Source organism: Acinetobacter sp. TUM15071 (genome assembly GCF_008980925.1).
Taxonomy (GTDB): Bacteria; Pseudomonadota; Gammaproteobacteria; order Pseudomonadales; family Moraxellaceae; genus Acinetobacter; species Acinetobacter dispersus.
Map to the genome: position 1 here is coordinate 1 of NZ_BKGB01000010.1, position 57,671 is coordinate 57,671.

Annotated in this window: 51 protein-coding genes (1 of these 51 running past the window's edge); 10 read left to right on the forward strand and 41 right to left on the reverse strand. The window is 42.9% G+C overall.

The window, feature by feature from the left end; translation table 11 throughout:
- The first annotated feature begins 22 nt into the window (after window positions 1–22).
- Entirely contained in the window at window positions 23–1,180 is a 1,158-nt protein-coding gene (hpxO, locus tag GBI66_RS10850; RefSeq protein WP_151716086.1) for an FAD-dependent urate hydroxylase HpxO, read from the forward strand.
- A gap of 110 nt (window positions 1,181–1,290) precedes the next feature.
- Here hpxO and GBI66_RS10855 read toward each other — a convergent pair whose 3' ends face one another.
- The 17 genes from GBI66_RS10855 to GBI66_RS10935 all read right to left on the reverse strand — a co-directional run bounded on the left by GBI66_RS10855 (window position 1,291) and on the right by GBI66_RS10935 (window position 19,569).
- A complete protein-coding gene (locus tag GBI66_RS10855) occupies window positions 1,291–2,586 on the reverse strand; it encodes an OprD family outer membrane porin (protein WP_151716087.1) in 1,296 nt (431 codons plus the stop codon).
- A 175-nt stretch (window positions 2,587–2,761) separates the two neighbouring features.
- Window positions 2,762–4,135, reverse strand: a complete 1,374-nt coding sequence (locus GBI66_RS10860; protein WP_151716088.1) for a nucleobase:cation symporter-2 family protein — start codon at window positions 4,133–4,135, stop codon at window positions 2,762–2,764.
- A 50-nt stretch (window positions 4,136–4,185) separates the two neighbouring features.
- Window positions 4,186–4,521 (reverse strand): hydroxyisourate hydrolase, encoded by a 336-nt coding sequence (gene uraH, locus GBI66_RS10865; RefSeq protein ID WP_151716089.1) that lies wholly within the window; start codon window positions 4,519–4,521, stop codon window positions 4,186–4,188.
- Window positions 4,521–5,021: a 2-oxo-4-hydroxy-4-carboxy-5-ureidoimidazoline decarboxylase gene (uraD, locus tag GBI66_RS10870; RefSeq protein WP_151716090.1), complete on the reverse strand. Its 501-nt coding sequence runs from the start codon at window positions 5,019–5,021 to the stop codon at window positions 4,521–4,523. Before uraD ends, uraH begins: the two co-directional genes overlap by 1 nt.
- Window positions 5,022–5,199: 178 nt before the next feature.
- On the reverse strand, window positions 5,200–7,623 hold the full coding sequence (locus tag GBI66_RS10875; RefSeq protein WP_151716091.1) for a glucose/quinate/shikimate family membrane-bound PQQ-dependent dehydrogenase: 2,424 nt from the start codon (window positions 7,621–7,623) through the stop codon (window positions 5,200–5,202).
- A 16-nt stretch (window positions 7,624–7,639) separates the two neighbouring features.
- Complete coding sequence (locus tag GBI66_RS10880; protein ID WP_151716092.1) at window positions 7,640–8,968, reverse strand: carbohydrate porin; 1,329 nt, start codon at window positions 8,966–8,968, stop codon at window positions 7,640–7,642.
- Between the two features lie 18 nt (window positions 8,969–8,986).
- The gene (locus GBI66_RS10885) at window positions 8,987–10,447 is read right to left on the reverse strand and encodes a nitrous oxide reductase family maturation protein NosD (RefSeq protein WP_151716093.1); all 1,461 of its coding nucleotides are present in this window, start codon (window positions 10,445–10,447) and stop codon (window positions 8,987–8,989) included.
- A gap of 19 nt (window positions 10,448–10,466) precedes the next feature.
- Window positions 10,467–11,306, reverse strand: coding sequence for a type I 3-dehydroquinate dehydratase (gene aroD / locus GBI66_RS10890; RefSeq protein WP_151716094.1), 840 nt, complete (start codon window positions 11,304–11,306; stop codon window positions 10,467–10,469).
- Between the two features lie 256 nt (window positions 11,307–11,562).
- Complete coding sequence (gene pcaG, locus GBI66_RS10895) at window positions 11,563–12,192, reverse strand: protocatechuate 3,4-dioxygenase subunit alpha (protein WP_151716095.1); 630 nt, start codon at window positions 12,190–12,192, stop codon at window positions 11,563–11,565.
- Between the two features lie 12 nt (window positions 12,193–12,204).
- Entirely contained in the window at window positions 12,205–12,930 is a 726-nt protein-coding gene (gene pcaH, locus GBI66_RS10900; RefSeq protein WP_004806145.1) for a protocatechuate 3,4-dioxygenase subunit beta, read from the reverse strand.
- Between the two features lie 10 nt (window positions 12,931–12,940).
- Entirely contained in the window at window positions 12,941–13,354 is a 414-nt protein-coding gene (pcaC, locus tag GBI66_RS10905) for a 4-carboxymuconolactone decarboxylase (protein WP_005187383.1), read from the reverse strand.
- A 32-nt stretch (window positions 13,355–13,386) separates the two neighbouring features.
- The gene (locus GBI66_RS10910) at window positions 13,387–14,739 is read right to left on the reverse strand and encodes an MFS transporter (protein ID WP_065342297.1); all 1,353 of its coding nucleotides are present in this window, start codon (window positions 14,737–14,739) and stop codon (window positions 13,387–13,389) included.
- Between the two features lie 41 nt (window positions 14,740–14,780).
- A complete protein-coding gene (gene pcaD, locus GBI66_RS10915; protein WP_151716096.1) occupies window positions 14,781–15,566 on the reverse strand; it encodes a 3-oxoadipate enol-lactonase in 786 nt (261 codons plus the stop codon).
- Between the two features lie 4 nt (window positions 15,567–15,570).
- Window positions 15,571–16,920, reverse strand: coding sequence for a 3-carboxy-cis,cis-muconate cycloisomerase (locus GBI66_RS10920; RefSeq protein ID WP_151716097.1), 1,350 nt, complete (start codon window positions 16,918–16,920; stop codon window positions 15,571–15,573).
- 8 nt (window positions 16,921–16,928) lie between these two features.
- The gene (gene pcaF, locus GBI66_RS10925; RefSeq protein ID WP_151716098.1) at window positions 16,929–18,137 is read right to left on the reverse strand and encodes a 3-oxoadipyl-CoA thiolase; all 1,209 of its coding nucleotides are present in this window, start codon (window positions 18,135–18,137) and stop codon (window positions 16,929–16,931) included.
- 92 nt (window positions 18,138–18,229) lie between these two features.
- Entirely contained in the window at window positions 18,230–18,883 is a 654-nt protein-coding gene (locus tag GBI66_RS10930; RefSeq protein ID WP_151716099.1) for a 3-oxoacid CoA-transferase subunit B, read from the reverse strand.
- A gap of 2 nt (window positions 18,884–18,885) precedes the next feature.
- The gene (locus GBI66_RS10935; RefSeq protein ID WP_151716100.1) at window positions 18,886–19,569 is read right to left on the reverse strand and encodes a 3-oxoacid CoA-transferase subunit A; all 684 of its coding nucleotides are present in this window, start codon (window positions 19,567–19,569) and stop codon (window positions 18,886–18,888) included.
- Between the two features lie 249 nt (window positions 19,570–19,818).
- Between GBI66_RS10935 and pcaU the strand changes: the two genes are divergently transcribed.
- The 3 genes from pcaU (at window position 19,819) to GBI66_RS10950 (ending at window position 24,549) form a co-directional block, all read left to right on the forward strand.
- Entirely contained in the window at window positions 19,819–20,643 is an 825-nt protein-coding gene (gene pcaU / locus GBI66_RS10940) for an IclR family transcriptional regulator PcaU (protein WP_005187369.1), read from the forward strand.
- Between the two features lie 562 nt (window positions 20,644–21,205).
- Window positions 21,206–22,891 (forward strand): aspartate-alanine antiporter, encoded by a 1,686-nt coding sequence (aspT, locus tag GBI66_RS10945; protein WP_004806114.1) that lies wholly within the window; start codon window positions 21,206–21,208, stop codon window positions 22,889–22,891.
- 56 nt (window positions 22,892–22,947) lie between these two features.
- The gene (locus GBI66_RS10950; RefSeq protein WP_151716101.1) at window positions 22,948–24,549 is read left to right on the forward strand and encodes a bifunctional aspartate transaminase/aspartate 4-decarboxylase; all 1,602 of its coding nucleotides are present in this window, start codon (window positions 22,948–22,950) and stop codon (window positions 24,547–24,549) included.
- 76 nt (window positions 24,550–24,625) lie between these two features.
- On the opposite strand, the gene cntB is transcribed toward GBI66_RS10950, so the two are convergent.
- From cntB to GBI66_RS10980, 6 genes are all read right to left on the reverse strand, one after another.
- Window positions 24,626–25,582 carry a carnitine monooxygenase, reductase subunit CntB gene (cntB, locus tag GBI66_RS10955; RefSeq protein ID WP_151716102.1) on the reverse strand — a complete coding sequence of 319 codons (957 nt, stop codon included), beginning with the start codon at window positions 25,580–25,582 and terminating at the stop codon, window positions 24,626–24,628.
- Window positions 25,583–25,686: 104 nt separating this feature from the next.
- Window positions 25,687–27,138 carry an NAD-dependent succinate-semialdehyde dehydrogenase gene (locus GBI66_RS10960; protein ID WP_151716103.1) on the reverse strand — a complete coding sequence of 484 codons (1,452 nt, stop codon included), beginning with the start codon at window positions 27,136–27,138 and terminating at the stop codon, window positions 25,687–25,689.
- Between the two features lie 77 nt (window positions 27,139–27,215).
- On the reverse strand, window positions 27,216–28,331 hold the full coding sequence (cntA, locus tag GBI66_RS10965; RefSeq protein ID WP_151716104.1) for a carnitine monooxygenase subunit alpha: 1,116 nt from the start codon (window positions 28,329–28,331) through the stop codon (window positions 27,216–27,218).
- A gap of 64 nt (window positions 28,332–28,395) precedes the next feature.
- Window positions 28,396–29,349, reverse strand: a complete 954-nt coding sequence (locus GBI66_RS10970) for an alpha/beta hydrolase (RefSeq protein ID WP_151716105.1) — start codon at window positions 29,347–29,349, stop codon at window positions 28,396–28,398.
- On the reverse strand, window positions 29,346–31,001 hold the full coding sequence (locus tag GBI66_RS10975) for a BCCT family transporter (protein ID WP_171494303.1): 1,656 nt from the start codon (window positions 30,999–31,001) through the stop codon (window positions 29,346–29,348). Before GBI66_RS10975 ends, GBI66_RS10970 begins: the two co-directional genes overlap by 4 nt.
- Window positions 31,002–31,040: 39 nt before the next feature.
- Window positions 31,041–32,153: a tartrate dehydrogenase gene (locus tag GBI66_RS10980; protein WP_151716107.1), complete on the reverse strand. Its 1,113-nt coding sequence runs from the start codon at window positions 32,151–32,153 to the stop codon at window positions 31,041–31,043.
- Window positions 32,154–32,253: 100 nt separating this feature from the next.
- Here GBI66_RS10980 and GBI66_RS10985 point away from each other — a divergent pair, with 100 nt between their 5' ends.
- Complete coding sequence (locus tag GBI66_RS10985) at window positions 32,254–33,234, forward strand: LysR family transcriptional regulator (RefSeq protein ID WP_151716108.1); 981 nt, start codon at window positions 32,254–32,256, stop codon at window positions 33,232–33,234.
- A 75-nt stretch (window positions 33,235–33,309) separates the two neighbouring features.
- Window positions 33,310–34,143, forward strand: coding sequence for a DMT family transporter (locus tag GBI66_RS10990; protein WP_151716109.1), 834 nt, complete (start codon window positions 33,310–33,312; stop codon window positions 34,141–34,143).
- A 52-nt stretch (window positions 34,144–34,195) separates the two neighbouring features.
- Here GBI66_RS10990 and GBI66_RS10995 read toward each other — a convergent pair whose 3' ends face one another.
- The 9 genes from GBI66_RS10995 to GBI66_RS11030 all read right to left on the reverse strand — a co-directional run bounded on the left by GBI66_RS10995 (window position 34,196) and on the right by GBI66_RS11030 (window position 43,921).
- Window positions 34,196–35,380 (reverse strand): porin, encoded by a 1,185-nt coding sequence (locus tag GBI66_RS10995; protein WP_151716110.1) that lies wholly within the window; start codon window positions 35,378–35,380, stop codon window positions 34,196–34,198.
- A 194-nt stretch (window positions 35,381–35,574) separates the two neighbouring features.
- Window positions 35,575–36,270, reverse strand: a complete 696-nt coding sequence (locus tag GBI66_RS11000; RefSeq protein ID WP_308464062.1) for a tetratricopeptide repeat protein — start codon at window positions 36,268–36,270, stop codon at window positions 35,575–35,577.
- 29 nt (window positions 36,271–36,299) lie between these two features.
- A complete protein-coding gene (locus GBI66_RS19840) occupies window positions 36,300–36,560 on the reverse strand; it encodes a hypothetical protein (protein WP_308464063.1) in 261 nt (86 codons plus the stop codon).
- A 37-nt stretch (window positions 36,561–36,597) separates the two neighbouring features.
- On the reverse strand, window positions 36,598–37,065 hold the full coding sequence (locus GBI66_RS11005; RefSeq protein ID WP_151716111.1) for a hypothetical protein: 468 nt from the start codon (window positions 37,063–37,065) through the stop codon (window positions 36,598–36,600).
- Between the two features lie 11 nt (window positions 37,066–37,076).
- On the reverse strand, window positions 37,077–38,618 hold the full coding sequence (locus tag GBI66_RS11010; RefSeq protein WP_151716112.1) for a hypothetical protein: 1,542 nt from the start codon (window positions 38,616–38,618) through the stop codon (window positions 37,077–37,079).
- A 1-nt stretch (window position 38,619) separates the two neighbouring features.
- Window positions 38,620–41,388, reverse strand: a complete 2,769-nt coding sequence (locus tag GBI66_RS11015) for a type VI secretion system Vgr family protein (protein ID WP_151716113.1) — start codon at window positions 41,386–41,388, stop codon at window positions 38,620–38,622.
- 183 nt (window positions 41,389–41,571) lie between these two features.
- On the reverse strand, window positions 41,572–42,747 hold the full coding sequence (locus GBI66_RS11020; protein ID WP_151716114.1) for a cyanate transporter: 1,176 nt from the start codon (window positions 42,745–42,747) through the stop codon (window positions 41,572–41,574).
- A gap of 24 nt (window positions 42,748–42,771) precedes the next feature.
- The gene (locus tag GBI66_RS11025) at window positions 42,772–43,233 is read right to left on the reverse strand and encodes a nucleoside deaminase (RefSeq protein ID WP_151716115.1); all 462 of its coding nucleotides are present in this window, start codon (window positions 43,231–43,233) and stop codon (window positions 42,772–42,774) included.
- 1 nt (window position 43,234) lies between these two features.
- Entirely contained in the window at window positions 43,235–43,921 is a 687-nt protein-coding gene (locus GBI66_RS11030; RefSeq protein WP_151716116.1) for an ankyrin repeat domain-containing protein, read from the reverse strand.
- A 166-nt stretch (window positions 43,922–44,087) separates the two neighbouring features.
- Here GBI66_RS11030 and GBI66_RS11035 point away from each other — a divergent pair, with 166 nt between their 5' ends.
- The 3 genes from GBI66_RS11035 (at window position 44,088) to GBI66_RS11045 (ending at window position 46,924) form a co-directional block, all read left to right on the forward strand.
- Entirely contained in the window at window positions 44,088–44,945 is an 858-nt protein-coding gene (locus tag GBI66_RS11035; RefSeq protein WP_151716117.1) for a LysR family transcriptional regulator, read from the forward strand.
- A 195-nt stretch (window positions 44,946–45,140) separates the two neighbouring features.
- On the forward strand, window positions 45,141–45,983 hold the full coding sequence (locus GBI66_RS11040) for an alpha/beta fold hydrolase (RefSeq protein ID WP_005213105.1): 843 nt from the start codon (window positions 45,141–45,143) through the stop codon (window positions 45,981–45,983).
- A gap of 11 nt (window positions 45,984–45,994) precedes the next feature.
- The gene (locus GBI66_RS11045; RefSeq protein WP_151716118.1) at window positions 45,995–46,924 is read left to right on the forward strand and encodes a metal-dependent hydrolase; all 930 of its coding nucleotides are present in this window, start codon (window positions 45,995–45,997) and stop codon (window positions 46,922–46,924) included.
- Window positions 46,925–47,027: 103 nt separating this feature from the next.
- Here the strand turns inward: GBI66_RS11045 and GBI66_RS11050 are convergent, their stop codons facing one another.
- Complete coding sequence (locus GBI66_RS11050) at window positions 47,028–48,512, reverse strand: NAD(P)/FAD-dependent oxidoreductase (protein ID WP_151716119.1); 1,485 nt, start codon at window positions 48,510–48,512, stop codon at window positions 47,028–47,030.
- A 350-nt stretch (window positions 48,513–48,862) separates the two neighbouring features.
- On the opposite strand from GBI66_RS11050, the gene GBI66_RS11055 reads away from it, so the two are divergent.
- On the forward strand, window positions 48,863–49,858 hold the full coding sequence (locus GBI66_RS11055; RefSeq protein WP_151716120.1) for an AraC family transcriptional regulator: 996 nt from the start codon (window positions 48,863–48,865) through the stop codon (window positions 49,856–49,858).
- Window positions 49,859–49,930: 72 nt separating this feature from the next.
- Here GBI66_RS11055 and GBI66_RS11060 read toward each other — a convergent pair whose 3' ends face one another.
- From GBI66_RS11060 to GBI66_RS11095, 8 genes are all read right to left on the reverse strand, one after another.
- Window positions 49,931–51,124, reverse strand: coding sequence for a hypothetical protein (locus GBI66_RS11060; RefSeq protein ID WP_151716121.1), 1,194 nt, complete (start codon window positions 51,122–51,124; stop codon window positions 49,931–49,933).
- Between the two features lie 149 nt (window positions 51,125–51,273).
- The gene (locus GBI66_RS11065; RefSeq protein ID WP_151716122.1) at window positions 51,274–52,914 is read right to left on the reverse strand and encodes a thiamine pyrophosphate-binding protein; all 1,641 of its coding nucleotides are present in this window, start codon (window positions 52,912–52,914) and stop codon (window positions 51,274–51,276) included.
- 38 nt (window positions 52,915–52,952) lie between these two features.
- Window positions 52,953–54,419: an aldehyde dehydrogenase gene (locus GBI66_RS11070; protein WP_151716123.1), complete on the reverse strand. Its 1,467-nt coding sequence runs from the start codon at window positions 54,417–54,419 to the stop codon at window positions 52,953–52,955.
- A gap of 12 nt (window positions 54,420–54,431) precedes the next feature.
- Window positions 54,432–55,223 (reverse strand): aspartate dehydrogenase, encoded by a 792-nt coding sequence (locus tag GBI66_RS11075; RefSeq protein ID WP_151716124.1) that lies wholly within the window; start codon window positions 55,221–55,223, stop codon window positions 54,432–54,434.
- Between the two features lie 9 nt (window positions 55,224–55,232).
- The gene (locus GBI66_RS11080) at window positions 55,233–56,027 is read right to left on the reverse strand and encodes an SDR family oxidoreductase (RefSeq protein ID WP_151716125.1); all 795 of its coding nucleotides are present in this window, start codon (window positions 56,025–56,027) and stop codon (window positions 55,233–55,235) included.
- A 22-nt stretch (window positions 56,028–56,049) separates the two neighbouring features.
- A complete protein-coding gene (locus GBI66_RS11085) occupies window positions 56,050–56,865 on the reverse strand; it encodes an alpha/beta fold hydrolase (RefSeq protein ID WP_151716126.1) in 816 nt (271 codons plus the stop codon).
- A gap of 33 nt (window positions 56,866–56,898) precedes the next feature.
- Complete coding sequence (locus GBI66_RS11090; RefSeq protein WP_004652930.1) at window positions 56,899–57,420, reverse strand: cupin domain-containing protein; 522 nt, start codon at window positions 57,418–57,420, stop codon at window positions 56,899–56,901.
- Window positions 57,421–57,453: 33 nt separating this feature from the next.
- Window positions 57,454–57,671, reverse strand: the 3' portion of a protein-coding gene (locus GBI66_RS11095) for an MFS transporter (RefSeq protein WP_151716127.1). The gene runs 1,006 nt beyond the window's last position; 218 of the gene's 1,224 nt are visible here — the last part of the coding sequence; its start codon lies off the right edge, out of view; it ends in the stop codon at window positions 57,454–57,456.

Sequence of the window (57,671 nt, forward strand, 5' to 3'; positions counted from 1 at the left end):
TTATATATTTAGGGTCTGAACGATGAATATTGCGATTGTAGGTGCAGGTATGGGCGGTTTGACTGCTGGTATCGCTTTAAAAAAATTTGGTCATCAGGTCACGATTTACGAACAGGCAGCCGAAATATTACCTGTTGGGGCTGCGATTTCACTTTGGTCAAATGGCGTCAAGTGCCTAAATTATCTCGGATTAACCGATCAAATTCAAGCTTTAGGTGGGCAAATGGAATCTTTGGCTTATATTGACGGACTAAGCCAACAAACCATGACCCAATTTAGTTTAACACCTTTATATAAAGAAGTTGGACAACGTGCCTATCCTATTGCCCGAGCGGATTTGCAGCAATTGTTAATGCAACAATTTGGTTTGGAAGATATCAAACTGGGCATGAAAATGACCGCAATAGAAACTCATCAAGAAGATGTCACGGTCCATTTTCAGGATGGCTCGCAAACCACAGCCGATCTACTAATTGGTGCAGATGGTACGCACTCTCTCACTCGACAATTTGTACTTGGCTATCAAGTCGAACGCCGCTATGCAGGCTATGTCAATTGGAACGGACTGGTCGAGGTAGATGAAAATATTGCCCCTGCTCTGCAATGGACCACGTATATTGGTGAAGGCAAACGTGTTTCACTGATGCCTGTTGCACAAAATCGTTTTTATTTTTTCTTCGATGTGCCATTAGCTGCAGGACTGACAAATGATCGTGAATATTATAAACAAGAGCTAAAAGCACATTTTCAGGGTTGGTGTCAGCCTGTACAAAGACTCATAGACTGTTTAGATCAACAAAAAACCAATCGTGTTGAAATCCATGATATTGAACCTTTTATGGATTTCTATAGAGGACGAGTGGTATTGTTAGGTGATGCAGCTCACAGCACCACACCCGATATTGGACAAGGCGGCTGCCAAGCGATGGAAGATGCGATTTACCTTGCCCGTGCCCTGCAAATCAATACCTTCGGTTTAGATGATGCCTTAACACGCTACCAAAACAAACGGAATGATCGAACCAAAGAAATGGTACTCAGAGCACGTAAACGTTGTGATATCACTCATATGAAAGATCCAGAAGTGACTCAAGAATGGTATCAATCACTATATCAGGAACAAGGCTCACATATCATGCAAGGGATTATTAGCAATATTATTGGTAATCCACTGGATTAAGTATTTATCTTTTTAACTCCCCCCAATCAAGGGGGCTTTTTTTAGCTTTTTGATCATAAAAAAATGCACACCTCTTGTGAGGTATGCATTAGCTACAATCGCTCAATCAATTAAAACTTATAACTCAACGCAAAACGGTTTTGTAAAAAATTCTTGTCATAGCGTGGCGAAGTCTGAATCCCAGCAAAATTACTGACACTGAAACCTTTTAAAGCACCTGTGAAATTATAAATACCGAATAGCATATATTCTGATTGATTACGGCTAGCGGTACTCTCGGTCTCTTTTAAATCCATAAATGAATAACGTGCCCCAGCAATCACTTGATCTGTTAGTTTACCCTCTAAGGACAACATCAAAGCATTGCCCGCACCTAAATCCTGGGTACTGGTAAAAAAGGGTTGTGCAAAGATTTCACCAGATGAGGTTTGACTAGCATACGGCATTAATAAGGCACCATTTAAATAGCTGTTCTGGTCTGGCTTAATATAGTTATAGGCGACCTTCAAACTAGCGGCAGGCAATACTTTAAAAGTAGCCTGTACACCCCAAACCTGACTGTTGATCTCACCAGCAAATGCTTTACCCTGATCCTTACCAGACATATATTGTAGTGAAAATTCAGGAGCATATTTCAGTTGTGAAAATCCAAGGTCCGCTTGGGTATAAATCAAGCGTAGATAGTCATCATAGTCTTGATACCAGAGTTGTGTCTTGAGGGTTTTATTCGCGTCTAACTCAAAACGTTTTCCTACACCAATTGACCAAACGCCATCCGTTTCGACTTTTGAATTTTGGCGTGAGCTTTTAGTAAACTCATCTTCAGCATAACTTTTATATTTATTAACCTTAGTCAAACGTAGGAAATCATATTGGTTGCCGATCTGCACATCTGCGGCTTGATATAAAAACATCAGTACACGGCGGTCTGCGTAGTCTCCCATAAAAGGTAAATTTAAACGCTGATTACCCACCGTCACCCGAGCCAAATCATTTTTCCATGTCAAATAAGCTTCTGCTAAACCATCACGATCTTCTTTTAATTCAGAAACTTCATCATTTTTGTTCTTCTCGTCTAAACGACGCTGAATATCATAACCAACAGCGGCCTGTACCCCATAAAAAGGAGCGGTCTCATATTTGATATAGCCACCGATCACAGCTGTATCTTGGTTTAAATTATTGACAAAATAGCCATTATTCAAAGAATAATAGGCTGATTTCACTGCACCATGCACGCTGCCACAACTCAATGCTGTAGATATCATTGCAACTGAATCATTGCGAGTCTGACAGTCCTGTTGCAAATTAAACAGCCCATTTAAGCTGGTATCTGCCGCCCATGCTTGCATTGCAGCGGTCATCGCGATGGTCAATGTTAATGCATTTAATTTAAGATTTCTCATGAGTATTTCCCCGAAAGTTAGATCTAAAAATCGCTTTAGGTCTGTAAAATCCTGTTTTTAGCTTTTTCAAGACAAAAACTCCCCTAGACCTATTCATAAATGAATAAGCGACTTTTAAATTTTTGTTGATTAAAAAAATGGTTGTATTAGAGATCCACCTCTAAATCGATATTGATCAATGCCCTGAATTTAATGGCAAAGTCGCAACATCCACAGATTTCTTGTTAAATGGCAAATGATTGAAAATGATATTGAGTAAAATTGCAGTGATACACGCCGAGCTAATGCCTGAATGCAACAAGGTTTTTACCCACACTGGAAATTGTGCATAAAACTCCTGATTCACAATTGGGATCATGCCAATTGCCAGTGAAGTCGCCACGATGATCAAATTTTTATGGTCGTTATAATCCACTTTGGCTAAAGTACGGATACCACTTGCAGCAACTGTACCAAACAGTACAATGCCTGCCCCACCTAGTACTGGCATTGGGATTGAAGCAACTAGACGTCCCACGATTGGCAATAATCCCAAGATGATTAAAATTCCCCCCGCAGTCGCCACCACAAAACGGCTTTTCACCCCTGTAATGGCAACCAGCCCGACATTTTGAGCAAAAGCCGTTTGCATAAATGAACCAAAGATCGGAGAAATCGCACTCGATAACATATCCGCGCGCAAACCATCACCAATACGTTTCGAATCAACTTTAGTTCCAACAATTTCACCAATCGCAATAATATCGGCGGTGGTTTCCGTCATGATCACCAAGGTCACAATTGTCATGGAAAGAATGGCAGAAAACTCAAATACAGGAGAACCGAAATGGAAGAAGCTAGGTAAGGCAAAAATGGAACCTGATGTAACTTTGGAGAAATCGGCAAATCCAGCAATATAAGCAAGCACAGTCCCTAGAATGATTGCCGCCAGAATTGCGAGCCGACGTAGAATCTGGCTACGCAACATACTAAAAATAATCACAATCGCCAGCGTCATCACCGCCAGACCGACATTAGCCGGATCACCCCAGTTCTCAGCTTTGGGATTACCTCCCATAATCCAGCGGATCGCTACAGGCAGCAATGAAATACCAATCATGGTAATCACACAACCGGTTACGACGGGTGGAAAAAAGCGAATAATTTTTGCGAAAAATGGCGTCAGCAATAAACCAATTAAAGAGGCGACGATTACAGCACCAAAGGCAGATGCTAATCCTCCACCCGTGCTCACAATAGCCAGAATGGTCGCAACACCTGCAAATGATACCCCCTGTACAATCGGTAGTTTAGCCCCAAAGTGTTTAAAGCCAATGGTTTGCAAGACCGTAGCAATTCCTCCGACAAATAGCGCGGCTGCAACCAACAATCCAATTTCAGAAGCTTGCAATCCTGCTGCGGCCCCGATAATTAAAGGTGGTGCGATAATGCCCCCATACATGGTCAAGACATGCTGCAATCCATACATCAGATTTTTATTCATGCCTAAATATTGATGTTCTGCGGATGTATTTGTTTCTGATTCTGAACGTATATTGTCTTGCTGCATGGGTTAATTCCTCAAATTAAGTTCATGATGTCCACATTGTTAAGTTATGTTTAGCTGCCGCGATAAGTTGAGTAGGAAAAAGGACTGATTAATAAAGGTACGTGATAGTGCTGTTGCGTATCCACGACCTTGAAATCGATACAGACGCTTGGATAAAAACTGTCTGTGTTCAAAGCCTGAAAATAATCCCCCACTTCAAAAATCAATTGATAATTGGCTTGGATGAATGAGTCGATTTTAAATGCAGGAATACGGCCATCTGCATCTGTGAACTGTTCATCCAGCAAAATATATTGATGATTGATTTCCTGACGTAATTTCACCAATACCTGACGAGCTGGCTGACCAAGTGATGCATCTAAAATATGTGTGCTAATACCCGCCATTATTGAATCTCCTGTTTTAAACGAATCAAGGCAATTTCCGCCAACTGTTGTTTTACTTCGGCTTGCTCTTGTTCTGCTGTGTTTTTGAGTCTGCGTTGCAGCTCAGACAGTATCTGTTGCCCTGAACGACCTGCTGCACGAATCAGATAGATATGCCCAAATTTGTGCTCATAATCTAAATTGCCCTGATAAAGTGCCAGTTGCAGCACGGCATCCGTTTCAACTTGAGCTTGTTCACGTTGAGAAAATTGCTGTTCTTTTTCTGACAAAACCGCTGCCGCTTTTTTCTCGCCAATACGTGGATGTTGCGCCAAGGCAGCTGAGATTTCAGGCCATTGCCAAGTTTGCGCTTGCTCAGTAGCAGTCTGATAAAACTGTTCTATAGATAGATAAGGACGTTGCTGTAGCAATTCAGACATCCAAGTAGGGATATGCACACAGCTCTGTAAGACTTGACTTGCCTCTACAGTGCCTAATTGATTGAATGTTTCAAGTTGCATAGCTGCTCCAATTTATCGCATTGTCAGACTGGTCTGACCAGATAGCATAAATTAAGCAATGAATATGCCAATTGTTACTCCCTAGGCCACAAATATCATCAAGATAGCCTTTTATTCGATTGAAATAAAAAACGGCAATCACTAAGGATTGCCGTTTTTTGATAGAGATTAAAAAAGTTTAGTTCAAACTATACGCAATTACATAATCACCATGATCAGGCGATTGACGTGCACCGCCCGCGGTAATCAGCACATACTGCTTGCCATTTTTCGGAGATACATAGCTGATCGGTGTCGCTTGGCTACCTACAGGTAAGCGCGCTTTCCACAGTTCCTTACCAGAAGATGAATCCAATGCGCGCAAGTAATAATCCTGAGTTGCAGCAAAGAATACCACCCCACCTTGTGTTGCCATTGGTCCACCAATGGTTGGCATTCCAATCGGTGCTTTAAGCCCCATTTTGATACCCATTGGGCCAGTATCTTGCACGGTTCCCATTGGTACCTGCCATGCAATTTGGCGGGTTTTCATATCAATTGCGGTCATGGTGCCATAGGGTGGTTTTTGGCATGGGATATTCAACTTCGACCAGAAGCGATCTTTGTTAACTTTATAAGGTGTGCCTTTCATTGGTACTGCACCCATACCTGTATTGACTTTCTCTCCGCCATTGGCTTGAACAGCCAAGTCTTCTGGCGTTTGTTCAATCAATTGAATCCACAGTCCTAAACGCATGTCATTGACGAACATATATTGATGACTTGGATCAAAGGCGATACTACCCCAGTTCATACCGCCCAACGAACCTGGGAAGCTCAAAGACTTATCGGTACCAGGTGCAGTAAATAAACCTTCATAGCGCATTGATTTAAAGTTAATTCGGCACATCAACTGGTCAAATGGCGTAGCACCCCACATATCCGATTCAGTTAAGGTTTGATTGCCAATTTGCGGCATTTCCACCGAACGTGGTTGAGTTGGGCTGTATTGCTCACCTTTGATATCGGCAGGTTTAACTGGCTGCTCAATCACTTTGGTGAGTGGTTGGCCCGTTACTCGATCTAATACAAAGAACTGGCCTGATTTGGTACCAATCACCACAGCGGGTTTATTGCTGCCATCTTGCATTGGGAAATCCACCAAGCTTGGTTGCATTGGTAAGTCAAAATCCCATAGGTCATTATGAACGGTCTGATAGACCCACTTTTCCTTGCCTGTGGTTGCATCCAAAGCCAGAACAGATGAGTTGTATTTGTGGTCCAATGGTTGACGATTACCGCCCCACACATCGACAGATGAGCTACCCATTGGTAAGAATACTGTATTCATCTGCGGATCATAAGACATGGCTGCCCAAGAATTGGCAGAACTGCGCTTATAGGTTTCACCTTCTTTTAACACATGGTTTGGATCTGGATTGCGTGGATCAAAAGCCCAACGTAATTCACCTGTAATGACATTGTATGCACGAATTACACCACCCGGCATATCGGCAGCAAAGTTATCGGCAATACGGCTACCCACCACAATTACCGTACCCGCAATAGTTGGCGCAGAAGTCACCTCAAAACGTGGTGCTGTTGTGCCCTCACCTAAACCTTTGAGTAGGTCAACCGTACCTTCCACACCAAAGTCTTTACAACGTTCGCCCGTGTCTGCATTGACTGCAATTAAGCGACCGTCCGGTGTATTGGTATAGACTCGACGTAAGCATGAAGTATTATTTGCCACCGCTTTTACCTGTGTCGCTCCAGCCAGAGTCGGCTGAACCAAGGCTTGGGTAGAATCAAAATAAGCAACCCCTCTACATCGCTCCCATGCATCTGACTTCGAGTTGACTTCGGCTTTCCAGAGTTGTTTACCTGAGTCTGCTTCCAACGCGAAAATATTATTATGCGGAGTACATAGGAAAATCTTATTGCCCACTTGTAGCGGCGTCATTTGATCTTCTGCACCATTTCCCGAACCTGTGGTGAAATCACCCGTCCGAAAACGCCAAACCTCTTTTAATTGATGTACATTGTCCCTTGTGATCTGATCCAGTGCAGCAAAACGGCTCCCTCCTGAATCCTGACCATAATGCGCCCAGTTGGTCTGCTTCATATCGGTTTTTACAGGAATCAGTGGTAATACCTCACCAGAAGCCGTCACGGTTGGATGAGGTTGGAACATCTGATAGAGACCAATCACCATACCAATAACCGTCAATATACCTAGACCATAAGCAGGTAAATCTGTGCTCGGTTGAAATTGATAACGACGGATGGCAGGTAAAGTAAACATCAGCGCGGCAAATAAGCCTGCTGGAAACATCAGTCTTGAAAATAAAGGCCAGAACTCCCAACCTGCATCAATCAATGACCAGATGATCGTTCCTGCAAAAACCAGACTGAATAACCATACGCCCAATGCTTTTTTCTTAAAAATAAAAACAGCAGAGATGAGTGTGAGTACACCCGAGATCACGAAATACCATGATCCGCCTAAGGTCGCCAGCTTTACGCCACCGACTGTAAAAAACAGTCCTGTCAGCAGCAAAACTAAGGCCAAAATAAAGCACCATATTTTCAGTATGGTATGTGAGCTTGAAGATTCAGACATCTGTCATACTCCTGTATTAGAAATTCACACGCATGCTCAGGCCCGCAACCCATGCATCATCAACCTCTTTAACACCCGCAGGTTGATGAATATATTGCAGGTTCGGTCTTAACATGACCGCAGGTGACCACTGATAGGTATAATTCAGCTCAACATTGAGCTCATCACGCTGTACGGGTACATAACCTGCAGCAAGCGCATCGTATTGGTCATAACCACGACTCTGGTTAATTTCAATCTGACGATCTTTATAACGATCATTTACGAGGTAATTGGCAATACCAAAACCAATTGAGTCATTTGGACGACGATCAAAAGGTCCTTTGTACCAAAGTGCCAGTTGCTGGGTACTGTTGACTGCTGTAGTGGCTTTATCATTAACTACGGCATTGAAACTGACGTACAAACCACGTTTCGGATCGTCACCTTTTTGGCTGAGTTGTTGTTGTGCATTGAGCCAGAAACTATGTTTACCATCATGTACCTTGCCCACGGTTGCAATATCATTTGCTTCAGCAGTTGAATACAGTGCCCCGACTTTATATTCGCCTGATAAGCCATTGAAGGCAGCAAGTTTTGGTCGCCATGCCAATTCGACTGGAATGGTTGCGCCTTTGACATGATCCATATCCAGATTAAAACCATCACGATTGCGATCAGTTTTAATATTGTCTGGATTGACTTCATAGACACCGACACCTAACGCCCATTCAGGTGCGAATTGATATTTAACATTGGCGCCCCATAATCCAACAGGTAAGTTGTACCAGATTGAACCAATCGACTTCCCAAGCTGTCCGCCACACAATAATAAATTCTGGAATTCACATTGTGAGCCATTAAAATCTTCAGACATGCCCATACGGCCAATCTTGAACTGCACCGTATTATCAACGAAGCCCTTTTTCACCCATGCCTGACTCAGGCGCCAGATTTTGCCGCGACCATAGATTTCCTGTGAATTACCTAGCGCACTAGAACGAGGATCTTTAATCCGATCCAGCGTCAGCGCATTACCATCGCGTTTTGTGATTAAAAGGCTGGCTCTGGTATCTTTCCAGCCTGCAATTTTCTCTAAGTCAAAATTGGCACCTAGCGACAGTTGTGCAGCATTTTTAAAAACATTGTCATCGTTATAGCCACCATCCAGATTGGTCGCAGCTTGACTCATGATCGAGGCCGTAAATTTATAGCCTTCTTTTTCCAGTTTCTGACGCTGACCATTCCAGTCACCAAGTAACCATTGGCGATCCTGTGACCAAGCTTGATCTGCAAAGCTAGATTGAGCAGCACATACAGCCACTGCCAGACAGCTCATTTTAAGCAATAATGCATTCGACTTCATATTCGGCCTCCTTGCCGTTTATTTCAGTTTTACAGCTGAACTGAGCTCAGATGTCGCACCTACACGGTCAGTGATCGTTGCTGTCACTGAAGCAACTTGCGTTGTTGGTTTCCAAGTTAGCGTTGCAGTTCCTTGTACATTGGTTGCAGCAACCGCTGAACCTAAATAAAGCTCTGCCTCATTTGAATTTGCCGATGTGTTGCCAAAAAACTCGACTTGATAACGCTGGTTCGGCTGACCTTTGACTTCAACTGCAATTTGTCCTTTAGACAAAGTTAATTTTGGTGCCTGAATATTCTGGTTCGGTTGTGCATTACAGCCTTGCTCATCTGGTTTGTTGCAGGTTTTTTGCAAATTGGCAGGATCAATCTTGACCCCATGTCCGCGTGAACCGACAAAATGTGCATGCTCTAAACCTGGAATATCAAAGATAATCGCGCCGACACGTTGATTCGGTACGCAACTTCCCCCCGCCTCACAACGTTTAATGTCTTTGCCGTTATTCCAGATTAAGTTTTTGGTCAGGGTAATGTGTGCATTGGCATCTTTTTCAGAACGGAGCGCAATCCCCACCCGATTACCATGCACTTTATTGCTATCAAAAATATTGCCATCACCTGTCAAGTTAAAACCATTGGAGTTATTGGTCAGTTCGTTATAGGCAATATAATTGCGCTTGCCCCAGTTGATCTGTAGCCCATCTGAATAGTTTTCAAATTTATTGCCGACAACCGCATTGTCATTACCCCACAGAATTTCAATCCCTTGTGATGGTTCAGGATTTGCTGCTGTAGAAATAAAGTGGTTATTGGCGACTAAGTTAAACGCTGCGCCACGAGTCAGTTCAAGGCCATCGCCATTGTCCTGAAAATAGTTGTTCAATACTTTGTTGTTATTGGTGGTGGTCGCTGTTGGATTACCTTTGCCGTCATCACCTGTTAGCATCACCCCCGCACCGCCGTAGTTATGCATAATTCGGTTGTTTTGAATCAAGTTATTACTGGCACGATTCATCAAGATACCAATACAAAAATGACGAATTTCCAAGCCTTGGATGGTGACCCCATTGATGTCGCGTAATACGATGCCCGGTAAAGTCGTAGTCCGAACATTGGTCCCGAATTGCCCTTCAACTGCACCAGGACAGGCTTCAACACCAGTTCCTTTAATATAATTCGATCCATCAACTGCAATAAACTCACCTGTTTTTGCCCATTGCGTCCCAATGATTTTTACAGGCGCTTTGATCTCAGGTAATGGACTGTTGACCTTAATGGAATAAGGCGCTTTGCCTACTGCCTGGATCAGAATCTCGCTGGCTTCTGTCGGCTTGCTGTTGGCTTGCTCAATTGCCCAGCGCAAAGAACCTTTATCAGCATCATCCTGATAACGATCAACAATATAAGTTTCTGCTGATGCCCAACCTGAAACGGCCATAGCGATGGCTAAAGTACTTAAACGTACATAAGTTGTTTTCATGTCTAAAATCCTTTTTGAGTTATTGTGTCGGTTGAACCGTTTTTAAAAACTGTTTCAGTTGCGTGACGTCGATCTGACCCGGTGCAGATGCTTCACCGATCATGCCAAAGCTAAAACTCCCTCCCATATTTGCAGTGGCGATGCGGGAAATCGTCCCGAGTTTGCCCATCGACATGGTGAGTAATGGCTTTTTGGACTGTTGACTGACATTTAAGGTCGCATTCATCAGGGTAAATACATCCTGTTTGTTTTGCGGCATCACTGCAATTTTAAGAATATCTGCCCCTAGCTCATCCTGCTTGAGTAAGCGCTTGATGATTTCGGCCTCAGGTGGTGTTTTTTTAAAATCATGATTGGACATCACAATCAGCACTTTTTTCGCATGCGCCAATTTGACGGTATTCTTCACAATTTGCTGATCACGGAACATTTCTACATCCAGCATGTCCATAAATGGCTGCTGTAAATACGCTTGATAGGTCTTGCCATATTCTGCATCGCTAATTGTTAATTGCCCGCCTTCGTTATGAGTACGAATAGTGGCAATCATTGGCTTAGCACCGAGAATCTGTTTTAATTCATGCCCCAATGCAATCACTTGTTTTGTATCATTGGCAAAACTCAGTAAATCAATCCGAAACTCCGCAAGATCGGCATCAGCATTCGCTGCAATCACTTTTGCCTGAGCAATTGCCTGTTCTTTGGTTTTGGCTGTGATTGGTACAATAGTTTTCACAGGCAGCTTTGCCAGTTCAGATAATTCAACCTGCTTTTGCTGATGATCTTGCGCTTGTGCTGTTTGAACCGTAAATAAAGGGCTGACCAGCAGCATTAACGCTGCCAATGTTTTCATATCCATGAATATTTTCCTTAGTCAAAATTATTGTGTTGTTACACTGCGGCGTCTTGCTAAGTTCTCATCCAATTTTCGGATAAGCTTTCAGCTGGACTTACTTTGGTTTCGCCCAAAGTAAGCAAAAGCATTGTCATCTGCAAAACCTGTTTTATTCTGTCAACGATCCTTTCTATCGCAGAAACAATATCTTGTTGATCCCACGCAGGTTGCAGATGACATTCCCGAGTAGCTAATTTCTACATACGTTTCTTTAATATATTTAAATATCAAAGAACACGGTTTCATCATCACCCTGAATACGAATATCAAAGCGATAAACCACTTCACCATCCACTTCACTGCGTTTGGCAATTAAAGTCTGGCGACGTACCGCCCATTCAATGCTGTTCAAAACAGGATCATTGGCATTGGCGTCCACTTCATCTTCAAAATAAATACGGGTATGCAAACCAATATTGATACCACGAGCAAACACTGCGACTGCGATATGCGGTGCCTGAATTGAACCTTTACGGCCTGCAACAGCACCTGGTTTTACCGTATTAAAACTCCAGAAGCCTGTTTCAAAATTGGCACCTGTACGGCCCCAGCCCAGAAAATGTGGATCGGCTGTTTTGCCCTGCGTGTCAGCCTGACTTGGATAAACCCCATTGGCATCTGCTTGCCAGATTTCCAGCAATACATCTCTTAATGGCAAACCCAGCCCGTCAAAGACTTGACCTTCCAGACGAATACGTTGCCCCTGCGTTTGCTCATTGACTAACTGGTGATTGAAATTATGCTCAAATACTTCAATATTGGCTTGTTGCGGTAATAAACCGATATGAACATAAGGACCACCTGTTTGTGATGGGGTTTCCTTTAATTCCTGAAAATTCCATGCATTCATCGTTGGTCTCCCTTAAGTCAAATCATTTTCAAAATAAGTCGCACGACGACCACGCAAATGAATATCAAAGCGGTAACAACGGCTATCTGCTTCAATGAAATTGTTTTTATCTTCCAGTGCAATCAAGGCACGACGCTGATCTTCGGAAGGAATGGTTTTTAAAATCGGGCAAGTATCAATCAGCGTATCGCCTTCAAAATAGAACTGCGAAATCAGACGCTGAGCCCAACCATCTGCGATTAAAGAAAAATGGATATGCGCTGGACGCCATTCATTAATTCGATTACGCCACGGATACGGACCTGGTTTGATGGTACGGAAAATATAGAAGCCATTTTCATCGGTTAAGGTACGGCCACAACCACCAAAATTAGGATCCATGGCACCAATAAATTTGTCATTTGGATGACGATAACGACCTGATGCATTGGCCTGCCACACTTCTAATAAAGCATTTTTCACAGGACGGCCAAACTGATCACGCACATAACCATGCACAATGATACGTTCACCCACAGGTAGACCTTCTTTGGCATAGTTCAGGATCAAGTCATTATCTTTAGGACCAAAAATACTTGGTGAAAAATGCGGTGAAGTGACTTCAGTCAAGGTTTCATTAATTGAGATCAATGCATTCTTTGGCGAGCGTAATACACTGGTCTTATAACCGGGTGTATATGCTGGCGGATGATCATCGGTATTACGTTGTGGGTATGCACCTAATGTATGCTTTAACATGCCTGTCTCCTTAATCCTGTGGTTGTGCTGCAATGGGCTGCACGTCAATGCCAAGTTCCTTAAAGACTTCTTCGGCCATATGCATGGCTGCATTGGCTGCTGGCAAACCTGCATATAAAGAACTATGCAAGATCAGTTCTTTCAGTTCATCCTTGGTGACACCATTGTTGAAGCAGGCACGTAAATGCATTCTAAGTTCATCTTCTCGCCCCAAAGCCAATAAGATCGCAATCGTGACCAAACTACGGGTATGACGTGGCAAGCCTTCACGTGACCACACTTCACCCCAAGCAAAACGACTAATAAAATTCTGGAAATCCTGATTGAAATCATTAAGGTTCGCCAAAGAGCGGCCGACATGCTTTTCACCCAACACTTCGGTACGGACTTTCAGTCCTTGTTGATAACGTTGTTCATCATTCATGAACGTTGCTCCTCATCTTGAAAATATGAGCCTTAGGTTGCATCGGTATGAGCAACTAGCGATTTAACAAAAATTGCGATGGCTGCTGCCGTAGCAGGAATCATCAATAAACTGAGAATGGCGGTAAATGACCAGTCATTGCCCAATAACACGGCACCAATCCACGCACCAAACACGGCACCAAAACGACCAATCCCTGTCATCCATGCAATACCAGTTGCACGACATTGGGTTGGATAGAAGCGCGCACTTAAGGCTGGCATAGACGATTGCGCACCATTAATGGCAATCCCTGCACAGAGCACCAAAACAGCCAATAGAGTTGGATTGCTCAAGCTTTGCCCAACAGCAACTGCAAATAGGCCTGCAATAAAATAGAAGCCCGAAATAATGCGATTTGGATTAAAGCGATCCATTGCCCAACCAATGAACAAGGCACTGAGTACACCACCGAACTGGAACAATCCTCCGATAAATGCGGCACGCTCCATGGTTGCGCCCGTTTCACGCATCAAGGTTGGTAACCAACTGGTCAGCAAATAAATCACCACTAACCCCATAAAATAGGTCGACCACAATAAAACTGTGCCTTTGGCATATTGTTTAGAGAACAGCATGCCAAACACATTTTTCTTTTCTGCAACAGCAGACTGTTCTTCTGGAATATGAAAATGCTCAACTGTTTGAACTTTTTCAGGTGCAATATGACTTAAAATTTTGCGGACTTTTGCAGGGTCTTGACCTTTCACGATCAGGAAGCGATAAGATTCAGGTAATAAGAAAATCACCAACACCATCAGAATTAATGGTGTCCATCCACCCAATAAAAACAGACTATGCCAACCATAAGTCGGAATCAGCCAGCTGCTGATAAAACCACCTGTAGCCATACCTAAGTTGTAGCCACAGAACATACAGGTCACCAATAAAGAGCGACTCCGTTGCGGGCAATATTCCGAAAACAAGGTGGTCGCATTCGGCATCGCCGCGCCTAAACCAATACCCGTTAAAAAGCGTAATACCACCAAACTGTTTAGGTCTGGCGCATAAGCCGAAGCCAAGGTAAAACCACCAAAAATTAACATGGAGATGGTTAAAACAATTTTTCGTCCAAACCGATCAGCTGTTGGTCCTGAAACCAGTGCACCAATGATCATGCCACCGAGTGCAGCACTCATTACTGGCCCGAGTTGGGAGCGATCAATGCCCCAATCCTGTGCCAAAGCAGGTGCAATAAAACCCATTGCGGCAGTATCGATTCCATCGACAAATACAATCAGAAAACAAATAATTGCGATCATCCATTGATACTTGCTCACAGGTGCCTCATTAATCAGTGCCTGTGCATCCATACTGTTTTTTTGGGCAGCAAATTCCTGTGCCATAGTTGCCTCCTTGTAGGCGAATTCCTTTCTAACCCTTATGGTTATATGTTTTGAATAAACTTGGACAATGTCTGATTGAACACCTGTGGCTGTTCAATATTGGATAGATGCGACGCTGCCAAGATTTCAAGCTGACTGGTTGTAATGAGTTGATGCATAAACTCTGCATCCTGAACCGTTGTGACAGGATCGTACTGCCCTGCAATAATTAACGTTGGAATCTGAATTTGATGCAGTTGATCTCGAACATCTGCATCAGCTAAAGCACGACATGCATTGGCATAACCTTGTGCAGGTGTCACTGCAAGACTTTGAATGGTCTTTTGCGCTAAAACATCATGCGCATAATCAAAATGTTCACTAAACCAACGTGTATGCGTGGTCTTTACAATTTCAGCTAAACCGTTTTGCTCAACACTCTCTGCACGAGTATTCCACGCTTCGGCAGTACCAATTTTTGCAGCTGAATTTGCGACGCTAATACTGTGGAAACGTTCGGCATGATAGATCGCTAAAGCCAATGCGGTAATCCCGCCCATTGAAATGCCACAGAAATGAACTTTTTCAATGGCTAAGGCATCTAGAATATCGACCACATCTTCAGCTAGATTTTGCAATGTACTATTGGCAATGACTGCGCTTGCACCATGCCCACGTGTGTCATAGCTAATAATTTGATAATGATCAGCCAAAGCTGCAACTTGTGCCTGCCACATACCGTGGTCAGTTCCCAAAGAGTTGGAGAACATGATGACTGGCGCATCTTTCGGGCCTTGATGTAGGACAGCAAGTGGATGTCCTTGACGATTATTGATATGCGTGATCATGTGCTTACTCTCCTTGTGCTGCGTGTAGCACGGCATCAATTTGGTCCTGAATATTGCCGAGGTAAGTTGCTGGCTGGAACAACTCATCCAAAGCCTGATCATTAAAATGAGTGTTGACTTCATCCATCGCTGACAAGATGATTTTTAAATGCTGCTGTTGAGCAACTGCTTGCTGACAGGCTTGCTCAACCAGATGGTGTGCATTTAAACGACCAATCTTGGGTGCCAACGCCATCATCACCGCTTCGGCCATGATCAAACCCTGCGTACATTCAAGATTGCGTTGCATCGCCTCTGCATTGACTTGCATATGCTCAAGCACATCGCAACTACGTTCCAATGCGCCTGCACAGAGCCGGAAAATTTCTGGGATTACCAACCATTCTGCATGCCAAGCCCCTAAAGCTCTCTCATGTTCTTGCACCATGCTTTGATAGACACTAGCCATTAAGGCAGGTACACGATTGGCTGCGGCAAGAATTGAGGCCGCTGCCACCGGATTACGCTTATGCGGCATGGTCGATGAACCGCCTCGCCCTTTTGCTGCTGGTTCAAAAACTTCTGCGATTTCAGTTTGCATCAGCAATGACCAGTCTTTTGCCATCTTGCCGACATTGCCTACAATCAAAGCAAGCATACTGGCAAGCTCAACCATACGGTCGCGCTCACCATGCCATGTACATTCAGGCGCTGTTAACTTGAGTTGTGCTGCAAAAGCTGCAACCACCGCAGAGCCTTGATCCTGTAAAGATGCCAATGAACCTACTGCACCACCGAGTTGTACAGTCAATACGCGACCTTTCATGGCCTGTAGACGATCAAGATCACGTTTCAAGGCTGCTGCCCAACGGGCAAATTTATGTCCTAAAGTAATCGGCAAAGCTTGCTGTAACCACGTCCGCCCAATCATGACCTGATCGCGATATTGCTGCGCTTGCTTTAAGCAAATTTGATATGCCTGGTGCAGTTGCTTTTCGAGCAAAACCAAGGCATCACGGCACTGTAAAATCGTTGCTGTATCAATAATATCCTGACTGGTCGCGCCCCAATGCACATAGCGTGAAGCATCTTCATCCTGCTGTTTCACCAAAGCAGTGAATTGTTTTACTAATGGAATCGCAACATTACCTGCCAACCCTGCTGCTGTAGCCAGTGCATCTAGATCGATTTGCGCTACAGCATTTTGACCCACCTGCTCTATAATGCTGGCGGCAGAATCAGGAATCACTTTGACCTGTGCCTGAGCTTTGGCTAAAGTCACTTCGGTCTGGATCATATATTTCAATAAAGCTTGGTCACTAAAAATGGTAGTGACTTCAGACTGATAAAATAAGCTGGCGTATAACTGGCTCATGACAGACCTCACTCAACACGTTGAATAATCAAGGCAATGCCTTGACCAACACCAATACACATCGAACACAAGGCATACTGACCTTTGATCTGTTCAAGTTGATTTAGAGCCGTCGTCACTAAGCGTGCACCTGAAGCACCCAGTGGATGACCCAAGGCAATTGCGCCACCATTTGGGTTAATTCGTGCGTCGTCATCCGCCAAGCCTAAATCACGAGTGACGGCTAAAGCTTGCGCTGCAAAGGCTTCATTCAGTTCAATTACGTCCATCTGTTCTAAAGAGAGATTAGCTTGTTTAAGCAGTTTCTTTATGGCAGGTGCAGGTGCAAAGCCCATAATTCTTGGTTCAACACCAACGGTAGTCGCAGCAATGATTTTGGCACGTGGCTTTAATTGATATTTTTCCACCGCTTGATCTGAGGCAATCAATAAGGCAGCAGCACCATCATTAATTCCAGAAGCATTACCTGCGGTCACCGTACCATCCGCTTTAACCACACCTTTGAGTTTGCTCAGTGCATCTAAAGTCGTTGAGGCACGTGGATGCTCATCGTTATCCACCACAACCGCATCACCCTTACGCTGTGGAATGCTGACAGACACAATTTCATTTTTAAAGAAGCCATTGGCTTGCGCGATTGCAGTACGTTGTTGGCTGTTAAGCGCAAACTGGTCTTGATCGGCACGGTTAATATTGAACTGTTCTGCTACGTTTTCAGCCGTTTGTGGCATGGTGTCTACACCATACATTTCTTTCAGTTTTGGATTGATAAAACGCCAGCCCATGGTGGTGTCTTCAATCTTTTGACTACGGCCAAAGGCACTGTCAGATTTACCCATCACATAAGGCGCACGGCTCATACTTTCGACGCCGCCTGCAATAATCAGGTCAGCTTCGTTGGCTTTAATCGCACGTGCAGCAATGGCAATTGCATCCAGTGATGAACCACACAAACGGTTCACTGTGGTGGCAGGCACTTGATAAGGTAAGCCTGCCAATAGTGCTGACATACGTCCAACGTTACGATTGTCTTCACCCGCTTGGTTGGCACAGCCATAGATCACATCATCGACTTGCTGCCAATCTACTTTTGGATTGCGTTGCATTAAAGCCTGAATCGGAACAGCTCCCAGGTCATCAGCACGTACAGATGCAAGACCGCCCGCATAGCGACCGAATGGAGTGCGGATGGCATCAATGATATAAGCGTTTTTCATGTGTTTTTTCCTTTATCTAAAATCCCTCCCAACCTCCCTTTATTAAAGGGAGGAGTTCCCCTCTTTTTTAAAGAGGGGTTAGGGGAGATTTATTATCCTTGAGTTGCATCAATCAGTTTCGCACCCGTCAACGCCTGTAACTCTTCAAAGCTCAAACCATCCACTTTTTCAATCACTTTTAAACCGTCTGCTGTCACATCAATCACACACAGATCGGTATAAATACGATCGACACATTTCAACCCAGTTGCTGGATATGAAAGCGTTTCCACAATCTTCGGTTCACCTTGCTTGGTGTTGTGATCGGTGGTGATAAATACTTTCTTGGCACCCACAGCCAGATCCATTGCTCCACCCACCGCAGGAATGGCATCTGCTGCACCGGTATGCCAGTTGGCTAGATCACCATTGGCTGCCACTTGAAAGGCACCGAGTACCGCGATATCCAGATGTCCGCCGCGCATCATGGCAAAGGAATCACCATGATGGAAAAAACTGCCGCCTGTGAGCATGGTCACATATTCTTTACCTGCATTAATTAACTCAGGATCTTCTTCACCTTTGGCTGGTGGTGGACCGAATGCCAACAAGCCATTTTCCGAATGTAGGAATACATCTTTGTCCGCAGGAAGATAATTGGAAATCTTGGTTGGCAGGCCTATGCCAAGATTGACATAGGCACCATCAGGAATGTCTTGTGCGACACGTTCAGCAATCTGGTCACGGCTTAATTTTTGATAGCTCATGTTTATGCTCCTGTGCCATTGACTGCATCGACAGCGACCACATGCTGTACAAAAATTCCAGGGGTAATGATATGTTCAGGATCAAGCTGACCAAGTTCGACCAGTTCAGAGACTTGCGCAATGGTGATATCTGCAGCCATCGACATGATCGGGCCAAAGTTACGCGCAGATTTGTTATAGACCAGATTGCCCCAGCGATCGCCTTGATGGGCTTTGATTAAGGCAAAGTCAGCTTTGATTGGATATTCAAGTACATAGTCTTTGCCATCGATATGACGGGTTTCTTTACCTTCTGCCAATAAAGTACCAAAGCCAGTTGGGGTAAATACTGCACCAAGTCCCATGCCTGCGGCTTGAATACGGCACGCCAGATTACCTTGCGGCACCAGTTCCAATTCAATCTTGCCAGCACGATACAGTTCATCGAACACCCATGAATCGGACTGACGTGGGAAGGAACAGATGATTTTACGTACTGCACCTGTTTTAAGCAGTTTAGCTAAACCATAATCTCCGTTACCGGCATTATTATTGACGATGACCAGATCCTTGATGCCAAGTTCGATTAATCCATCAATCAATTCAGCGGGTTGTCCTGCGGTGCCAAAGCCACCAATCATGATGGTTGCCCCATCTTTGATTTGCGATAGCGCCTCGGTTAATGAGAGCGTGCTTTTATCAATCATCTGACTACTTCCTGTACGATGCATCACTCGTATTTTCATCCTGAAAACCGATGAAATTAAGTCGAGTGCTTTGTTCGGATTTCTTCTATTCATTCTTGATAAATTCTGCGCTCACTTCTAGACGTTGAAGTGCATTTTGTTCGATGATTATTTTTTATGTTCGATCATCGAACATTATCCAAGTAAAATAGTCATCTTTCGCTTAGAATGTTTTTATAAAGAACCCGTTTTAGCAAGGATGTCTAAATTATGGAAAATGATCAGGAAAAGAATCCGCGTTTGATTCATCATAACGAAAATAAAAAGACCATTCGGCATGAAGACTTTATTGCAGGAATCGCGAAAGGCTTGGCAATTTTGGAATGTTTTGGACCTGAACGACATCGCTTAAATATGAGTACTGCCGCTGAAAAAACCGGCATGACTCGCGCGGCTGCACGACGCCATTTACTCACTTTAGAATACTTAGGCTATTTAGATTTTGATGGACATTATTATTATTTATCACCCAAGATTCTGAAATTTTCAGGGGCTTATCTGGATGGTTCCACACTTCCAAAAATATGTCAGCCCTTATTAAATCTTTTAACCAATCAAACCTCATTGATTTATTCGGTGATGGTTTTAGATGGTTATGAAGCAATTACCATTGCCCGTAGTGCAGCTCACCAACAAACTGATCGAGTCAATCCTTATGGCTTACATTTAGGTAATAGACTCCCTGCCCATGCAACTTCTGCTGGAAAGATTCTGCTTGCACATTTAACGCCAGAACAACAAAAACGATGGTTAGAAAAATACCCGTTAAAACGTCTAACCAAATATACCCATACCGAAACTGATCAATTTTTAGAATTACTGCATGAAATCAAAGAACAAGACTGGTGCTATTCCTGTGAAGAACACGAACTGGGAGTGCATGCTGTGGCTGTACCGATATATGATTCCAATGCAAGCGTGGTTGCTGCCTTAAATATCGTGTCTCCGACCATGCGCACCACCAAGGATTATTTAATTGCCCATATTTTACCTTTGCTACAAGAAACGGCTCGCGATTTACGCCAAATCATTTAATCAGGCAAAAAAAAGCCACATCTGGAAATGTGGCGAAAGGTGTATTGCTGCTACGGCTTATGTCCGTATCTTTAAATTAACTACCTTGGCTTAAATGAAGATTAATTTATTGGACATTCATTATATTTTTTAGTCATCAATAGAAATTGCAATTTTTCTGTACGCACTTATGTAAGCAAAATATTAAATTCAAAAATTAAGTGCCACACCGTTTTAAATTAAATACTTTTTCCATAAAAAAGGCCTAGGCCCGACGAAAATTTAACACTATTTATTGAATGTGATATTCATCTCACAAAATATCAAACACCGCCTAAAGTGTTATTTTTTGTATAGAAAAATAACATATTGTAATAAACAGCTTAAATTTTATGTTTGTTCTTTATCCATTGAATTAGATAAAAAAATAACTTATTGATATATAAATAATTTAGTAAAAACAAGGCTTTAAAATCCTGTCTATTTGTATTCGCTACAGAAGCATAGTATTTTAAAAAACACATGAAAAATAAATAAATTTCAAACCTAAAGATAGATCGAATAATAAAAGTGAGATCGAAAAATGATTGAATGGTTACAAGGCGAATTAAAACATAGCCCAGAAATACTATTGTTCTTATCCTTAGCAATAGGTTTCTGGATCGGTCAGTTTCAATTCGGAAAATTTCAGTTCGGTGGTGTAGCAGGTTCCCTACTTGTTGCAGTCGTACTCAGTCTCATCGGTGTTCCCGTCGACAATGGGGTCAAAGCCATTCTGTTTGCATTGTTCATTTATGCAGTCGGTTTTGAAAGTGGCCCACAGTTCTTCAAATCATTGGGTCCACAATCAATCAAAGAAATCCTATTAGCAGTCTTCATGGCGGTCAGCGGCTTAATCACAGTCTTGGTCATGGCAAAGTTATTCCATTTGGACAAAGGATTAGCAGCTGGATTAGCCGCAGGTGGTATGACCCAATCTGCAATTATTGGGACTGCAGGTGATGCGATTTCTCGACTCGACCTGCCCTTGGCTGAGATTCAAAAACTACAGGCCAATGTCGCAATCGGATATGCGGTGACTTATATTTTTGGTTCATTGGGTGCGATTATTGTCTGTGTGAATATTCTGCCTAAATTTATGGGCAAAGAAATTCACGATGATGCTTTGAAAGCCCAGTCAGAACGTCTGAAAGGTGCTTTTGAATTAGCACCAGGTCAAGAGCTTGCAATGCCTGAAATTGTCGGACGTATTTATAAAGTCAAACAAGCCAATGGACAAACTGTTGCAGAACTTGAATCCAAACAAAGTAGCATTACCATCGAGCGCTTAAAGCGTAAAGATCAATTGATTGATGTGGCACCAGAACTAACTTTACAAACAGATGATGTGATATTGCTGGTCGGCCGTCGTGCCAGTGTTGTTGCTATTTCAGACCAAATTGGTACTGAACTACAGTCTTCACAAGGTATGGAAATGATTATGGATACGACGGATGTCATCCTAAGAAATTCCAAGTATATCAATCGCAGTCTCGGCGATATCAAAGGCAATACGCCTGCCTATTTAAAGCATGGGATTTATGTGCTGGCGATTAAACGTAACGATGAAACGCAGAGCTTGAGTGATGACACTGTTTTACATCAAGGGGATGTTATTACGGTTTATGGCACTAAAAGTGATCTTGATCGTTTAGTCAAAGAAGCAGGTACAGCGCTGCCAGAAAGCTTAAAAACCGACTGGATTTTCCACGGTGCAGGCTTGGTCGTTGGCTTATTAATTGGTCTATTTGTAGTCCGTATTGGTGATGTCCCTCTAACACTTGGTGCAGGTGGTGGTGCGTTACTGTCAGGTCTTCTGTTTGGTTGGTTACGCAGCCGTAATCAAGTCCATGGCAACATGCCTTTAGCCGCGTCGCAACTACTGAAAGATTTGGGTCTTGCTGGATTCGTTGCTGCGGTTGGCTTGCAATCTGGTTTACAAGCCATCCAAACCATTAAAGACAGTGGTCTGTCCCTATTTATGATTGGTGTCGTGGTCACACTGGTACCACTAATTCTTTCCATGCTTTTCGCACGCTATGTGCTGCGTTATGACAATGTTGCCGTTATGGCAGGCGCCTTGTCTGGTTCCCGTAGTGCCAACCCTGCGTTTGGTGCAATTCTAGATAAAGCTGGAAACTCGATTCCGACCGTGCCTTTTGCAATTACCTATGCCTTGGCAAACGTATTCTTAACTCTGCTTGGTCCACTGATTGTCGGCCTCGCCTAAATTTATAATCCATATTCAAAATTTTATTGCCGTCACTATAATTAAGGAGACTTCCCATGGGGAACGTTGATTACTCAAAATACTCAAAACTTAGCCCATTCGAACTAAAAGACAATTTAATTGAGCTTGCCCAAAGCAAAACAGACAGGATGATGCTGAATGCAGGCCGCGGAAATCCGAACTTTTTAGCCACGATTCCGCGTCGGGCATTCTTCCAATTGGGGCTATTTTCAACAACGGAATCAGAGTTCTCTTTCTCTTATATGCCAGAAGGCTTAGGCGGCTTCCCTCGCCCTGTCGGTCTGCAATCTCGCTTCGATAACTTCATTATGCACAATCGGGATAAACCGGGCGTGGTGTTTCTAGGTAAAGCCATTTCCTATGTCCGAGATCAGCTCGGTTTAGATCCAGATGCTTTTTTACTAGAAATGGTCGAGGGAATTTTAGGCTGTAACTATCCCGTTCCAGATCGCATGCTACGCATTAGCGAGTCCATCATCAAAGAATATATCCTACGTGAAATGGGCGTCCAAGGCATGCCTAAAGAAGGTTTAGACTTGTTTGCGGTCGAAGGTGGAACGGCAGCAATGGCCTATATTTTTAACTCTTTAAAAGAGAATAAAATTATTGCCAATGGCGATCGTATCGCGATTGGTGCACCTATTTTCACACCGTATTTAGAAATTCCAAAACTGAATGACTATCAGCTTGAAGAAGTCCTGATCGAAGCAGATCCGAAGCTTGACTGGCAATATCCAGAATCTGAATTACGGAAATTGGAAGACCCATCGATTAAAGCGTTCTTCCTTGTGAATCCAAGTAACCCACCTTCAGTAAAACTCAGCGATGAAGGTTTGGCAATATTGGCTGATATCGTTAAAAAACGACCTGACCTGATTATTTTGACCGATGATGTGTACGGTACTTTCGCAGACAATTTCAAATCGCTGTTTGCGATCTGTCCAGACAATACCATCTTGGTGTATTCATTCTCGAAATATTTTGGGGCAACTGGATGGAGATTGGGGGTGATTGCCCTCTCTAACAATAATATTCTGGATCAAAAACTGGCGGCACTGTCTAAAAAAGACAAGAAGGAGCTGGCAGAACGCTATTCATCTTTAACCACCGATCCAGCCAAAATCAAATTTATTGATCGACTGGTCGCGGATAGTCGCAATGTGGCACTCAATCACACGGCTGGTCTTTCTACACCACAACAAGTGCAAATGGTACTGTTTGCCCTATTCAATATGATGGATTCGCAACAGAACTATAAGAAGGCGGTTAAATCTGTGGTACGTGAGCGTGATGCTGCGCTGTATCGCCAATTAGGGGTTGAAGTTCCTGCTGATCCAAACACAGTCGATTACTACACTTTAGTAAACTTGGAAAATACCTCTCGAACACTGTATGGGGATGAGTTTGCAGATTGGGTCATGAAGAATAAGAACCCAACCGAATTATTATTCCGCGTTGCTGATGAAACGGGTGTGGTGCTTTTACCAGGTTCAGGCTTTGGAGTACAGCATCCTTCTGCCCGTGCATCATTGGCCAACCTGAATGAATACCAATATGCTGCTATTGGGGATTCCTTAAGACGCTTTGCCGAAGAATCTTATCAAGAATATCTAAAAACCAAGAAAGGCAAAAAATAAATCTGAATTAATGTTCCTGATCAATAAAAAAGCAGCTTAGGCTGCTTTTTTATATTTTTAAACTCAAAACTTTAAATTAAAGATCAAGTACCAGTTTTTTGCCTTTAGCACGCGACACACAAATCATCATCGACTGCTGTGAGGCTTTTTCATCATCACTGAGATATTGGTCAAAATGCTCTGCTTCACCTTCCAGAATGATGGTTTCACACGTACCACAGACTCCTTCACGGCATAAACATTCCACATCAATATTGAGCAATTCAATCGCTTGTAAAATGGATTGATTGCCTTGCACTTCGACTTGCTGATTGGATTTTGCTAGCACCACTGTAAATGCTTCACCCTCTTCAGGTACCGTAGATGCAAACTGTTCCCAATGAATATATTCATCGCGGTAACGATGGTAATTACAACGATCAATCACTGCATCAATCATCGGTTTAGGCCCACACACATAGACGTGCGTACCTTTGGGTTGAGAGCCAATCAATTGATCGAGATCAAGATATTTTCCATCTGAATCAATATAGCTAAATATATGTTCGCCATGCTTTTGCTTGAGTTCATCTAACAATGCAGCATGTTCTGGCGAACGGTAGGCATAATGCAACTCATAGTCTGCACCACGCGCTGCCAGCTCATCCATTTGCGGCACAAATGGGGTAATCCCGATACCACCCGCAATTAAAATATGTTTCTCACCTTCTTCCGCCAACGGAAATAAATTCTTTGGTTCAGAAATCAGAATTTCACAGCCTTCATTGCACTGATCATGCATATAAACGGATCCGCCTTTACCTTCGACATCCTTACGTACACAGACTTGGTAAGTCGAAAGATCTTGCGCACAACTCATCAATGAATAAGCATTGGATAGCTGATCATTCATTTTCACAATGATATGACTGCCACCATTGAATTGAGGGAAATTTTGTCCGTCCTGACGTTTAAATGTAAATCGTTTGATCAGTGGAGTCAGTTGCTCTACCCGTGTGACCACTGATGCAAACATTTCATAATGACTAGCCATGTCTAAATCCTCTTTACCGCATGCTGCTCATCTAAGCATTTTCTAATTTTAACTGCATATTGCCTGTTGACCCTCGATGAAGAGAGTCCCAACAGGCATTGTTGCTATAATCCTAAACACATATATTTAATAGTCATAAATTCTTCCAAACCATATTTAGAACCTTCACGACCTACACCAGACTGTTTAACCCCACCAAATGGCACCACTTCATTTGAAATAGCAGTTGAGTTCATCCCGACCATGCCATATTCCAGTTGTTCAGCGACACGCCAAATCCGTGAAATGTTTTCGCTATACACATAGGCTGCCAAACCAAAAATGGTATCGTTGGCTTGCGCGACCACATCCGCTTCCTCAGTAAAACGAATTAAAGGTGCTACTGGGCCAAAAATTTCTTCCTGAACAATGTCCATATCACGCGAAACATCGGTTAACACGGTCGGTTCAAAGAAGGTTTGTCCATGTGCATGTTGTTTACCACCGCACGCCACTTGGGCACCTTTGCCACAAGCATCATCAATTAACTGTTTTGCTTTCAGTACTGCCTTGTCATTGATTAGCGGTCCGATCTGTACATTCGGTTCCAAACCATTGCCGATTTTGAATTTCTGTACTTCTTGCACAAATTTCTCAGTAAAGGCCTGATAAACCTTGTCATGTACATAGATTCGATTGGCACAAACACAGGTTTGCCCTGCATTACGGAACTTGGCAAAGATTGCGCCTTGTACCGCTTTATCCAGATCCGCATCATCAAACACGATCAATGGTGCATTGCCACCCAGTTCCAGCGCCAATTTTTTAATCGTGCCTGAGCATTGCTGCATCAATAAACGCCCCACAGGTGTAGAACCAGTAAAGGTTAGTTTTTTGACTTTTTCATGGCTGGTAAATACCGAACCAATCTCTTGCGATTTGCCTGTCACCACATTAATGACACCCGCTGGAATGCCCGCCATTTCTGCCAGTTTAGCAAGCGCAAGTGCGCAATACGGCGTTTCATTGGCAGGCTTGATCACGATGCTACAGCCTGCCGCCAAAGCAGGTGCTGCTTTACGGGTAATCATCGCAATCGGGAAATTCCACGGCGTAATCGCTGCAACCACACCCACAGGTTCTTTGGTGATAATAAAACGCTGCTGGCTATTGGTGGTTGGAATCACATCGCCATAAACACGTTTGCCTTCTTCCGCAAACCATTGAATAAATGAAGCTGCATATTTCACTTCACCCAAAGCTTCGGCTAAGGGTTTACCCTGCTCAATGGTCATGATCCGTGCCAGCTCATCCGCGTGGCTCAAAACCAGTTGATACCAAGCCAATAACAGATCTGCCCGTTTTTGTGCCGTTAATCCTTTCCATTGCGCTAAAGCCTGATACGCCACTTCGACTGCTTCGGTGGCTTCTACTGCACCCATATTGGGAATGACGCCAATTTCCTCACCTGTCGCAGGGTTAGTGACAGGAATGGTGGCATTAGATTGTGCACTCACCCATTGACCATTGATCAGCCCGTGTTGTTGAAATAACGGACTTGCTTGCAAACTTGACATGTCATGTTCCTATCGATTGAAGCAAGGTGTGGCTTTATCGTTTGCCACACCTCCCTGATCTAATACCTGAGACAAAATTATTGATGGTGTTGCGCAACAAGATTCTGGAAATAAGCGATACCATGTTCACTGATTCCCGAACGTTGCTTGTCGGTCATGATACGCCCTTGACCACGATAACCCCGTGATTTTAAACCACGTTGTACGCTTTCAACCAGTTCGAGGTCTTCAGGACGGAAGACATTGCGATACCATTCAATCAGGTCTTTCTGATCTTGAGTCAATTCTTCATTGGTGAAGAAAATATCGTAGTGCTGCAAAGTGGTTTCCGCATCCATCGGGAACTCATAGATCACGGTCATAAAGTTCGCACCCGGTGGTACGTTAAACATGGTGCATGGCCAAGTCCAGAAACCGCTAAATGTCGGGTCTTTCACCGATGGATCGAGCTTGAATGACTTTTCTGAAGAACGTGCATAACCATATTGCAGCGTCCAATTTTGATGGGTGGTATGCCAGTATTTATCCACCTGTACCGAGTCAGCAAAACCAGGATGCGCTGGACCACAGTGATAACATTCTAAATAGTTATCCACGATCACTTTCCAGTTGGCAGGTGTTTCCGTTACAAAACGTGCAGCCAGTTTCAAGTCTTTGATTACGGCACAAGCTTCATTCAGTTTTTGTGCAAATTCAGGCAATTGATCTTCAACACAAGTGGCATTTTCATCCATATTAATAAAGACAAAACCACCATACTCTTCAACTTTTAACGGCACCATGCTGGAGTTTTGCTTGTCAAAAGACTCAACATGATCACAGTTACGTGCCAGTGCCAAACTACCATCCAGCTTGAATGTCCATGCATGATACGGACAGGTAATCACGTTTTTGGCTTTACCGCTACCACTTAATAATTCATGACCACGATGTGGGCAGACATTATAAAATGCACGCAATACGCTGTCTTTACCGCGAATCACGATGATGTTTTCACCAATCACCTTACGGGTAATATAGTCATTGGCTAGGGCAACTTCACTGCCATGTGCTACGCAAATCCAGCTTTTCGCAAAAATTTCTTCTTTTTCGCGCTCAAACACCTGAGATGAGGTATAGAACACTTTTGGAAATGTCCATGCCACATCTGGGTTTGAACAGAAATCTTCTGGTAATTTTTCAACTGCATTCATGGTTTTACTCCATTAAACTGTTTTGTCCTAACGACCGTTTTATCAAAATTGGCTGATGTTCAAATCACTTGAACATTTGCTTTAACGAACTCAGCATGTGCTGATATAAATCCTGCACCACAGGACAATCCCGTACTAGACGTAAACTGCCATGTAGTAATCCTTTGCCGAGATAAAACTCGGCGGTAATATTGGCTTGTTTTAACTTGTCCACGAAAATACGCCCGTCATCACTCAGTGGATCGTATTCAGCCACCGCAACAAAGCTACGTGGCATGTCAGAAAAATCCTGTGCATTTAGTGGCGCTAAACGTGTATCTTCCCAGTCACTTGCATTCGGCGCATATTCCTTCAGGTAATAATGCATTTCCTCGAGCGTCAATAACGGCGCCTGTGCGTGCTGTTGACAAGACGCGGTATCAAAACTACTGCCCAAACATGGATAGATCAAAGCCAAACCACATGCCTGATTGCCTGTATGTTGTAATTGAACCGCCAGTGCCGCGGCTAAATTGCCGCCTGCACTGTCGCCTGCTAAGGCAATCTGCGTTGGATCAATGTTCCATTCTGCGCCATGTGCACGAAGCCACTGATAAACCGTTTCACAGTCTTCATAAGCGGCTGGGAAATGATGTTCGGGCACCAAACGATAATCCACACTCAGTACCGCAACATTCAAATCACGACATAAATAACGGGTAATAAATTCATGCGAATCCAGATTCCCCAGCATCCAGCCACCCCCATGGATAAACAACACGCAAGGCCAACCTTGCGCAGGTGCTTGGCCCAAGGGTGAATACAACCGAACATTGACGGGATGAGTGGCATGCGCAACGGTTTTATCTTCAATATTGACCGTACCATCACGTGGCAAGGTGTAGTGCAGGCACATCGCATCATAGGCTGCACGAATTGAATCAATATCGTTATCCGCTGCTGAATAAATGCTGCTCCAGTACACCAGACTTTGCATTTCTTCACTTAATTCATAGCGCATGTTCGGTTGCTGTGTCATGACAATTCCTTTTGACTGCTTTTATGTGCCAATGCGGTTGCCGCAATATCAATCTGCATCTGTTGATTTGTGTCAGTATGCTCAAGCGCTTCCAAATCACTAAAGCTGCTCTGTTCAATCAAATGCGATGGCACTTTGGAATAATCTTCAATCAACCATTTCACCAAACCATAGGTCTGCACCAGAATAATCACAATAAACGGTAAGGCAGTCACAATGGTGGCCGTTTTCATGGTGTCTAAAGGTGCCTTAGAGAAAATCATCGCAATCGGTACTAGGGTTAACATCAGACACCAAAACAAGCGCGCATTCGGAGATGGATCTTGCCCTTCACTTAAACCACGGGTACAGGTTGCAGACACCGCATAGCCCACCGCATCCATATGTGCCGCAAGGAAAATCACCATAATGCCAAGGAACAACCACATCATCAGTTTGCCCATTGGCAATAAGCCGAGTAGTTGACCAATCGCCACTTCACCACCTTGCTGACTCAAGATTTGCGGAACATTGACCATGCCGTGAATAAAGCTGTGAACGCTGTAATTTTCAAATACCCCAAAGATGAACCATAAACCAACGCTACCACCGATGACCATGGCAAGAATCACTTCTTTAATGGTGCGTCCTTTAGATACACGGGTCACAAATAACGCCACACCGGGTGCATAAGAAATCCACCACAACCAATAGAATACGGTCCATTCACGTGTGAACTTTCCATCACCCATCGGGTCGGTAAACAGACTCATATCGACAAAGTTAGTCGCCATCAGACCAAAACTCATCAATGAATTATTCATAATGAATTGGGTTGGTCCAAAGCACAGCACATAGATCGCAAACAGCACCACGCCCAAACACACCATATGACTCAAACGTTGCATGCCTTTATCCATACCGACATAAGAACTCAGTGCGAATAGAATGGATACCGCCAAGATGATAATGACTTTGGTCATGAAGGTATTCGGAATACCCGTGAGTTGCGACAGAATGTTGGTAAAAGTGACCGCAGTCAAAACCAGTGAAATGGTCAAGGCACCAAACATACACAGTAAGAACATCAGGTCAACCACACGTCCAACGGGGCCTGTCGCTTTAAAGCCAGTGACCGCTTCGACCATTGAAGCTAGGCTCAAGCCTTTATTCTTTCTGACATGGTAGCTATAGCACAGTGAAATCGATGCCAAAGCATAGATCGACCATGCACTCAAACCAGAGTGAAAGAAGGAATAAGCCACGCTGTATTTCAGTGCTTCAGCCGACTCAGGGGCTAAATTCAAACCCGGCGTTTGATAATAATAGGCCCAGTCTAGAAAGCCCCAGTACAAGGTAGATGACCCAATCCCCGACAATATGAACATGAAAATCCATGACATGGTGCTGTATTGGGGCTTACCTTCACCGAGCTTGATTTTGCCGTATTTACTAAAGGCCAAACCGAAGGTAAAAATAATTGATAAAAAAGCAAATAACAGGACTGGCGTGGTAAACACCGACGTAGTCCACTGCATCCATTTTGCAGCCAGTTGTATTGATTCAGATGAGTAGATTGCCAGACCAGCCACCGAAGTAAATACAACGGCAAGACTAGTGATCGCAAGCGTCTTATCTGTATAAGGCTTTGTAATTTGATTATCCATATCTATTCAATCCATCTCGGATAGTGACTATTCCCTCAGGGGTACTTACTCCATCGCGAATAAATCCATTTTTTGCTGAGTCACACAGGATGCAATCGCATCACCCACTTCATAGGTCTTGGCAGTTCCACCGACATCAGGCGTTTTCGGGCCATGCACCAACACATGCTCAATCGCCTGCATAATTTCCTGCCCTGCCTGAATCACCTGCTCATCTCCATCTGCCAAGAAATCCAGCATCATGGCACCTGACCAGATCGCCGCGATCGGATTGGCAATTTGCTGTCCGTAAATATCAGGTGCTGAACCATGCACAGGTTCAAACAATGACGGGAATTTACGCTCAGGGTTGAGGTTGGCCGAAGCCGCCAAACCAATGGTACCGGTACATGCAGGGCCTAAATCCGACAAAATATCACCAAATAAATTCGATGCCACCACCACATCAAAACGCTCAGGCTGTAGAACAAAACGTGCCGCTAAAATATCGACATGCTGTTTATCTGCCTTGATTTGCGGATAGTGTTTTGCCATTTCATCGACACGTTCATCCCAGTACGGCATGCTGACTGCAATGCCATTGGATTTGGTTGCAGCCGTGATTTTCTTAGCCTCACGCTGATCGGCAAATTCAAACGCATATTTTAAAATGCGATCAACGCCATGACGGGTAAACACGGCTTCCTGCAGGACAAACTCACGTTCAGTGCCTTCAAAGGCTTTACCACCAATCGCTGAATATTCACCTTCACTGTTTTCACGCACCACATAAAAATCGATATCGCCTGGTTGTTTGCCAGCCAGTGGACATTTCACCCCAGGCATTAACCGAACCGGACGTAAATTCACATACTGATCAAAACGGCGGCGGAACTGCAGCAATGATCCCCACAGTGAAATGTGATCTGGCACCTTTTCAGGCCAACCCACCGCACCAAAGAAAATTGCATCATATTGCTGTAAGACTTCAAACCAGTTATCCGGCATCATTTTGCCGTGTTCAAGGTAATAATCACAGCTGGCCCAATCGAAGCTATCCATTTGAAGTTGAATGCCATATTTGTCTGCTGCTGCCTTTACAACCTTGATGCCTTCTGGTAGAACTTCTAAACCAATCCCATCACCCGCAATCGTGGCAACTTTATACTTTTTTGCCATAACGCTCCCTTACACCTTTGATTAATATCCTTAGCTGTAAACATGCTGTTTTCGGCAGCAATGATCAATAAGAAAACTATCACCCCAATGGACACGGATCGTGAATAATCTACCTAACCTATCGGATTTAAAGGTTTTTTGCACAGTCGCCAAACGCAAGAGTTTTGTCGATTCAGCTGAGGAGCTGGGTGCTTCACCTGCATTTATCAGCAAACGCATCAACATTTTAGAAACCAACCTGAACTGTAAACTGTTTCATCGCAGTACCCGCCATGTCAGTTTGACCGAAGATGGCAAACTGATTCTGGATCGGGTCTCCAATATTCTGGATGAATTTGATGAAATCAGTGAGCTGGTGAATAACCCTTTAAGCACGCCCACAGGTCATCTCGACATTGTCAGCAGCTTCGGTTTTGGCCGTAAACATGTTGCGCCTATATTGTCTAAATTGATGACCATGTACCCTAAACTGGAAATTCAGTTTGATACCATCGACAACACCAAAGATCTGATACAACACAGCATTGATCTGGATATTCGCATCGGCAATGAGATTGCCCCGAATATGATTGCCAAAAAACTGATGTCGAATTTCCGAATTTTTTGTGCTGCACCCAGCTATTTGCTACAACAAGGTATGCCTGAAAGTCTGGAAGATTTACGCAACCACGATTGCCTGACCATCAGTGAACGTGATCAATCCTCGGTATTATGGAAATTGCGTCATCTCTCGGAAGATCGGTCGGTACATGTCACACCGCGCTTCATTTCCAATAATGGCGAGATTATTCACCAGTTGGCGATTGAGGGACATGGCATTATCTTACGTTCGATTTGGGATGTGGCGGATGAATTGATTAGCGGTCAGTTACAGCATATCTTGCCTGAATACTGGCAAGACGCCGATGTATGGGCGGTCTATCCTTCACGTTTAAAAAGCTCATCTAAATTACAGACCTGTATCCTGTTTATTCAAAATGAACTGATCAACCGTTTACAGCATATCCAGAACCTAAGCCGTGGTCAGTTGATCCAACCGATTGAACCGATCAATCCAAATACAGAGAAAGTATTTCTATAATCGCGCTAAGCTGCCTGCTTTCTTTTTTCAACCACATCATGCACATTAGTAAGATCATGAATTAACAGGCAGCTTATGAGCACGGCAATATTTGGCCTTATTTTACTTGCAGCGACATGTCATGCCACATGGAATGCCATTGTAAAAGCGGGTACAAATAAGTTTTTAACCACGGTATTGGTCACCGCATCAGCAGCAGTTTTGGCAGCGCTTCTGCTGCCCTTTTTCCCGATTCCACATCGCGAGAGCTGGCCTTATATTTTGGCTTCAACGGCAATACAAATTCTGTATTTTGGCATGGTGGCTAAAATCTATCGTGTTGCCGATATGGGGCTAACCTATCCGTTAATGCGTGGCACAGCGCCGCTGATTGTGGCCGTTTTAGGCACTTTGTTATTGCATGAACAACTGCAATTTAATGCATGGCTAGGCATCATCACTATTTCTGTCGGCATTTTATCGATGATTCTGGCTGCGCCCAAAACGGGACGCAAAGGCATTGGTCTGGCCTTAGTCAATGCCGTCCTGATTGCGGGCTATACCTTGCTAGATGGTCATGGCGTTCGCCTTGCAGGATCAGCCATTGCCTATATCCTATGGAGTTTCGTGCTCTCAGGACTGATCTTTTTTATGTTTGCCCTGAAAATGCAATATCGACAGATGGGTGCGTATTTTCGCCATAATTGGCATTTAGGTTTAATCGGTGGGATCGGTTCATTTTTCTCTTATGGTTTGGCACTGTGGGCGATGACGCTTGCACCCGTTGCGATTGTTGCCGCACTACGAGAAACCTCGATTTTATTTGCCACGCTGATTTCGATCTTTATTCTAAAAGAACGCATCAATGCGGTACGGATTATCTCCTCATGCATCATTTTAATTGGTGCTTTGATCTTAAGAACCGCCTAAAGCAAAAAAGCCAGTCTATCGCAAACAGACTGGCTCATTTTCAAAGCTGAATTTAGAAGTAATAACCCAACGATAAATAGAACAATTTATTCCATTGATTGCTCTCACCTTGCGCCAATCCATCTGCGCCACTGCCCGTCATTGGGTCATTTCGACTCCAGATATATTCCCCCTGTATGCCGACTTTTTTATAGTTAAAATATAGACCTGCGATTAAGCGATCCGAATCTTGATAGCCTGATTCATCTTTATAAAAACGGCTATACGAGACATAGGGTTTAATATTTTCTAACTGCTGGAAAGGCTTGGCAAAGGTATAGTTAATTTCATTGGCCATATATTTACCTTTGTTGGCCACCTGATAGGGATAATCAAATGCACCAATGGTCGAACTTTTCGGTAAAAGATCATCTGCATTTTTAATGTTCTGCTCTCCTGCCAAGAACAACCACTGCCATGCCTGATAATTGGTGGTACTAAAAATGCTCCATGTACTACGATGCCCATCTTTATTGGTTCGGTTATTTTCCAATTCCGAATACCAGTAAGAGCCACCAATTTCCGTGGAGAAATTCTGAGATTGATCTAGCTCAAACTTTCTAGATAAACGCGTCACCCACATATTCTTTTCATCAATATCGGTACCTTGAGTCAGATCATCTGCTCGGACAAAGTTACCACTATAGCGACTGGAATCCTTTGAGGTACCTTTGTAGTTCCCGCCATCAGTTGGGTAAAAACCGAGAATGAAGTTATACAGATTGTCCTTAAACTGGTACTTCACCCCAAGATTTTGGATATCTTCCAGTCCAACGGTATTGAGTAAAGTTTCATAATAGCTATTGCCCCACAGTCGTCCAAAGCCAAAATCAACCGATTGAAAACCGACTGTCACGCGCTGCTGATCTGAAAACTTATAGCCTGCCCAAGCATCTTTTAAAAACAGTGCATCACATAAGCGGTCATACTGGTAGCAACGTACATCCATCGATGCAATCCAGTCTGGGTTTTCATAACTCAAGACCGCCTTGATATCGGCTAGTCGCCAGTCATCATTTTTGGAGCCTTCATTGGCTTCGACAATATAGTCTTTATGGATATAGCGGGTACGGATTGCACCTGTCAGTTTCAGTTCACCCGCTTGGGTTTTCGGGTCACCGATACTGATATCGGCGGCCCAGACTGGCGTATTTGCCAATACACTCATTGAGCCTAAGAAAAGCAGTGCTTTTTTCATTGTTGTACGTCCTTGTTTAACCTCATAAGAAAATGAAGAAATTCACGCTGACAAACAATGCTTAAACTATAAAGTCGGTCTTTACGGAATGTGTTTAATGGAGACGCTTTAAGACACAAAAAACTTGTAATATAATTTTTCCATTCTTTACATTGATAAGAAATGAAAAAATGTTAACTTAATAACAAATTCCATTATTTCTTTTTCTGTAGATTTTCCAACCCACCAACCTCTTCTTCATCATAAACTTTCCATTCCCCATCTGGTTGATCTACTGCAATTTGTATACTTCCATCATTCTTTAAAATTCTAATATTTTCTTTATTCACTTTAGTAGTGAGCTTATCTAATTTTTCTTGAGCAATATCTAAGCCAAGCTCTTTGGCCAAATAAAAATAGGCATAAGCAAGATTAATATCTTGTTCCACTCCATTACCATTTTCATAAATAACACCTAAATTAAATGCAGCTCTCGAATCATTTCCATCTAAAGCCCGTTTATACCAAACAATGGCATCAGGAATAGACTTATCAACACCTATACCTCTTTGAAATGCAGCCGCTACATTAAATTGAGATGGAATAGAGCCTTGTTGAGCAGCTTTTAGTGAATATTCAAAAAATTTATCTTGATTTACTGAACCATTCCAACCATTACTATAACAATTAGCCAGATTTGATTGCGCAGGGTAATATCCCAAATCAGCAGATTTTTTATAATACTCACAGGCTTTTTTATAATCTTGACGAAAGTAAAAGCCATTAAAATACATAAACCCTATGGAATTAATTGCTTCAGGTATATTTTTTTTCATTGCACTTTCATAGTATTCGTATGCTTTCTTATAATCCTGTTTTACACCATTACCATGAGCATACAGGCTACCCATATTGTTTTCAGCCAGCCCATTATTATTATCTATAGCCTTATTATACCAATATATTGCTTTTTTACATCCTTCTCTTGGTTAAAATATCCATTTTCAAAAACCACCCCTACTAAATTTTGTGCAACAGGATCATTATTTTCAGCCTTAACCAATAAAGCATTAAAATATTTTATTTTTTCATTATTGTCTTTACTTGTTACAACGTTATCAATTTTAGACAAATCTAGGTTAACACCTTGGCTTTCCCCACTAACTTTATTAGCTTGTACATCACAACCTGTTAAGCTCACTAATAAAATTGATAAAAAAACAAAAATATCTCATTTATTAATCCATAAAGAAAAAACCATAAACTAAGAATATAGACCCAAGAACAAAACCTAAATACAAGGAGGAAAGATTGATTAATAGCCATTTTTTATGTTTTTCTTCAAACACCTTCACATTCTCTCTATATGTATTTGGAATAATTGGTATTGGTTTATTTTTTTCATCATTTACAGATGGAAAGTGTAACTTTGCAGAAAAAGTTTTATAATTTGAGTAATATATTAAAAACCAATAAGCAACCACAACCAAATCTCCTCCAACTCTAGAAAAATCTTCTCCTCCTCTCTCTCCAAAGAAAAAAACCAAAAAATCTCTCTTATTTTTTTTAATATAAATCTTATTATAAATATATGTGAACAACAACAAGAAAATACCAAAAGGAATAATTAAAAAAACACAAACAAGAAATATATCATCAGTAACTATAATATCTCTAATTCTAATATTTTTTAAATCTTCAAACATAACTTATATTCCTAATTACATACACCTGTAATATTTCTTGCAACAGTTGTACCTACATAATTACCAGCAAAACCTAGACCAACTCCACCAATTACGGCACCGATACCTGCCCCGATAACTCCACCTATACCGATAGATGTCCCCCCTGTTACAGGTGCTAATATCAAGCCAATCTCTGCTCCCGCCAACGCACCGAGCTTTGCACCACCAGCAGCACCTAGCCCTCCCATTAAGATTCCTCCTCCTATATTTGCTGTCTCTACTGTCGCTACTTTAATCGTATAGGCTGTATCCCCTGTCTGTGATGCTCCATAAACCTTCACTGCAGACTCTGCGATATAAAAATACAACACTAATTTCATACCAAGTTTAAGGCTTATAGTTGCCCGTCCAATCGTCTCCATCATTTTAACATTGAGCTTTAACCCCCCCATGAAATCTGGGGCTTTTACACCGGATGTATCTCTTACAACATTTTTTAGTGTTTTTGCAAACTCTTTATTATCTTGTAGTCTAACAAAATTACCTGCAATCGTTTGTTCAATACGTTGATACAAATGATAATTTTTTCTTTTGAAATCAGCATCATGCTTTGGATTACTAAGTTTGGTCTTTCTTTGTGCTTCAGTATTATAAGCTCTTTGAAGGGCCGTTATATCATTATTTAATTTAGCTAATAGTTCTTGATTCAACCGTTGCAGCTTATGATCATCCATTTTTTGTTTAGTTTGATCTGAATAAATAGCCGCAGCATTAGCAGATTCAACTTTTTTATTCAAGGAAATATCACCACAATAGCTTTCTTTATGTCCTTCCACCGTTTTAAGATACTCAACTCTAGCAATCTGAACTTGCTGTGCTAAGGCTATATAATCCATTAAAAGTTCAAAATTATTTGCAAAGAATTTTGGGTCAAATCCATTCTGCCTACATAAAAACTGAAATATTCTTTCAGCCTCTAATGCTAACTTTTTATACTCTGTTAATTCAGGTGAACTCTTTTTATTTGTAATAAGAATAATCTGACCAGGTTTGATTTTTTTACTAAAATTTAAGTCCTGTAAATCGCTAAGGTGAGCATTGGCATGCCTAAAAATATCTCGCTCAGTATGATTTGGTACTTTTTTATAGATTTCTCTTAATAACTCATCAAAAGTTTGCTCTTTCTTTATCAGCTTCCATCCTACTTCCGCATCTTGTGTAATTTTCACCTCTTTTACGTGATTTGGACTCTCAGAGTTTTGTGCTGTCGTAGATTTAATACGTGTTTGGTCATATGCAATTTTTGCATCTTTCTTATAGTGCCGAAGAATATAACCACCCATCCAAATATCATTTAAATAAATATCAACTTGTACCTTCTCTTGATCATCCAATACTTCTATGACATTTGTCTTTGCCGACTTCATAAATGATAACTTTTGAGAAACTGAGTTCCTCTTTTTATCTGGAGATTTAATTGTAACCCTATATCGATACCGTAAAATTGTTAAATGTTTTGGTACCTCACTAACGAATAGCTGTGCAATATGAGGCTGACTATATTTTGCCATTTTATTCTGTCTCCTCATCATGACTAAAATCAGTCACTGTCATCTTATTTAAAATTTGCAATGTATAACTCTCGGGACGATTTGAATAAATTTTTTTTGTTTTACCTGAGGCATCTGTTTTACCGTAATGCATTTGCCCCGAATCGCTGACTAAAACATAATCAGTAAATGCTAAAATTTCATTCGTCTCTTTATCCCTTGCATCAAAAGCGATGTTATATCCACCTAATTTAGGCATCATTGGAAGAAAAGCAGAAACTTTCGCCCCACCCATAAACAAATGCTGCCCTGCCTTTACCTCAAACTTGCCACCTGTGGTTGGGAAGATACCCGAACCATTCAGCTTAATCTGAGAACCACCAGCAGTAATCACAATCTCTTTCGGACTGCTGATCTCAATACGGTCTTCAGTCGAAATAATCTGGATCCCTTGCTTGGCAAGCAAATCCATGCCATCCGATTGGGCATGGGCCTCAAACTTCCCTTTTGCAGCAACCTGCTTGATCCCACCTTGGGCTGCAAACACACTGATTCTGTTTTGGGCATGCGTAATTAGATTTTTCTGTGTACTTAAATTAATACTATCACCTGCAAACTGGTTGATCTGCCCATCCGCAGATAAATGAATATCTTCATTGCTACTTAAACCAATACCCGCAGGTGAATTCAGCAATAATAGTGATTTTTTAAATTGCGCAATTTTCTCTTGAATCTGTTCAGCGAATTCTTTCAGTTGATCAACGGATTCAATCTCATCGGTCTGCTGGTTCTTAGCCACTTCACTTAAGGCTTTGGCATTGTTTTGATTACCCTCAAGCTGCTGTTTAGCAACTTGGGCATCTAGATGTTCGCCTTGCGCCTGATCCTGTTTATGCGTGGAAAGTAGTAAACCCTCGCATGCTCGCACGGCACCCCATTGATCGGTACGCAGTTCAAAACCTTCACCGCGGTCTTCACTTTCCGCTGTGGCTTTCGGATGGCTCAGTTTACCCAAGTTGAGTTGGCTGGCAGCATGACTACTTTGCAGTTGCGCGCTGATCTGTCCGGTGGTGTCATCAAAGCGTAACTGGTTAAAGCCTTCGCCCTGATATTCTTTCGATTTGATCCCTGCCAGTTTCTTGGTGTCTGGCAGCTTACCTGCATTGTCGAACTTCGTTGGGCTACGATGCGCTTCGTGAATCCGTCCTACTACAAATGGACGGTCAATATTGCCATCAAAGAAGTCAATCACCACGATTTCGTCTATACGCGGCAGAAAGCGTGCACCATAACCTTCACCAGCCCAAGGGGTCAGGACATCGACCCAAGCTGAATCGGTGTCGTTGTCATTAGCACCTGCACCACCATCGTGGCTATGATCTTCATTGCGAGTAAACAGGAAACGAACTTTAATTCGCCCCCATTCATCCACATGGATTTCTTCTCCACTTGGTCCGACCACTTTGGCACGTTGTGGTGAAGCAATTGGACGGTGTTGTAATGGATTATATTCGGGTACGGTTTTGATGCTACGACGTTGCAGGGTGAGCTGGTTGGCTTGGCGTTCGTCACTCTCTTTTATTTGCCAATTGCTTTGTGCTAATAATTGATTGATCTGTTGATGTAGATCTTTAGGCAAATTATTTTGGTTATAGAAGTTTTTGCCTGTAATCAGGAATTCTTTGTCTGCACCATCGTGTTGATCAATTTCAGGATGTTCGGCAAGTTCAAACCAGTAACCGACATGGGTGTCGCGCACGGTGGTATTGGCGGTAAATTGTTTGGATTGCAGATCATAGTATTGACCCAAGTTCTGATTTAGTTTTTCGATCTGTGCATTGCCCGATTGGGTAGCACCATCTTCACCATTGAGGTCTTGCATCCATGCCGGTGAAAAATGCCATGCCTGTTCTAGACCAAGACTGGCATTGTCATGTTGATCACTGTGTTTGTGAGTGCTTTGCACACTGCCTGCACCATCTTCCTGTTCTAAGGCATCGGCTTGCCAGCGTTGTACATGCACGCTACTGGGCTGTAATGAACGTTGTCCAACTAGGCTGGTCATACTGTCATATTGTTCAGTGGCACTGCTACGGTGATAACGGATCTGTCGACGCTCTAACGCTTGGTACTGGCTATTGTCATCAATCAAACGAAGTTTTTGCGGCTGAATCGCGGCACTGCTGAGAGGAACTGTGCGCTCGGCTTCATCAATCAACCAGTTAATCCCTTCACTTCTCATCAAGCGGGTGAGGAAGTCATAGTCGCTTTCATTAGACTGCATAATGAATGGGCGGACATCATAGTCTTGACTCAGTCCACTTAAGTCAAGCGTTAGGCTCGATGCAAATAAAGGGCTTTTGCTCTGCCATTCTTTAAAGACAACTTCTACCACATCGCGCACGCTCTTGTTCATAAACACGCGGCTGTTACGGCGTTGTTTCCACAGTGCAGTTGGGTCTTCGAGTGTCAGTTTATATAAAGTTAAGCTACCGTCTGATTGTCCTTGTAAGGCTTGGGTGATAATGCCTGTGACACGGGTCAACTGGCCTTGATCAGTCACGCTATCTATCGCAGCTTGGCTGCCAATAAATTGCTTTAGTGGAATGGTGGCATTGGTCGATAGGCAAATCAGTTCTGCCTTAAATCCATCATTGAGTTGATGCTGACCATCAATACGTTGCAGAAAAACCTGCGAATTTAAATTTTGATTAGAAAATTGAATATGAATCGCACGTTTTTGTGCTGTAAGGCCCAAACTATCCAAGGCCTGAAATATATTAGCCAACATTATTTATAGAACATTTCATTAAATTTTGCATATTTTACTCAAAAAAACGATTCAATGTCTATACAGCCCTGTCTACGTGACAATAAATGTCATACTTTATTTGATTTTTCGGATTATCTTGTGAACTTAATGATTATTACGTTTTAAGACAGGTCTCTTTTCTGCTCGGCAAGACATTTACTTTTATTTTTCTACCCCAATCACCTTCGCATAATGTACCGGATCAAGCCTGATCATAAGCATTGCCACGACAAGCACCATACTCAAATGCCAAATCCAGCCTGATGCATAAGTCCCAGTCATACCATACAATACGGCAACTAACCACGGTGCAATTGCTGCAAGCAGAAAACCACCACCTTGCATCAAGGCTGAAAGCTGCCCCGCATGCGCAGGATCAGGTAAATGGTCTAGAACTACAATCATCAATAAAGCAAAACAGCCACCCAATCCCATACCTACGGTTATCGCCCAAACATAAGGAAAAGTATCTGGTACAAAAGCCAATCCAGCAAAACCAATCAATTGTAAGATCAGGGTGAAAGCAATCCAAACGCGACGATCTTTGTTCTTACGCGATAAATACGGTAGAACCAATGCGGCACTTGCCTGACTCAGCGTCAGCACAGCCATCAAATTTCCACTAGCAGTAGCAGTCCAACCATGCGCTTGAAATGCAGGTGCAAGCCACGCAACAATCGAACTATAGCCCCCATTAATTAAGCCAAAACAACAAATGAGCAACCAAGTTCGTGGTTGTTTTAACAGCACACTTACGGCAGGGATTTTTCTAGATTGATGTGAGGTTTTTGTCAAAAAACAACTAGCAAAGACGATGGCAAGTAATGCTGGAACAGCAAAAATGGACAGACCCATGTTCCAACTTTCACTGCTATTCGAAACAACAGGTGCAATAACAGCACCGAGCGCCCCACCACCCATCAGCATGGCTGAGTACAGCCCCATCATTGGGCTAAGGTGATCTCGAAACTCTCTTTTAATCAAACTTGGAAAAACCGCTTGAACAACAGCCACACCAAAACCGACGATGGCGGCGGTAAATATTAAAGTCCATCCATTTACGACAAGAAAACGCAATGCACAGCCCAAGCAAATCATTGCCAAAGCACTGAGAATGGCACGACGCTCACCAACAGCATTGAGTATGATAGGACCAACAAAAGCGATTAGTCCCATCAGCAACATTGGCACCAGCGTTAAAAGTGCAATGCCTTGTAAACTCAGACCAGTTGTTGTCCGAATCTGATTGGCAACAGGCCCTACACTGGTCATAAATGGTCGAAGATTTAATCCAACCAAGGCAACCGTTGTCACCAAAAATATTCGGTTATTTTGCATATTCGTCTTTTCCCATCACACCGCTTAGGTCGTGGATTTCCAGTAAACATATAAATCTGGTTTTTCTTCTATTCGGACTGGAATATAGCGAATATTCATCGACTGCTCTGCAAAGGGTTTAGCAAGATCAGCATAAATCGCTGCTGTTGATAACCCAAACGGTTCACCATCTTCATTCGAATGAGCATAGCTCACCGCCTGAATCCCAGCTAAACGCATTGCAGCCATACACATCGGACAAGGATGCCCACTGGCAAATACGGCACAGCCTTCAAGATTGGCTGTACCCAAACGTTGGCTTGCAGCACGTATTGCCAGTAACTCGGCATGTGCTGTCGGGTCATTGCTTTTTAAAATCTCATTCACACCTGTGGCAATAACGGCTCCATCTTTCACAACTACCGCAGCAAAAGGACGGCCTCCTTGCTGGCAATTTTGATAGGCCAATTCAATGGCCTGACGGAGAAAATCTGTTGTTTGTTCCATCTTAATGCTCCATAAATTTTGGTTTCGCACCTGCGGCTAATAATGCTTTCTCAATATGTGTATAGCCACGAGCATGTGCATGTTCAAGCGGCGTTATGCCATCACCATCAGCAATATTGACATTGGCTCCCGCTGCAATCAGCAAATCGACAATCTGTTGATATGGTTGAGTGCCATTACCTAAAATGATCGCTTCCAATAAAGCCGTCCACCCTAGGTTATTGATGTGATCAACATTGATACCCGCTGCAATCAGCGTACGTACAGTATCCACATGCCCTCGTTCAGCTGCTGGAATCAACGCTGTACCACCATAGCGGTTGGTACTTTTTAAATCTGCACCATGCTGCAAAGTCATATTCAATATTTTTAAATAGCCACGCGCGCCAGCATAAAGATAAGGACTATCTTGAATGCGATCTTTGGCATTGACATCCGCCCCTGCATCTATCAGAAATTGTGCTGCATGAACATTGTTTGCACGTGTTGCGATCATTAAAGCGGTTGAGCCTGAAGCATCACGCGCATCAATCTGAATATTTTTAGCGAGTAATTGTTGAATATGAGCCACATCATTGCGCGCAGCAGCAGTATGTAAGGCATCTTCTTGCATAGGATCTCCCGAAGTTGCATGACTACATGCCGTCACCGCTAGTGTAAATACAGCTGACATTAATGATTTGTGCATATACAAGCTCCAAGGATTTACCTAGACAAGTGGATTAAATGAACAATTGCGCCTAGGATAATCAGATTCATTGATATTTAAAAATTAAATTAATTAATCGAATGTATTAAGATTATGAATAGTTGAATCATTCAAATCGCCCCCGTGTGTGCAAAGGTTGCTGTCTATGTTCGATCCACGCTTACTCCGAGCCTTCGTCACTATTTTCGAAGCTGGTAGCTTTACCTTAGCTGCTGAACGCTTGCATATGACTCAATCCACGGTCAGTCAACAACTGGCCAGATTGGAAGAGTCCGTGGGCAAACAATTGATTGATCGAAATGCACGGCCCTTACAACTCACAAGCTCAGGTGAATATTTAATTAGTTATGCACGGCGGATTCTAGCTTTACAACAAGAGGCTGAAAATATTCTAGGCGATCCAGCAGGTACCATTCCGATTCGAATCGGCTTGCCAGAAGATATAATGAATACCGACATGGCTTTGGCGTTGAGCGCATTTAGTAAGGAAAATCGTACTGTCAGACTGGATGTGACAGCAGGATTAAGCCGTGATCTCATGGAACGCTATCGCAGCGGACAGTTTGATATTGTGGTTGTCAAAGAAATGGCTGCAAGCTCTGATCACCATGCAACATTTCCAGAAGAAATTGCATGGTTTGAAAGCATCGATCACAGCAAACAATGGACTGACCCAATCCCATTGGTGACCTTCCCACAAGGTGGACTCTACCGTGAGGAAATGTTCGAACGTATTGAGCGCGAACGCAAACATTGGTATATCGCTTTTACCAGTAACAGCTTGGCAAGTGTACTGGTTGGCGTTGAAACAGGTCTAGGTTTATCACTCTTGCCTGTAGCAACAACAAAAGGACATCGGGTTCGTGAATACCTTCCTTTGGGCAAGGCACCCAGCATGACTGTTTCAATCTATGCATGGGACAAAGATGGTCTCATCTCAAAATTACTGCAACGTATGACCGCTGTACTTCAACAGCGTTTTGACCAATCAAAAAATGAATAACAACAGCGGATAAACCATCAATTAAACGCAAATTAAACAGCGAATAACTGTCTTTAAATGCCAAGCAATATGCTTGATGTGCCAAAAGCTGCTGTCATGGCACAAGAAGTTAAATCCTATCCTCTACTGTCAAGACTGTGCCAATAGCGCTGATTACTATCGATTGAAATAGACATCTTTGATAAGTAGGTCAGCATGGCAAAACAGACAGAGAAACGATATCGCCAATATTGTCGTAATAACCTGATTTTTAATGTGATTGATTCTGGTCCCATGGATGGAAATCCCGTTATTCTTTTACATGGTTTTCCAGAAACTGCACAAAGTTGGCAGGCAACCAGTGAAATCCTCAATCAGCATAACTTCCGCACCTTTGCCATTGAACAACGTGGTTATAGCTTAACCGCTGCTCCAAAAGGTCGTTTCCAATATTCGATTGATGAATTGGTTGCCGATGTCAAAGCTTTCATTGATTTGTTAGGAAAGCCTGTATACGTCATCGGTCATGACTGGGGTTCGATCGTTGCTTGTGAATTAGCGCTGCAATATCCAGAATTGGTAAAGCATCTGACTTTAGTTTCTGTGCCACATACAGGTGCATTTTTAAAGTCAATGCTCAGCAGTACACAAATCTTCACCTCATATTATATCGGCTTTTTCCAACTGCCTTTTATTCCTGAACTACTCTTTAAACGAGCGAAATCGCTCAGTCATTTGTTGTTAAAAAATTCTGGCATGAGTGCCGAGCAAATCATCGACTTCAACCAACATTTTATTCAGGAAAACCGTATTGGCACAGCCATTAATTGGTATCGAAGTATGCCTTTGGCACCGATTCGTTCAAGCTTTAAAAAAGTAAAAGTACCTACCCTGTTTGTGTGGGGAAATAAAGATATCGCCATCGGTAAAAAAAGTGCCGAACTGAATAAACAGTTTTTTACTGGCCAATATCAAGAAGTCCATATGAATGCAACACATTGGATTCCTGCTCAAAATGCCGAGCAACTCAGCCATTATTTTATGAATGCCGTGAACTAAGGAGAAGTGTTATGCATCCCCAACAACGACTCGAAAATCATTATCTGCAACAACGTCGCGTGCAATTCGATTTCAGTAATACGCCAGAGCATTGGATCTATGACAATCCTTTTGCTACCCATTTAATTAATGCTGTTCATCTTATTTTGCCCGTAGGTGAACTGTGGATGTGCCGCTCTTTTAATGAAGCACTTCCCTACGTCAAAGATGAAAAATTACGTGCCGATGTAAAAGGTTTTGTGCATCAGGAAGCGCATCACGCCTCTGCGCACAAGGTAGCCCAAGAATATTTACGCCATTATGACTATGACATCGATGGGTTTCTTATATCTTTAGATAACATCTTTAAGCAAATCAATACTGCGCCTTTGGGCTTAAGCCTTTCCAGCTCCCTAGAGTATCGTTGGCTCACCATTCGCGTTGGTATCGCCGCGGCAGTTGAACATTTCACAACGATGTTAGGCACATGGTGTCTCGATGATCAACCATGGCAAAATAAAACTGCTGATGAAATGATGTCTGACTTAATGACATGGCATTTGGCAGAAGAAGTTGAGCATCGAAGTGTGGCTTTCGATTTATATATGCATCTATGTGGCGAAAACAACAAAGCCTTTGCCTACTTACAACGCCAAACGATTATGCTGGCCGTTGCTCCTCTATTCACCTTTGCCATTTATCATTGCTTTAAGAAGCTGGCACAACAAGATCAGCGCGCAGATCCGTATAAAAACTACGGACTGATTCGGGCGTTAAGACATACAGCCATTGAACATGCGCGCAGTAAACAAGTGCCGAGTTTTTTCGCGATGATTTCTAGCTTAAGACACTGGGTTAAACCGAACTATCACCCTTATCATGAGGGAGATACCAACAAAGCATTACAGGTGTTAAATCATTCTCCTGCGGTACAAGCCTTAACTAAACTCCGCGCCTGTTAATGTCTTGAATCTGAAACTTTCCTCTTTTTAGGCACTTATTCAGTGCCTTTTTTTCGGCTAAGCAATGTAAAAAGGCCTTATCTCAATATAAGGCCTTCCAATATCATCTACTTGTGAAGGTATAACAATCACTATCAAATTCAACCATATCCTTTTCCATGTATTGCATGGTCCATGGATAATTGGCAACGTTCACTTGCTTGCTATCTAGATAATAACTCGCGCATCCACCTTGATTAAATACAGTGCCATTCAGTTTATTTTGCAACTTCTGATTAAAATGCCCCTCTGCGAATGCACTGATTTCAAAACTACCCAATTGATTATTCTGCACAAAGCGAATTGCTTTAATCGCATAGTCAATTTGATTTTCTGCCGCTGTAATTAATGAGTTATAGCTAATACTATTGGGCCCAAGTAACATAAATGCATTCGGTAAGTCTTTAACTACACAGCCCTTAAAAGCTTGTACTGTATTTTTTTGCCAAACATCATCCAATAAATCTCCGCTTTTAGTAATGATCCGTTTGGCAATCGGTGGTTTTGCCACTTCGAAACCTGTTCCCCAAACAATGATATCGACTTGAACTTCTTGACCATCAACCAGAATCCCATTCGGTGTAATTTCCTTTACGCCTTGATCAATCATCTCCACATTGTTTGCAGCCAGTGCTGGATAATAAGTATTTGAAAATAAAATCCGTTTACATCCCAAAGTAAATTTTGGTCTGACTTTCTCGCGTAAAACAGGGTCCTGAATCTGATAATGCATCCAGTGAATCAAGCCCTTGCCTAAGACCTCCAAGGTTTGCGGTTGATTGACACTTGAACTAAACATATCCATGGAAACACTGGTCAATTTACGGATGGAATTCAGGGTAAATGGTACTTTTTGCTGTACATTTTTGGAGGTATTGTTAATGACCATATTGGGCTTTGGAATTACCCATGGTGCCGTTCGTTGAAACACATACAGTTGCTTCACAATGGGTTGAATCGCCGGAATAATCTGTATTGCAGATGCACCTGTACCAATCACGGCAACACGCTTGTTACTCAGATCAACTGAATGATCCCACTGTGCAGAATGGAAAATATGTCCTTGAAAATGATCTAAACCAATCACATCAGGTGTGGTGGGTTCACTTAGAGGACCTGTGGCAAAAAAGATAAATTTTGCCTTATATGTTCCGTTGCTGGTTTCAATCAGCCAAGCTTGTTGCTGCTGTGACCAAGCAGCTTGACGTAGCTCGGTATTGAATAAAATATGCTGATCCATGTTAAAGCGTCTTGCGACATCTTTAATATACTGCTGTATCTCTTTCTGTTTTGCGAAAATATGACTCCAATTCGGATTCGGTGCAAATGAGTAAGAATAAATAGAAGATGGTACATCACACTCGCAACCTGGATAGGTATTCTCTCGCCAAACACCACCCACCTCATTTGATTTCTCAATAATAATAAAATTATTCATTTTTTCTTTCTGAAGCTTTACTCCTGCTGCAATGCCTGAAAACCCTGCACCAATAATCACAACATCCAGAGCATAATCATCCACAACAGTAACTTGATTTAAATCTGACATTTCCCACTCCAAACTGATAAAACCTTGTCAGTAGAATCGTTCAATCCTTTTTTAAATGGATTAAAAGACATATCTATGGAAAATAATGAGATTCAGCTATAAAGGCTTGACCGTGGATGCCATCTTGAAATAACCAAAGTCAAATGAAAGAGTTATGATGAAATTATGGCTTATTTTATTGATTCTTAATAAGAGATTTTGAGATCAAAGCGCATGATTCTGTCCTTTGATGATACAAAAATTTTAAATTGCATCGGCTAAGATAAAAACGTAAATCAACAACGTGATCGCTGCGATGATTTATCTGTAATTGGGTTAAAGGATTTGACTTCGAAACGAGCAGAACAATTATGACTGAAATTCCAAGTATTCCATCGGTTCTGTTAGAACTCATCGACAAGTATCTACAGCAACACAATATTTCGAATAATCAACTCAATGAACTCACCCAACAGTATGCCAATCAATCGAGAATGCCCTTACATAAATGGTGGAGTCTGCTTGAACACATCTATCAGCAACATCCAACGCCTGTGTTAGGACATTATATTGGTGAACTCTCAGAACCTCATCATATCCATATATTAGGTTACTTGGCATTATCCAGTCCGAACCTGATCAGCTTTCTGAATTGTTTTAAGAATTTCCAACCACTGTTGCAAAACTCGGCTTCATTTTCGATTGTGCAAAAAGAAGATCGCTTTTGTATGTGCTGGACGCCTGTGGTACATAAAAACTCTCAACTTTCGAATGAAGTGCTGCTTTCAGGCGTATTGAGTACCATCCGTAAGATCTTGCAGCGACCTGAGATTTGCCCTTTAGAAATCGAATTTTCTGCTCCTGCACCTGTTGATATCGCACCCTATGCAGCAGTGTATGGCTGCTCCGTCAGTTTCGATTCAGATGTATTAAGATTATGGCTACCACTTGAAATCCTGCATCTGCCCATTCCAAGTCGTGATCCGCATCTTAAAAAACTATTAGATCAGCAGGCAGAAGCACTGCTCAAGAGCATTCCCAATCCTGATACTTTCTTAAAAGATTTACAGCTACTCATCGTTAGTATGCTCAAGATTGGTGAACCCTCTGCTGAGAATATTGCCAAACAGATGAATCTGTCGCTAAGAAGCTTTTATCGCAAGCTGACTAGCTATAATTTGCAATACAGCGATCTGGTTAAAAGCATTCGTGTAGAACTAGCAAAAAGCTATTTGGTCAAATCAGAGCTGTCTCTCACTGAAATTGCACTGCTACTCGGTTATGCCGAACAGAGTGCTTTTAGCCGTGCCTTTAAACAATGGGAACACCTGACTCCATCAGAATATCGAAAAAGCCATCTCAGCTAAAAACTTCTCAAAAGCAAAAAGAGTGAATCATGGGCATGACTCACTCCTTCTAAAAAAGTACCAATTGGAAATTTAGAAACTAAATCCAATATTTAAATTGATGCGGTAAAGCCATTGGTCACTATACGGCGAAACGGTTGAGGTATAACCTGTGGCATTGGAAGCCCCACCAATAATATTGGAGTTTTTACCCCAGGTATAATCAGCCCACACCATAAATGGGGAAGCAATAAACATCATCCCTGTGGTATTCATTTGTGAAGCCGACCAGTCATCACGTTTCTTGTCCATATAGCTATAGTCATTATAGAAACGGATGGCTTTGAGTTTACCCATGTCCTGTACAGGCAAGGTATAAGCAAGGTTTAAACTGGCAACGGTGGCTTCCGAAGCAATGAAATAGGCAGGGGTAAAGCCATTATTGCCCATCAAAGTCACATCATTGCTGACCCCATCTGGGTTTTTGGCATCATATTGATAATGAATCACAGAACTTTGTAAATTAAAGCGTTTGTAATTATTATCGGTATGTAGACCGACCGCATAATATTGGCCGTTCTTATCAGTGCTTTTATTATGCAATTGCGCAATAGCACCCGACACACCAAATTCTTGCTTACCAAAATCTGTTTCTAATTTACGTACGATGCGCGTGTTAAATTGATGACGCTTTTCATTTTGATAGGCTTTTTGGGTTGGAAACGCATTATCGGCCAAATCATCATAGGTGGCACTTTCAGGTGAGTAGCGCAGACTGGTATCCAGCATTTGCGGATAATAGCCCAGTTTGATATCCCAATCCTTGTTATTAAAATTCCAGTTCAAACCTGGTGCAATGTTATTGCCATAGCCGAGGAAGAATGGAATATGATAGGTCCAGCCATTCTGTGGATATGGATAGATTGCAAAAGGTTTATAGACAAAACCTGCTTCGATACTATTATTTTGATCAAGGTTATAGCCGACATAAGCTTTCTCAATCGAGCGTTTCTCTTGATCCTGAAACAGATAACTGGCATTAAAATAAGCGTCGTCAAACTTGCCTTTTAAATCCACCCGAAAAATATCAAAATACAGTTTTCCAAAACCGCCATTGGGTCCTTCCCAATTTTCATAACGTTGGTTGAGTCGCACCACGCCACCCAATTTTACCGAATCCGTTCCATCTTCACTTTTCCATTCTAGGGCTGAGCTTTGCGCAAAAACATGGGATGTGGTACCCAAATAAAATGCAGCAAATAGCATTGCTATAGAGGTCTTTTTCATCTCTTGATTCCTTGGTTTTTGTTCCAACGATCCTGTTGGTTAGCTTTTTTGTTTTACCTATGAAACATAGTTTTTATCGTTTTATGAGCAAAAAAATTTGCCCATAAAACGGTCTTCACATCAGCACGGACTGCCAATGCTCAGCGGGGTTAGTACAATTTTTTCTGTGGTGGCCCTGCAAAGTTCAATGGACCAATTGAATGCATATCCAGCTCAATCACGCTTGGCCCTTGGAATGCAACAGCTTCCTGAATCACGCTCTTGAATTCATCAGCACTGCCCACTTTCCAGCTCTTCACACCCATTGCTTCGCCTAAAACTTTATAGTCTGGGGTATGCAATTCATTGAAATACTGGCGACCACCGAAGTAATTCTTTTGGATACCACGCATCACGCCATAACCACCATCATTCATGATCATCAACACCATATTGGTATTTTCTTGCGCCATGGTTGCAATTTCGCCGATGCCTAACATCAAACCGCCATCACCGACCAAGCCAATCACTTTCTTATCAGGGTTGGCAATCGAAGCACCAATCGCGGTCGCCAGCCCCAAACCAATGGCCCCTGCTAAAGAATGAATATTCTGGTTTGGTGCCTGTACCGGGAATAAACGACTGCCCCAGGTACTGCCTGACATGGTGATGTCACGTACGAAAATACCGTCTTGTGGTAATGCAGCACGTAAGTGATCACAGATTAAAGCGTACTGATCTAACTGCGTACGTAGCGCATCGATTGCCGCCTGTTTTGCCTTCACCATCGCGGCATCATAATCCGCATCGACTTTTGAAATACCTTGCAAGCTAGTCAATACACGTTGCAATACATCTTTAGCGTCACCACAGATGAAGTTACGCACTTTGTAATTACGCTGTTGTGCCACAGGATTGGCATCAATCTGGATAATATTGTCAGGGAATTGCACTGAATAGGTTTTGGTTTCATTACTACGTAAACGAGAACCCACCACTACCAATAGATCAGCGTCTTTAAGCAATTGCTCAACACCAGCCGAGTTATGGAATGCACCTAGGCTACGCGGATGATCATCGGCCAATACGCCACGCGCATGTGTTGATGACACCACAGGAATACCAAGATCAGCGATGGCTTTGACTTCCGCAACGCTATTCAACGTACCGCCACCGATCCAAAACACTGGACGTTTGGCTTTTTTCAGTTCTTCAACGATTAAATCGACTTCGACCTGTTCAGCCTGTGGTAATTCAAGGGCTTTTACTGGGCCCAAGTTCAGCGGCAAATCGATTTCTGCTGCTTGTACATCAATCGGTAACTCAACACTGACTGGCCCCATTGGTACTGTCGTAGCTACACGAATCGCTTCACGGATCACACCCACCGCATTGTCAGGGCTGGTGATACGAAATGCAGCTTTGCTCGATGCACGTAAGAAGGTCAGTTGATCTTTGGTTTCATGAATAAAACTGGCATCACGATCCAAATATTCACGTTCCACCTGCCCAGTTAAATGTAACACTGGGCTGCCTGCATTCATCGCTTCAATCAGTGAGCCCACTGCATTACCTGCACCCGCGCCCGTACTGGTGAGCGCCACACCGAGTCCTTTAAAACGCGAGTGACCATCTGCCATCGTGACTGCGCCTGCTTCACCGCGTGCCGCCACAAAACGGATTTTTTCACGGCGACCAACTGCATCGGCAATCGGTAAGTTATGGATCGAGATCACTCCATAAATACTGTCTACTTGGTGTGCTTCTAAAACACGGGCGATGGCTTCGCCGACATTTACACGTTCTGTCATTTGTATATTCCTCAAAAACTGTTCATTCCATGAATGTATTAATTCGCCCAAGGATTTGGCTGCTCGCTTAATCCCATATAGATGCTTTTTTGTTGCATGTAAGACAAAATGCCTAAACGACCTTTTTCACGCCCAATTCCGCTTTCTTTAAAACCACCAAACGGCGCAGAAATCGAGAATTTCTTATAGGTATTAATCCAGACCGTACCGACTTCTAAAGCACGGGCAATTTGCCATGCCTTACGATAGTTTTCAGTCCAGATACCTGCGGCAAGACCGAAACAACTGTCATTGGCTTGTGCAAGTAAATCTTGTTCATCGTCATATTTCATCACTACCAGCACAGGGCCAAAAATTTCTTCCTGACAGGTTTGTGCTGAATTGCTTAAGCCCGTGATAATGGTTGGCAAGTAATAGCTACCTTTGGCAAACTCACCTTCGGTTAAGGCATGACCACCCACAAGGACTTGTCCACCTTCTTGTTTCGCAAGCTGAACATAGTCATCGACAGAAGCCAAATGCTTCGGGTTAATCAAAGAGCCAAGATGTACGCCTGCGGTTTCAGGGTGTCCAACACGCAAACCTTTGGTAATTTCAACCAAACGGCTTAGGAATTGATCATAGATACTGCTGTGCACAAACAGACGCGAACCTGCAATACAAGCTTGTCCAGCTGAACTGAAAATACCGTAAGCCACACCTTTGGCTGCCAGTTCAATATCTGCATCTGGCAATACAATCGTTGGTGATTTTCCACCAAGTTCTAAAGAGGTTGTGATCAATTTATCAGCTGCTAAATGTGCCAGATGACGACCCGTGGTGGTTCCACCCGTAAATGAAATTTTACGTACCAAAGGATGCTTTACGATTGCATCACCAATCACCGAACCTCGTCCGACCAATACACTAAGCAAACCTTTCGGTAAACCCGCTTCTTCAAAGATTTGTGCGAGTTCCAACGCAATCAAAGAAGTCACTTCCGCAGGTTTTAGGATCACCGCATTACCACCCGCAAGTGCAGGTGCTAATTTTTGCACTTCACTGGCAATTGGTGAGTTCCACGGTGTAATTGCAGCGACCACACCCACTGGTTCATGCACGCTCATAGTCATAAAATCTGCGGCACGTTGCGTGGTCAACTCGTCATTCAAGGTTTCGCAGGCTGCTGCTACATAACGTGCTGTTGCTGCCGCACTCATGGTCAAGGCACGGGTTTCAGCCAATGGCTTGCCATTATCACGAGTTTGCAGCTTTGAAAGCTCATCGACACGCGCTTCAATAATGTCTGCTACTTTATATAAAATACGGGCACGTTCATGCGGCATGCTGTTGCGCCACTCGGCTTTACGCCAAGCCGCATCTGCCTTTTCAATAGCTTCATTGACATCATCTAAACTGGCCGTTGAAATTTCAGCATTCACCGATTGATCTGCTGGAAATAAACTTTGAATCGTAGCGCCTTTACCTAATCGCCATTCACCAGCGATATAAATTTCCTTTACCATGATCAAATCCTTTTAAATCTGAATTGCTTCAACACTATTGCGGCAAGCACGAATCACACTTAATGCAGCCAAAGTTGAGGTTTTGGGATTACTTGCCAATGGGACCCCCACCAGTTCAATGGTCATTTCACCAAACACGCCTTCCGCTACAATGGTGTGTTTGTTTTTGTTGATGCTCGGATCAACCGTCAGCTCAACCATAGTGTCATCCATGCCCAGTCCTGCCAGTGCAATCGTGGCTGCCACATTGGCATTGGCTGGAAACTTCAAGGCTGCTTCTCTGGCTGTGCCACGGAAGAAAACCGTTGCTTCGCTAACCTGATCGAGGTCGACCAGTTGTTCTGCATAGCTGCCACGCCAGCTTTTTGGACTTTTGCAGCCCTTATAAGTAACCTTTTCCAGACCACCTTCTTTGGCTGCTGAGATACCATCAATCCCTGCAATTGCACCCGCTAAAAGGTGCAAATGCGCATCGTGTTGTTCTGCGGTTGATTTCAGTTGAATTAAAAATTCGTTATCGGCCAAGGTGCCCACTGAAATCAGGCCAATGGTCCAACCTTTTTCCAGAACTTTTTGCGCATGTTCTTTCACCGCAGCTTGGCCTGCCACTTCAATCACGTAGTCAGGTGTCCCCTGACATTCATCAATTGAAGAAATCACCTGTACATCAGCTGCAACCTGTGCCTGTACTTTTTCGACACTGCGTGCAGGGACCACAATCCATTTAAGTTGCAGGTCTTGTGGCATGTGGGCATACACTTCTGCCGCCATCGCTCCAAAACCAATCATCATCAACTGTTTCATGTGAACACCTTATAAATGTTTGTTAAATCCACCAGAGACATCGATTGTCGAAGCTGTGGTATAGGATGCTAAAGGTGATGCCAAGAACACCAAGGCACGTGCTGGCTCTTCTGGCTTACCTAAACGTTGCATTGGAATGCCACGGTTTTTGGCAATGTTGCCTGTCCACTGTTCCCAAGTCGCATTGGGATCAGAACGGGTTTCAAAACGGCGTTTCCACTGTGCTGATTCCACCATGCCCAACAGAATTGAATTGACACGAACACCGTACTGGGTAAATTCATGCGCCAGTGAATGAGTTAAATTCAGCAATGCTGCACGTGCAGATGAAGTCGCAATCATGTGCGGTTCTGGTTGTAGTGCCAGCAATGAGTTGACATTGGTAATCGACCCGCATGCTGAATGTTTTAAATCATTTAAAAATGCCCGTACTGGATGTAATACACTGAAATACTTCAGTTCAATTTCCTTCATCCAGTCTTCATCTTGGGTATTTTCAAAATTAGAGACACGTCCTTGACCTGCGTTATTGATCAGCATATCGACATTGCCCAGATTCTGATTGACCTGTTGAGCAAAACGTTTTACATCTTCTTTATCCAAGACATTGCAGATACTGGTGAAGATATTGGCATGCGGATATTTTTCTAAAATATACAGTTTTGATGCCGCCAAACGCTGCTCATCTCGACCACACCACGCCACCTTGGCACCTTCTGCAACTAAAATTTCGACTGCAGCCAAACCAATGCCTGACGAGCCACCTGTTACAACTGCTACTTTTCCTTCAACTTGGAAGCTCATATCCATATCTCTCGTTTAAGTCTTAATATGCCGATAAAACAATGTCGTTAAACTGTTCAGGTTGATCGACATAACTCAGATGACCTGCATCTGTAATGAGATGACATCGGCTCAATTGCATTTCTACTGCAAGTTCCCTGATCGCTTGCGCAGGCGTAATTCCATCCTTGTCACCCGCAATCACCACACAAGGAACAGTAAGTTCTGTTAAATAATTTCGAATTTCGTCATACGCCAGCAAATAAGATGCTCGGGTAAAACCGTCTAATGTCAGTTGCCCCATCACCTCACTGACCAAAGCCAGTGCCTGAGGGTCTTGTTTATAAATCAAATGCGGTCCACGGCTGGCAGCCATGCCTGCATTGCCCAAGCTTTTCAACATATTCGGGCGTTTTTGATAAACCTGTGCTTTGGTATCTTCATCGGAACGTTGATAACCTTGTGCTGCGTTGGCAAGCACTAAAGTCAGTACCCGTTCAGGATAAAGATAGGCAAACGCACTGGCCTGTAAGGCACCCAATGAATGACCAATTACAACGGCTTTTGCAATGTTCAACGTATCCATCAAAGCCAATACCCGTTCTGCATAATCGGCTGCATTGGGTTGATCTGTGTTTAAACCATCGGATAAACCATAGCCCGGTGCATCCCAAGCGATGACATGAAAATGCTGACAGAGTGTCTCTAGTTGATTGACCCAAGAGGCTGAACCCGAGCTAATCCCATGCAATAAAATCAGCGGCTGACCTTGACCTGCCTCACGATAGGCTTGCACCTGACCATTTACGGCAATAGTTTTGACTGGGTATTTCGCTAAACGCTCAATCAGTATCATCATGTCATTCCTTCAACATTTATAAGATCAATCGGATTAACGTTTGATTTGAGACAATGGATGCTCAGGTGGATAGTTCGGAATGGTTGGTTTACCAGCACCTAACATCACACACATCAAGGCATCTTCCTGACCCGGATTAAACAAGCCACGATAAATTCCAGGTGGAATTGAAATCAGGTCACGCTCTTTCAGTCGGGTTTCGAATTTTTCGCCGTTATGTTCAATGAACAGGTCAATTTCGCCACGTAACATGAAAAATACTTCCTCCACATCGTGATGAATGTGCAAAGGCCCTTCGCACTGTGCTGGAAGTACCATGGTTGAAAAGGTGAAATTTTCTGCTGGAACGGTATTACCATCATTGACCACACCGGTTGCACCTGTACCCATATAACGCATTTGTGCACGGCGATATTTCGGGTCGTAATCTGCCTGAAACTTCAAGGCATCGAAATCATATTTACGTGTTTCAAAGCGTGCGATACGTGTATTCAACCAGTCTTGTAAATTTGTACCTTCAGGTTGTGTCCATGATTCGAATTGTTGAGTAGTCATGTTTTAACTCCTAGGTTTTGTTCAATAGTTTGATTAATAACGTTTCAATAAAGGAACTAAGAAGAATGATCCAATCACAGCGACGGCTGCCAAGAAGGTAATTCCTAAATTAAAACTATGTGTTTGCATCACGATGTAACCGATCAGAACAGGTGCAATTGCGCTGGCAAAATTACCCATTCCATTGAAAATTCCACCCGCAGTTGCACCAACATCGGCAGTTGTTACACGGGCAAGTAAAGCGAATACGG

What these genes read in the sequence shown, in the direction of transcription:
- hpxO (WP_151716086.1), top strand. Translation starts at nt 23, where the DNA reads ATGAATATTGCGATTGTAGGTGCAGGTATGGGCGGTTTGACTGCTGGT.
- GBI66_RS10855 (WP_151716087.1), bottom strand. Translation starts at nt 2,586, where the DNA reads ATGAGAAATCTTAAATTAAATGCATTAACATTGACCATCGCGATGACC.
- GBI66_RS10860 (WP_151716088.1), bottom strand. Translation starts at nt 4,135, where the DNA reads ATGCAGCAAGACAATATACGTTCAGAATCAGAAACAAATACATCCGCA.
- uraH (WP_151716089.1), bottom strand. Translation starts at nt 4,521, where the DNA reads ATGGCGGGTATTAGCACACATATTTTAGATGCATCACTTGGTCAGCCA.
- uraD (WP_151716090.1), bottom strand. Translation starts at nt 5,021, where the DNA reads ATGCAACTTGAAACATTCAATCAATTAGGCACTGTAGAGGCAAGTCAA.
- GBI66_RS10875 (WP_151716091.1), bottom strand. Translation starts at nt 7,623, where the DNA reads ATGTCTGAATCTTCAAGCTCACATACCATACTGAAAATATGGTGCTTT.
- GBI66_RS10880 (WP_151716092.1), bottom strand. Translation starts at nt 8,968, where the DNA reads ATGAAGTCGAATGCATTATTGCTTAAAATGAGCTGTCTGGCAGTGGCT.
- GBI66_RS10885 (WP_151716093.1), bottom strand. Translation starts at nt 10,447, where the DNA reads ATGAAAACAACTTATGTACGTTTAAGTACTTTAGCCATCGCTATGGCC.
- aroD (WP_151716094.1), bottom strand. Translation starts at nt 11,306, where the DNA reads ATGGATATGAAAACATTGGCAGCGTTAATGCTGCTGGTCAGCCCTTTA.
- pcaG (WP_151716095.1), bottom strand. Translation starts at nt 12,192, where the DNA reads ATGAATGCATGGAATTTTCAGGAATTAAAGGAAACCCCATCACAAACA.
- pcaH (WP_004806145.1), bottom strand. Translation starts at nt 12,930, where the DNA reads ATGTTAAAGCATACATTAGGTGCATACCCACAACGTAATACCGATGAT.
- pcaC (WP_005187383.1), bottom strand. Translation starts at nt 13,354, where the DNA reads ATGAATGATGAACAACGTTATCAACAAGGACTGAAAGTCCGTACCGAA.
- GBI66_RS10910 (WP_065342297.1), bottom strand. Translation starts at nt 14,739, where the DNA reads ATGGCACAGGAATTTGCTGCCCAAAAAAACAGTATGGATGCACAGGCA.
- pcaD (WP_151716096.1), bottom strand. Translation starts at nt 15,566, where the DNA reads ATGATCACGCATATCAATAATCGTCAAGGACATCCACTTGCTGTCCTA.
- GBI66_RS10920 (WP_151716097.1), bottom strand. Translation starts at nt 16,920, where the DNA reads ATGAGCCAGTTATACGCCAGCTTATTTTATCAGTCTGAAGTCACTACC.
- pcaF (WP_151716098.1), bottom strand. Translation starts at nt 18,137, where the DNA reads ATGAAAAACGCTTATATCATTGATGCCATCCGCACTCCATTCGGTCGC.
- GBI66_RS10930 (WP_151716099.1), bottom strand. Translation starts at nt 18,883, where the DNA reads ATGAGCTATCAAAAATTAAGCCGTGACCAGATTGCTGAACGTGTCGCA.
- GBI66_RS10935 (WP_151716100.1), bottom strand. Translation starts at nt 19,569, where the DNA reads ATGATTGATAAAAGCACGCTCTCATTAACCGAGGCGCTATCGCAAATC.
- pcaU (WP_005187369.1), top strand. Translation starts at nt 19,819, where the DNA reads ATGGAAAATGATCAGGAAAAGAATCCGCGTTTGATTCATCATAACGAA.
- aspT (WP_004806114.1), top strand. Translation starts at nt 21,206, where the DNA reads ATGATTGAATGGTTACAAGGCGAATTAAAACATAGCCCAGAAATACTA.
- GBI66_RS10950 (WP_151716101.1), top strand. Translation starts at nt 22,948, where the DNA reads ATGGGGAACGTTGATTACTCAAAATACTCAAAACTTAGCCCATTCGAA.
- cntB (WP_151716102.1), bottom strand. Translation starts at nt 25,582, where the DNA reads ATGGCTAGTCATTATGAAATGTTTGCATCAGTGGTCACACGGGTAGAG.
- GBI66_RS10960 (WP_151716103.1), bottom strand. Translation starts at nt 27,138, where the DNA reads ATGTCAAGTTTGCAAGCAAGTCCGTTATTTCAACAACACGGGCTGATC.
- cntA (WP_151716104.1), bottom strand. Translation starts at nt 28,331, where the DNA reads ATGAATGCAGTTGAAAAATTACCAGAAGATTTCTGTTCAAACCCAGAT.
- GBI66_RS10970 (WP_151716105.1), bottom strand. Translation starts at nt 29,349, where the DNA reads ATGACACAGCAACCGAACATGCGCTATGAATTAAGTGAAGAAATGCAA.
- GBI66_RS10980 (WP_151716107.1), bottom strand. Translation starts at nt 32,153, where the DNA reads ATGGCAAAAAAGTATAAAGTTGCCACGATTGCGGGTGATGGGATTGGT.
- GBI66_RS10990 (WP_151716109.1), top strand. Translation starts at nt 33,310, where the DNA reads ATGAGCACGGCAATATTTGGCCTTATTTTACTTGCAGCGACATGTCAT.
- GBI66_RS10995 (WP_151716110.1), bottom strand. Translation starts at nt 35,380, where the DNA reads ATGAAAAAAGCACTGCTTTTCTTAGGCTCAATGAGTGTATTGGCAAAT.
- GBI66_RS11000 (WP_308464062.1), bottom strand. Translation starts at nt 36,270, where the DNA reads ATGGGTAGCCTGTATGCTCATGGTAATGGTGTAAAACAGGATTATAAG.
- GBI66_RS11005 (WP_151716111.1), bottom strand. Translation starts at nt 37,065, where the DNA reads ATGTTTGAAGATTTAAAAAATATTAGAATTAGAGATATTATAGTTACT.
- GBI66_RS11010 (WP_151716112.1), bottom strand. Translation starts at nt 38,618, where the DNA reads ATGGCAAAATATAGTCAGCCTCATATTGCACAGCTATTCGTTAGTGAG.
- GBI66_RS11015 (WP_151716113.1), bottom strand. Translation starts at nt 41,388, where the DNA reads ATGTTGGCTAATATATTTCAGGCCTTGGATAGTTTGGGCCTTACAGCA.
- GBI66_RS11020 (WP_151716114.1), bottom strand. Translation starts at nt 42,747, where the DNA reads ATGCAAAATAACCGAATATTTTTGGTGACAACGGTTGCCTTGGTTGGA.
- GBI66_RS11025 (WP_151716115.1), bottom strand. Translation starts at nt 43,233, where the DNA reads ATGGAACAAACAACAGATTTTCTCCGTCAGGCCATTGAATTGGCCTAT.
- GBI66_RS11030 (WP_151716116.1), bottom strand. Translation starts at nt 43,921, where the DNA reads ATGCACAAATCATTAATGTCAGCTGTATTTACACTAGCGGTGACGGCA.
- GBI66_RS11035 (WP_151716117.1), top strand. Translation starts at nt 44,088, where the DNA reads ATGTTCGATCCACGCTTACTCCGAGCCTTCGTCACTATTTTCGAAGCT.
- GBI66_RS11040 (WP_005213105.1), top strand. Translation starts at nt 45,141, where the DNA reads ATGGCAAAACAGACAGAGAAACGATATCGCCAATATTGTCGTAATAAC.
- GBI66_RS11045 (WP_151716118.1), top strand. Translation starts at nt 45,995, where the DNA reads ATGCATCCCCAACAACGACTCGAAAATCATTATCTGCAACAACGTCGC.
- GBI66_RS11050 (WP_151716119.1), bottom strand. Translation starts at nt 48,512, where the DNA reads ATGTCAGATTTAAATCAAGTTACTGTTGTGGATGATTATGCTCTGGAT.
- GBI66_RS11055 (WP_151716120.1), top strand. Translation starts at nt 48,863, where the DNA reads ATGACTGAAATTCCAAGTATTCCATCGGTTCTGTTAGAACTCATCGAC.
- GBI66_RS11060 (WP_151716121.1), bottom strand. Translation starts at nt 51,124, where the DNA reads ATGAAAAAGACCTCTATAGCAATGCTATTTGCTGCATTTTATTTGGGT.
- GBI66_RS11065 (WP_151716122.1), bottom strand. Translation starts at nt 52,914, where the DNA reads ATGACAGAACGTGTAAATGTCGGCGAAGCCATCGCCCGTGTTTTAGAA.
- GBI66_RS11070 (WP_151716123.1), bottom strand. Translation starts at nt 54,419, where the DNA reads ATGGTAAAGGAAATTTATATCGCTGGTGAATGGCGATTAGGTAAAGGC.
- GBI66_RS11075 (WP_151716124.1), bottom strand. Translation starts at nt 55,223, where the DNA reads ATGAAACAGTTGATGATGATTGGTTTTGGAGCGATGGCGGCAGAAGTG.
- GBI66_RS11080 (WP_151716125.1), bottom strand. Translation starts at nt 56,027, where the DNA reads ATGAGCTTCCAAGTTGAAGGAAAAGTAGCAGTTGTAACAGGTGGCTCG.
- GBI66_RS11085 (WP_151716126.1), bottom strand. Translation starts at nt 56,865, where the DNA reads ATGATGATACTGATTGAGCGTTTAGCGAAATACCCAGTCAAAACTATT.
- GBI66_RS11090 (WP_004652930.1), bottom strand. Translation starts at nt 57,420, where the DNA reads ATGACTACTCAACAATTCGAATCATGGACACAACCTGAAGGTACAAAT.